We start from the raw sequence: 56,341 nt of genomic DNA on the forward strand, positions 1-56,341 counted from the left end.
CCACGATCCTCCCGGCGGCGCCCGACAGCACGGCCGTCGTGCTGGTCAGTTTCCTGGTCTGGGCGGCTGCCCTGGCCGGGGCGGAGATCGCGCTGCGGTCCAGGTCCGTCATGCTGCCCGCCCTGGCCGCGCTCCCGGTGCTCGCCGTCGCGGTCGTGCTGGGGGTCGCCGGTGCCGGGTCCGTGGTGCCGTACGCGGCGGTGTTCGCCGGGCTCACCCTGCTGCTCGGCCTGGTCAGGGCGGCCAGGTCGGCGGGGACGATCGCGGTGGGCGTGCCGCTGCTGGCCTGCCTGGTCCTGGCCGCCGTCGTCACCGCGCCCGCCCTGCCCATGGCCGAGCGCCCGTACGACGTGCGCCGGCTCGTCGAGCAGCCCCCGCCGCGGCCGATCAACGGCGTGAGCGCGCTCGACCAGGTGTCGGCGTGGCTGCAGAACCCGCAGCGCGAGCTGTTCACGGTCGGCACCGCCTCCGAGGCGAACCTGCGCCTGGCCGTCCTGGACACCTTCGACGGGGTCACGTGGACGTCGGGCGCGGGGTTCGTCCCCACGGGCGGGCGGGTGCCGGGGCAGGAGGGCGGCGGGGACCCGGTCACGCAGCGGTTCACCCTGCAGAAGCTCCCGGGTCCGTGGCTGCCCGCCGCCGACCGGCCGCTGCTGGTGAAGGGCGCGGGCATCGTGGTCGATCCCGCGACGGGCATGCTGGCCGGCACGCAGGCGCGCGAGGGCATGACGTACGAGGTGACCTCGGGGATCCGCCGCTTTACGGCGGAGGACCTGCGCGCGGCCGTCCCCGCCGCCGACCCGGCCGCGCTGCGGCTGCCGGACGGGCCGGACGGCCGCACGCCGCCGCAGCGGGCCCGCCTCCTCGCCATCGCCCGCCGCGCCACGGCCGGGGCGCAGAGCCCGACGCAGCGGGCCGCCCGGCTGGCGGCCTACCTGCGCAAGCACGCGGCGAACGACGTCAACGCGCCGCCCGGGCACGGCTACCGCAGCATCGAGTTCTTCCTGACGGAGTCGCGCAGGGGGACGACGGAGCAGTTCGCCGCCTCGTTCGCGCTGCTGGCCCGCGCGATCGGGCTGCCGAGCCGGATCGTCGTGGGCTTCCGCCCGGGCTCCGGCTCTGGCGGGGTGCGGCAGGTGCGGGGTGGGGACGTGCTGGCCTGGGCCGAGGTCGAGTTCGAGGGGATCGGGTGGGTGCCGTTCTACCCGACGCCGTCGCGTACGCGCTCGGGAGGGGGCGGTGACGTGGCCGAGGGCGCGCCGAAGCAGGCGCGGGAGATCGAGCAGGCGATCAACAGCGACTCCTCCGAGCCCAAGCCGACCCCCACGGCCGCCAACCGGGCCACCCCGACCCCGACGCCGCGTCCCGGCGGCTCCGCGGGCCCGCTCGTCTGGGCGGCCGTGCCCGCCGCCGCGCTCCTGGCGTATCTCCTGGCCGTGCTCGTCGTGCCGCCGCTGAGGCGGATGCGCCGCCGCCGGGCCGCCGCGCCCGCCGCCCGGGTGGTGGGGGCGTGGCGGCAGACGGTGGCCAGGCTGCGCGTGGCCGGGATCCCGGCGTCCTCGGACGCGCTGACGGCCGGCGAGGTGGCGTCTCTGGCCGAGTCCGTCCTGGGTCCTGCCGCGCGCGAGCCGCTCACGACGCTCGCCGACCTGGCCAACCTGGCGACGTTCGGGGGAGCGCCCGTGGATCAGACCGTGGACCAGGCGGACGCCGACCTCGCCTGGCGCCACTTCGGCGGCGTGGACGCGCTGGTGCGGCGGAAGGTCGGCCTCGCGAGCAGGCTCGCGCACCGCCTGTCGCCGCGATCCCTGGCGGGGTAGCCGGTCTCAGGAGGGTGGCGGGGTGGCCAGGGGGAGCACGATCGGGGGCTGGACCTGGTCGTCCTGGTTCGTCTCCGCGGCGCCGCGGATGCACAGGGCCGACGACCACGCCACGGAGGAGGGCTGGCCGATGGCGACCACGGTGCCGACCTTGAAGCAGTAGCCCGTGACCGGGTCGAGGCCGCCCAGGGTGTAGGTGTTGCTGCCGCTCGCCGCCGGCACCAGCCGGTTGCCGGGGGCCTGCTGGATCACCACGGGATAGCCGCTCTTGCGTACCGCCTTCCAGGCGAGCGTCACGGTGGCGCCGTTGTCGGACACCATCTTGAGGCTCTTGGGACGGTACGCGGCCACCGCGGCGGGATCGACGGTCTGGCGGCGCGCGGGTGGCTCGGACGGCTTGCCCGTCTGCGGTGGCGGCTCGCTCGGTGGCGTCCGCCGGCCGGTCGGCTGGTCCGTCGGTTGCTGGTCGGCCTGGGGTGGGGTGCCGGGGGTCGTGGGGTCGAGGGCGGCGGCCGTCGCGCCGGCGGGTTGCGGTGCGCCGGGCCGGCCGTTCATCGCCAGTGCCACGCTGCCCACGCCCACCAGCACGGCCAGCGCCGACGCGGTGGTGACCAGCAGCGGGACCCGGCTGCGACGGTCCGGCGCGGCGGCGGGGGCGTGGGGTGCGGAGACCTCGGGGGGAGGCTGGGAGAAGGGCTGGGGGCCGGCGGGCGGCCTGACCTGGGAACGGTCGGGATCCACCGTCCAGACCAGCTCACGGGGAGCTGACCGCGCCGCCGCTCCCGAGTCCTCAAGCGATGGCGAGGGGGAGGGGAGACGCGCGGTGAGGGGCTGGCCCGCATCGCCGAGGGGCAGGTGCGCCGTCGGGGGCTGGCCCGGGTCCCCGAGGGGGAGGCGGGCGGTCGGCGGCTGGGCCGAGTCCCCGAGGGGGAGGCGGGCGGTCGGCGGCTGCGCGGGGTCTCCGATGCGGAGGCGGGTGGTCGGTGGTTGGGTCGGGCCCGCGGCGGGCGGGTGGGTGGCCAGGAGCTGGGAGGCGACGGTGGCCAGGTCGGTGGCGGCCGGGCGGGCGTCCGGGGTCTTGGCCATCGCCTTCAGCAGGGTCTCGGCCAGGTCCGGCGGCACCCCCGGCGGGAGCGGCGGCGGCGCCTCCGTCAGCACCCCGAGCACGAACTTGGCCGTGCCCCCCGCCCCGTCCAGCTGGAACGCGGGCCGGCCCGCCAGCAGCCCGTACACCATCGACCCGAGTGCGTACACGTCGGAGGCGGGCACGGGCGGATGGCCCTCCAGCTCCTCCGGCGCCGCGTGCACCGACGGGAGCGTGCCGTCGGGCAGCTCCACGATCGACATCAGCGCGGACATGCCGAACCCCGTGAGCGCCACCCCGCGACCGGCCACGATCACGTTCTCGGGCGTGACCCGGCCGTGCACGCCTCCGGCCGCGTGCGTGGCGGCGAGCGCGTCCGCCACCGACCGCAGCAGCCCCAGCGCCTCGTCGAGCGGCATCGGCAGGCTCCGTCCCGGCCGCTCGGCGAGCGTGAGACCGCCGTGGGGCGGCGTCACGAGGTACGGCCGCCCGTCGCCGGTGGCCCCCACCTCCAGCACCGGGATCACGCCCTCGTGGGCCGCCAGCGCTTCGGGGAAGCCGAAGCCGCGGACGATCCGCTTCAGCGCCCGCCGGTCCGCCCGATGGCACGCGAGCGTCTTGACCAGCACCTCCGCCCCCGTGGTCGCGGATTGCGCGAGGTGCGCGGTCCACGGGCCGTCCTGGCCGGCCCGTTCCAGCAGCCGGTAGCCGCGGACCCGCTCGGTCGTCACCGTCATGCGATCACGGACGGGCCGCCCATGTCATCGGTCTCGAACGCCTCGTCCTCCACCAGCGGGAACCTGGCCCGGTCGCGGTCCCGCTCGGTCCCGTTCTGGCCGCCGCCCATCATCGGCGGCATCATGCCCATCCCCATGCCGGTGGCGCCCAGCCGGCCCGCGCCGCCCGCGGGCGATCCCGAGCCGCTGAGCTGCGTGGCCGGGACGCTGCCCGGCAAAGTGCTGGGGCCGCCGCTGGTGGGTGCGCCGGGCGGCAGGTTCGTCTGCGGCAGGGCCGTCTGGGGCGGCTGGCTCGCCAGGTCCGTCCTGGGCGTCTGGGGCAGTTGGGGGGTGTTGAGCTCGGGGTTCTTCAGGTCCGGGGTCTGCGGGGTCTGGAGAGCGGGGTCCTTCAGCGAAGGGTCCTGCAGTGACGGGTCCTTGAGCGACGGGTCCTTCAGGGAGGGGTCCTGGAGGGACGGATCCTTCAGCGACGGGTCCTGGAGTGACGGGTTCTGGAGGCCGGGGGTGTCGAGGCTGGACGGGGTGCCCGGCAGGCCAAGACTGGGGGTCCCGTACGGGGAGCCCAGGCTGGAGCCCTTGTACGGGTCGCCGGTCAGGCTACTCGGCAGCCCGGGACCGAGCGGGAGGGACGGGTCGGTCATCCCCGCCTGCGGGGCCGTGGACCGCTGCTCCACGTAGCCCGCGATGGCCCCGTACACGTCCCCCATGAACCTGTTGAGCTGCCGCAGGTGATGGCGGGCGAGCGCGTGGCCGTTGGTGTCGCTGCCGAAGGCGTCGCCGATGTCGTCGTCGAGGCCGACGCTGCCCGTCCGCGGCACGTTGTTGTGGAACCAGGGGAGAACCTGGGCGCCGTACCACTCCAGGGGCGTGCCGACCGAATCGGCGGCGATGCTGATGCGCGCGAGGTCGCGCTGCAGCTCGCCGACGGTCTCGAAGATCTTCTGCAGGGACTCGCCGCCCAGCGTCTCCGCGATGCGCCCGGCCTGGCTGTGCAGGAGCTCCACGGACTCGGCGCACATCTCGGCGATCTCCTTGTACCGCTTGCCCGCGTCGGCGACGCGGACCGGGTTGGTGCCCTGGATCAGGGCGGCGACGCCGTCGCTGCTGTCGGAGTCGCCGTTGCCGGTCGGTGCGATGTCGTCGATCTGCGGCGCCCGGGTGTCCTTGAGCGCGTCCGTCCAGTAGTCGGTCATTCGTCCCCCGTCAGGTACGCGTGCGCAGGCCGCCCGCGATGGACTGGTCGGCGCCCTTGGCGGTCTTGACGGTGTCGTCGAGCGCCTGCACCACGGCCGCGTACACCGAGTAGACCCGGTTGATGGCGGCGTCCAGCGTGCTCTGCGCCTTGTCGGTGGTCGCCTTCATGTCGGCGGCGGCCTGCCAGCTGCCGAGGTCGCGGTCCGACAGCCCGGCGAGGGTGAGCCGGACCTTGAGGCTCTGGCCGCCCACCTCGCCCTGCAGGCGCTTGAGGTCCTGGCGGAGCTGTTCCACGGGCGACGACGGGAGCGGCCTGCCGGTGGCCGGGTCCTCGTACTCGCCGACCTTGATGAACATCTCCTTCTTCGCCGTCCCCGGGTCGACCGGGTTGCGGGCGAGCAGGGCCTCGCGGTCGGCGTCCGTCGGCGTCCGGGGCGCCTCGGGAGGATAGTCGCCGTTGCGGTGGAAGTGGATGTGGTCGGCGTACGACTCCTCGATGTTGTCCGGGTCGAAGTCGTACTCGGTGCCGCTGAAACCGCCTTCGTAGGTCTGGTTGATCTGCGGCCGCTGGTATACCGACAGGCCGAGGCCCGGCCTGGGGGTGCCGTGCGCGTCGCCTCCCTCGGCCTCAGGTGTCGACATGCTTCCTCTCCGCGGTCGAAGGACGTACCGGCACCTGCCTATCTCGCGCTCCACCCAGCGGCGCGTCATTTCAAGATATTTCTAAGAGACCAGCCCCAAATCGGAAATGTCGGCAGACTGCCTTACCGTGCCTTTCTCCTGGTACGGCGCCGCGGCCATCGGCCTGGTGCTGACCCTCACCCCGACCCCTGCGCCGACGTCCGGGCCGACTTCCGGGCCGACGTCTGGGCCTACGCGCACGGTCTCGTGTGACCCCCAGCCCGGCGTGGCGGAGGTCACCGGGAAGCCGTGGCCGCAGGAGAGGCTGAGGTTCGAGCGGGTGTGGCGCTTCACCAAGGGCGAAGGGGTGACCGTCGCCGTCGTGGACAGCGGCGTGGACGCCACGCATCCCCAGCTCGCCGGCGCCGTCACCGCCCAGGTCGATCTCACGGGCACGGACCTGCGCGACTGCGTCGGGCACGGCACGGCGGTGGCCGGGATCATCGCGGGCCGGGACCTCACCGCGCGCGGCGTGCCCGTCATGGGCGTCGCGCCGGCCGCCCGGATCCTGTCGATCAAGCAGACCGAGGGGAGCTCGGGCGACGTGTCCAGGCTGGCCCAGGGCATCAGGCGGGCCGCGGAGCTGGGCGCGGACGTGATCAACGTGTCCGTGCAGGCCCACGACCATCCCGCGCTGAAGGCCGCGGTGGCGTACGCGCAGGCCAAGGACGCGGTGATCGTGGCCGCCGCGGGCAACGTGCGGCAGGACGACGGCGTGGTCACGCCCGCGTACCCGGCCGAGTATCCCGGAGTGATCGCGGTCGGCTCGGCCTCGCCGGACGGCGGCAAGTCGGAGTTCTCCAACAGCGTGACCCGCATCTCGGTGACCGCCCCCGGAGCCGGGATCACGAGCGCGTGGACCGGCGGCGGCTACCGTACGGAACTGGACGGCACCAGCTTCGCCGCCCCCTTCGTGGCGGGCGTCGCCGCCCTGGTCAGAGCCCGGCACCCCGAACTCGACCACTGGCAGGTCAAGCGCCGGCTGGAGCGCACGGCGGACGGCGGCGGCGCGGCCGGCACCGGGGCCGGGCTGGTCAACCCGCTGCTCGCGGTCACCTCGGTGCAGCCCGACGCCGAGGAGCGCGCGCCCGCCGCGCCGCCGATCGTGCTGGCCAGGGCCCCGGTGCCGGACCCGCGTACGCGCGGCCTCGCGGTGGCGATCACGGCGGGGGCGGTGGGGGCCACCGCGCTGGTGGTGTTCCTGGCGTTGACGCTGCCCAGGGCCCGTCGCAGGGGCTGGCGGGCCGGAGGGGCCACGACATTTACAGGAAACTTGAAATCGTAGCCCTGCCCGCTTTGACCCATTTACTTTGATCCACAGTACGGAAAACCCGGTCGAATTCGGGTTCACGAGATCCGAGAGGTGCACGTGGCAGAGCCGACACGTTATCAAGAGGGCAGCCAGCACAGCGCGGCAGAACGCGCGCTCATCGCACACCAGAACATCACGCAGATTCACAACAGGCTCACCCAGATTCCCGCGACGCTCGGCGCCGCCTGGCAAGGCGAGTCCGCGAACGTCTACCGCCAGGTCCTCGACGAGTGGAACCCGCAGTTCAAGAAGGTCATCGACGCGCTGCACACGATCGCGGAGAACCTCAAGAGCTCGGGCATCACGTACACCGAGGCGAACACCCAGGCCAGCGAGGTCGCCACGAGGCTCAAGGCCGCGCTCGGCGGCGGCCAGCTCTGACGAACGGAGAATCACCATGACGGGTGGCGGAGACATCATCCTCGCCAATTTCGACGAGATGGACGAGATCGCGTCGGAACTGGGCCGGGCCTACGCCAATCTGGTCGGCGAACTGGCCGACCTCGAAGACGACCTCAAGGTCCTGGAGACCTGGGACGGCTCCGCCAAGGAGGTCTACCGGACGGCCAAGGAGCAGTGGAACAACGCGGTCGTGGCCATGGGTGACACCATGCAGCGCTTCGGCCCCGCCCTGCACGACGCCACGGAGATCATGCGCGACGCGGAGGCCATGAACATCCGCCGCTGGGGCACCTGAGGCCGGTGGATCAGCCTCTCATCGACCCGGCCACCGCGGGCGACACGGCGATGTGCAAGCCGGAGGCCCTCATCGACGTGGCGGGCAAGCTCGGCGACAGCCTGCTGCCCCGGTTGCGCGCGGCTGTGTACCAGGTGCCGGACCTGTCGCCGGCCGCCCCGGGGAGCTGGGACATCGCCCAGGGGTACGGCGAGACCGTGCGCAGGGCCCGGGTGGCGACGGGCGATTCGCTGCAGTTCGTCATGGAGCAGGTCCAGCGGATCGTCGACGACCTGGCCGCCACCGCGAACACCGTGCGGGACGCCGACCAGCGGGCCGCGGGCGCGGTGCCGCGTACGTGATGTGAGGGGACCCCTTGCCGCAACCACAACCGATCAAGCACGGCTGCCTGCAAGGCGGGAACGTCAACGCGTACGGCGGGCGCGAGGAGATCCGGCGGCTGGTGATGGGGACCGGGCCGGAGGAGTTTGCGCCGGTCGTGGACGCGTACAAGAAGACGTCCCAGCTGCTCACCGACACGATCGCGGCGCTGGGTGACAGCGCGGCGCGGCTGGTGGCCGACGGGAACTGGGGCGGGGAGTCCGCCAGGGCCATGCTCACGCGCATGAACCGGCTCCAGGCGTACCTGCAGTCGCTGCGCAACGGTGTGGACGGCGTCCCGCCCGGGCTGGAGACGGTGGGTCGCGAGCTGGCCTCGGCCAAGGAGCGCTTCGACAAGGCCACGGAGCAGCAGGAGTACTGGGTGGAGGCGAGCGGCATGGGCGCCGGGTCGATGGAGCCGCTCAACGATCCGGACGCGGACGCGCGGGCCTTCATGCAGCAGCTCAACGGCGTCTACCAGCGGGCGTACACGGCCCTGCCGGACGCCCTGGCGTGGGACCCGGAGCTGGCCTCGCCGGCCCCCTACCTGCCGCCGCCGGTCGGCCCCGCCTCGGTGCCGGCGCGGAGCGGCGACCTGCCGTTCGAGAGCACGGTGCCGGTGCGGTCCCGCACCGATCTGGCCGGCACGCCCGGCCACCCACTGACTCCCGCGGGCCCGCTACCCGGTCAAGCTGCGGTACCGGGTGCGCCCGCGGGGGCGTCACCGCCCACCTCCCTGGCGAACTGGCCGGGCGTGCCGCCCGCCGTGGGAGGCGGGCAACCCGCCCCGGCCGGGACAGCGCCGCCCGGGGCGCTGTCACCGCCCGGCATGGCCCCCACCCCGGCCGGACGCGACCCCCGCACGACTGGGACCATTACGGCCGGGACCACGAGGCCACCGGTCAACCCGGGCCGCCCGGGGACGAATCGTCCGGCGGACCCGTACCAGGGCCGTCCTGCCGATCCGGGCACGAGTGCCGCTCAGGAGCCGTCCGGGCCGTCCGTGCGGCCGGGCAGCGTGCCGGTCGTGGACGGCTCATGGCCCCCGGCCAGGTCGCCCGTGGCAGGGGCCGAGCCCGGCGCGACGGCCGCCGGCGGCGTGCCGTTCCTGCCGATGGGCGGGCCCGGGGACGGCGGGCAGAACGCCCGCAGGTCGACCACGGCGAAGAACGCCGACGACGACTTCTTCCGCCCCGAGGTCGTGCACGGCCCGCCGGTGGTGGGGTGAGGCCATGTCCGGCGACTTCGTGGCGACGCAGGCCGACTCCATCCGCGAGATGGGCCGCAACATGGCCGCCGCCCCCATGCGGGACCTGGAACGGATGTCCTCGGCCATCGGGCACGTCGATCTCTCCGCCGGCGCCTACGGCGCGTTCGGCCTGCTCGGCGGCTCGCTGGGGCAGGCGTTCGACGACGTCAAGCGGGCCGCGCTGACGTATCTGACGGCCAAGCGGGCCGAGGTGTCCGGCATCCATGACAAGGCATACGGCACGGCCAACACCTACGTGGACGGCGACGGCAACGCCGGCCGGACGGCCGCCGACATCACCAGGACGTGAACATGCTCGAACAACCGTGGTCCGTCATCGAGGGCTCGGCGATGGCCGTGACCGGCTCCCTGCTCCTTGGCTGGAACCGCGCCCGTTACGCCACCCTGGTCCTGCCCCTCATGTACGGAGACACCGCCCAGCAGCGGGCGGCGGCCGAGGTGTGGGAGGAGCTGGCCGGGGCCCTGCGGGCGCACCCGAACCTCGTGGACGGCTCCGTCAGGAACGTCGAGTGGACCGCCCCCAGCGCCGAGCTCTACAAGAGCACAGTGCAGCGGTACTCCGACGACGCCGCCGACAAGTCCGCCTCGCCCAAGGCCTCCGCCGACACCCTGCGCCTCACGGCCGGCGTGTACGACGTCCTCGGCAAGGCCGTCTTCCTCACCGGCGCGAGCATCCTCGCCGCCGGGGTGATGCACAAGGTCGCCCAGATGAACGCGTTCACGAGGGTCGCCTCGGAGGTGGCCGCCACCGGCTTCGGCCGCCGGGCGGACCACCAGGCCGGCGCGATCGCCGCCAGGGCGCGGGCCTTCGCGGAGGGCGGCAAGGGCGTGCTGGGCAAGGTGGCGCAGAAGCTGGTGCAGATGTCGCCCGCCAAGCAGGCGCTCGTGGGCGGCGCCGCGGCCGTCACGGCCGGGATGATGGGACAGTCGGCGGTCGCCGACCAGTTCAGCGGTACGAAACTCGAGGCTCCGACTCCGGGGGTGAAGGCATGACGGCGTTCGACGAGAGTGCCATGGACCGGCTGATCGCCGAGGCCCAGCGGCCCGCGGGCGGGCTGGACGACCTCTACGATCAGGTTCTCGCCGTCAAGGGGTCCGCGCAGGACCCGGACAAACTGGTACGGGTCGAGTGCTCGGCGCAGGGCGTCACCGGGCTGGACATCGACCCGAGGGCCATGCGCTGGGGCTCGCAGCGCCTCGCCGAGACGATCCTGGTGCTGATCGCCGACGCCCTGTCCGACATGCAGGCCAAATCGACCGAGCTCCTCGGGGACGTCCTGGGGGAGGGCCCGCTGGACCTGGCCGCCGAGAGCAACCCGGCCGACCTGCGCATGCGGGAGGCACGGGAGGCGTACGAGCAGGCCATGGACCAGGCGGTGGCCGAGCTGGGCCGCATCGAGCGTGACCTGGACCGTTAAAGGCCAGGGGTTAAAGGCCAGGGTCGAGGTAGGCGGTCTGGACGAGCTTCTCGCCCGACCGCCGGTCCACGTAGAGCCCGCGTCCCGGCGGGAGCTGGCGCGGGCGCACGTTCCCGAACAGCTGGCCCTCGTCCCGGGGACCCGACAGCATCACGGCGGGCGAGTTCATCTCCTTCAGCCGCCGCACGATCGGGTCCAGCATGCTCCGCCCGGCCCCGCCCATGGCGCGCGCCAGGACCAGGTGCAGCCCGATGTCCCTGGCCTGCGGCAGCAGCTCGCCGAGCACGGACAGCGGGTTGGCCGAGGTCGCCACGAGGTCGTAGTCGTCCACGATGACGTACAGGTCCTGGCCGGTCCACCAGCTCCGCGTCCGCAGCTGCTCCGAGGTGAGGTCCGGCGGCGGCAGCCGCGTCTGCATCACCTCCTGGACGCCCTTGAGCAGCTCCGCGGCGGCGGCGCTGGAGGCCGCGTACCCGATCCGGTGCTCGGTGTCGGTCGCGTCCAGCAGCGAGCGCCGGTAGTCGATGACGATGAACCGCGCCTCCAGCGGCGTCTTCCCGGCCGCGATGCCCCGGGCCAGCACCCGCAGCAGGTTGGTCTTGCCGCTCTCCGTGTCGCCGAACACCACGAAGTGCGGGTCGGCGTCGAAGTCCAGCAGGACGGGCGCCAGCGCGGCCTCGTCGATCCCGATCGGGACGCGCGTGCCGCCCTGCGGGGGAGCGGGCAGGGTGTGCGCGGGCAGCAGGGCGGGCAGCAGCCGCACGGGCGGCGCCGGATGCCCGCGCCAGGCCGCCGCCGCGGCCTCGACCAGGGCGGCGACCCCGTCGGTGAGGTCGTCCACGGTGGAGCGGCCGTCGATGCGCGGCAGCGCGGCCAGGAAGTGCAGGGCCTCGCGGGTGAGCCCGCGCCCGGGGGCCCGCTCGGGCACGTTCGAGGCCGCCTTGCGGTCGATCTCGGAGTCGAAGGAGTCGCCGAGCCGCAGCTCCAGCCGGGTGCCGAGCAGGTCGCGCACCCCGGCCCTGAACTCCATCCACCGGTTCGCGGTGCCGATCACGTGGATGCCGAACCCCAGGCCCCGGGTCACCAGGTCGCCGAGGTCGGGTTCGAGCAGCTCGTACTCCTGGCGCAGGATCGCCCAGCCGTCCACCACGATGAACACGTCGCCCCAGCCGTCACCCTCGAAGGCGCCCGAGGCGACCATCCTCCGGTAGGTGGCCATGGAGTCGATCCCGCGCTCGACGAACAGCCGTTCACGCCGGTCGAGCAGCGTCTTGACCTCGGCGACCGTCCTGCGTACCGCGTCGGCGTCCAGCCGGTTGGCCACCCCGCCGACGTGCGGCAGCCCGGTCAGCGAGGACAGCGTGCCCCCGCCGAAGTCCAGGCAGTAGAACTGCACCTCCCTGGGGGTGTGCGTGAGCGCGAGCGAGGCGATCAGCGTGCGCAGCAGCGTGCTCTTGCCCGTCTGCGGCGCGCCGACGATCGCGACGTTGCCCGCCGCCCCGGACAGGTCCAGCCAGTACGGGTCACGCCGCTGGTCGAACGGGCTGTCCACGATCCCCGCCACGGCGTGCAGCCGCCCCGGCCGGTCCTGGCCGGTGCCCGCGGCCGTCAGCCCGTGCTCCGGCGAGACCTCGACGGGCGGCAGCAGTTGGTCGAGCGAGGCGGCCTCCTTGAGCGGCGGCAGCCAGATCCGGTGCGCCGCGGGCCCCTGCCCGGCCAGCCGGCCCACCACGATCTCCAGCAGGCTGTCCTTCTTGCCCTGCTTTCCGGGATCCGCCACCACCGGCGGGGCCTGCTCGACGGGCGGCATCGGCACCCGCTCGGGCCCGTACCAGACGATCTTCCCGCGGTGCCCGGCGCGCGCCGTCACCGCCGGCCCCTGCGCCGAGGCGAGCTGGTACGGCCCCGACACGTACGCCGCCTTGAACCGCGTCATGCCCGTGGTCTCGAACATCAGGTAGGCGTTGCCCGGCTCGGGCGGCAGCGAGTACGCGTCCGCCACCCCCAGCACGGCCCGGCTCTCGGCCGCCGAGAACGTCCGCAGGCCGATCCGGTACGACAGGTGCGTGTCGAGCCCGCGCAGCCGCCCCGACTCCAGCCGCTGCGAGGCCAGCAGCAGGTGCACGCCCAGCGACCGGCCGAGCCGCCCGATCATCACGAACAGCTCGATGAACTCCGGCTTGGCCGACAGCAGCTCGCTGAACTCGTCCAGCACGATGAACAGCGTCGGCAGCGGCCGCAGGTTCGCCCCCTGCTCGCGGGCCTGCTCGTAGTCCCGCAGCGAGGCGTGGTTGCCGGCCGCCCGCAGCAGCTCCTGGCGGCGTACCAGCTCGCCGTGGAGCGCGTCGTGCATGCGGTCCACCAGCGGCAGCTCGTCCTCCAGGTTCGTGATGACCGCCGAGACGTGCGGCAGCGTGTCCAGCCCGAGGAAGGTGGCGCCGCCCTTGAAGTCGACGAGCACGAAGTTCAGGGTCTCGGAGGAGTGCGTGATCGCCAGCGAGAGCACGAGCGTGCGCAGCAGCTCCGACTTCCCGGAGCCGGTCGCGCCGACCACGAGCCCGTGCGGGCCCATGCCGCCCTGGGCGGCCTCCTTGATGTCCAGCTCGACGGGCCGCCCGTCGGCGCCCAGGCCGATCGGGACGCGCAGCCGGTTCCTGACCGGGCGGGGCTGCCACGTCTGGGCAGGCGCGAGCCGCCGCGCGTCGCCGATCCGCAGCAGCTCGGTGAGCGTCGTGTTCGTGGCGAAGACGTCCCGTACCTCCTCCGCGCCGGCCCCCGAGCCGGTCCGCATCGGCGCGAGCTGCCTGACCAGGGCCGCGAACGCGGGCGGGTCGAGCCGGTCCGGCCGCCCCAGCCGCGACCTGACCTCCTTGCCGAGCTCGTCCTCGGCGACCCGGACCACCTCGTCCGCGCCGACCTCCAGCCGCAGCGTGAGCTGCGCGGGCACCTGCGCGGTGCTGCCGCCGACGTCGATCACGGTCACGCCCTCGATGACGTCCAGGCCGAGCTGGCTGCCCGCGGGCACCATGCCGCCGTCCATGACGACCACGTGGTACGGCAGCGCGTCCGGCGAGAGCCCCTTGCTGAAGCGCGGCCGGTCCTTCAGCTCGAACCCCAGCAGGTCGTCCAGCTCGCCCAGATCCCCCGAGACCAGCCGCACGGGGCCCGCCCCGTCCTCCTCGGTGGGGTGCAGGGCGTGCGGCAGCCACTTGACCGGCTCCCACTCGCGGGCCCTTTCGGCGCCCGCGCAGACCGAGATCCGCAGATCCTCCGGCGAGTGCAGCGCCGCCGCCTGGGCCAGCAGGGCCCGTACGAGCCCGCGCGCCGCCGCCGGGTCGCCCGTGATCACGATCCTGGCGAACGAGTGCAGCGCCAGCGCCACCGGCAGCCCGGGAACGGTGGCGTGCGTGCGGACGAACCGCCGCAGCGCGCCCGCCGTCACCGGGTCGAGGTCCTCGATCGGCTTGGTCTCCGGCGGGATCAGCGGCAGCGCCAGCCGCTGCGCCGAAGTGGCGATCCTGATCTGGGCGAAGTCGTCGTCGCGGGGCCGCCGCTCCCACAGCCGGGTGGTCATCACCAGCGACCACAGGGCGGCCGGGTCCGGATGGCTCCAGGTCATGACCTTGTGCTGCTGCGCGGCGGCGGCCCGGACCCGCTTCCTGACCTGCTCCAGGTAGCGGTAGTAGTCGCGGCGCTGGCCGTTGAGCTGGCTCTTGCGCTCGCCCGCGCCGCGCATCATCTGGCCCACGGTCATGCCGATCATCGAGACCGCGAACAGGCCGCTGGAGACCAGCATGATCGGGTTGTTCGTGGACCCGCCGGTGAACATCAGCGCCATCGCGCCCGCGCCCGCCAGCATCGGCAGGTACGTCAGGAGCTGGGTCAGCCCGCCGCCCGTCACCGTCTCGGGGATCTCGGGCGGGGACTCCAGCAGGACCTCGCCGCCGGGAGGTTCGGGTGGCCGGCGCCGCTCGGGCCTGCGGACCACGATCAGGCTGCCGCTCACGACGCCATACAAGTCGCTGACGTAGCGAAACAGGCGATATTTCAAATTTCCTGTACGTATTAAGCCCGTCGCGTTCGGTGTCCGATCCATACACTCGTCCGGGTGAGCGCCACCGGAACCGACCTGTGCCGGGTCACCGTCGTGACCCCGCGTGGATTCCTGGACCTGGGCCTGCCGCCGGACATCCCGCTCGGCAACCTGCTGCCTACCCTGCTGCGCGTCGCCGGCGAAGGGCTCGCGGAGGCGGGCCTGGCCCACGGCGGCTGGGTGCTCCAGCGCCTGGGCGGCCCGCCGTTCGACGTGAACGCGACGCTGTCGGAGCTGGCCGTGCACGACGGCGAGATGCTGCACCTGCGGCCGCGCGGCCACGAGCTGCCGGAGGTCGTCTTCGACGACGTCGCCGACGCGGTGGCGACCGGCGTGCTGGAGCGCACCGGCCGCTGGCAGCCCGCCACGACCAGGGCCTACGGGTTGCGCGCCGCCGCCACCCTGCTCGGCGCGGGCGCCGCCGCACTGCTGGCGACCGGCCCGCCCTGGCTGCCCACGGCCCTCGTCGCGGGGGCCGTCGCGCTGGTCCTGCTGCTGGTGGCCGTGGCGCTGTCGCGGGCCCTCGGCGACGCGCGGGCGGGCGCGGTGATCGGGTACGCGGCCCTGCCGTACGGGTTCGTCGCGGGCCTGACCGGACCGGCCTCGGCGGCCGTCGTCCAGCCGGACACCCTGCTGTCGGCCTGCGGCGTGGTGCTGATGCTGGCCACGGCGACCGGGTTCGCGGTCGCCCAGGGGCTGCCCACGTTCCTCGGCGTGGCCGCCGCCGCGCTGTCCGGGCTGCTGGCGTCCGGGCTGGTCATGGCCTTCGACCTGCCCGCGGCCGGGGTGGTGGCGGTGCTCGCGGCCCTCGCGGTGGGGCTGACCACGGCGATCCCCTCGCTGTCGTTCCGGCTGGCGGGCATGCCGCTGCCCGCGCTGCCGACGACGGCGGAGGAGCTGCGCCGCGAGAGCGGCGACCTGGACGGCGAGCTGGTGATCGACAAGACCGTGGTGGCCGACCGCTTCTGCACGGGGCTGATCGCCGGCGTGGCGGTGATCGTGCTCGCCGCCCAGGTGCTGCTGACGGTGGCGGGCACCTGGGCCGCGTTCGCCATGAGCGCCGTGCTGTCGCTGTCGCTGCTCATGCGGGCCCGCGTGTTCGAGGGCCGCGGCCAGCGGGCCTGGCTGCTGACCGCGGCCCTGCTGGGGGTGGCCCTGCCCGCCGCGGCCGCGGTGGTCACGGCGGTGGTCACGGCGGCCGACGGGGTGGTGCTCTACGGGATCGTCCCCGGGCTGGTCGTGCTCGCCCTGGCCGTGGTGGGGACGGCGCTGTGGCTGACGTCCGCGCGGCCGTCCCCCTTCTGGGGCCGGGTGGGCGACATCTTCGACATCCTGCTGATGATCGCCCTGATCCCGCTGGCGCTGGCCGTGATGGACCTGTACGAGACCATCCGCGGGCTGGTGAGCTAGCTACGGCTCTTGACCACGTCCTCGAGGCTCATGTCGCCGCCCGGCGCCTTGACCGTCCACTGGAAGGACCCCGTGCCGGGCGGGAGCGGCTGCCCCTGCGGAGGCGCGGCGAACGTCCCCGCCTTCGCGGGATCGACGGCCCCCGTGCCGAAGTCGATCGCCGCGGCGCCGGTCGGGCGCATGAAGGCCAGCTGCACGGCCGCCGTCCCGCCGACGCCCGCCGCGACGCCGCCCAGCACGTCCTTGAGCCCGAGCGAGCCGAGGAAGCGCTTCAGCCCGGCGGTCGAGGCGGCCAGCGACGCGCTCGCCTGGACCCCCGTCCTGCGCATGGCGATCCTGGCCGCCAGCCTGGTCTGCGGCGCCAGCGCGAGGACCTGCAGCGCGGCCAGCCGCAGGTACGTCTCCTGCGCGATCTTGGCCGCCGCGCCCCAATAGACCATGAACCCGTCACCGATGCTGTCCACGTGCCCCGCCACCCACTGCACGTTGGTGCGGAAGGCGTCGAGCTCGGCCCGCAGCCGGTTGGCCGCGCTCGCGAACTCCTTCTGGTCCCCGGCGACCCAGTTCTGCCCGGAGTTGTTGATCACCATGGTCATCGAGTTGTTCGCGCCCTTGTCGAGCCGCCCGCCCGCGCCCGCCTGGAGGTTGGCGGCCGCCTCCCAGATGCCGGGCACGTTCGCGACCGCGGGAACGGTGGCCAGCATGCCGACCACGACCGACGGCTCCATCCTGGCCGCCTTGCGCAGGATGCCCTGCACGGCCTCGGGGTCGGGCGGGTTCTTCGTCAGGCGCAGGGGAGAGCCGTCCCGGGCGCGCCCGGCCACCCTGGGCCTCACGGCTTCTTCACCCGCTGGACGATCAGGTCCTCGGCGGTGCGCCAGTTGCGCTCGGCGAAGGCCAGGTCCTCGCCCTCCCACTTCCGCATCACCGCGAGCGCCGTCTCGGTGTCGCGGACGAACGAGTCGATCAGCGACCGGTACAGTGCCCCGACCGTCCACTCGCCCAGCGGCCCCCAGCCGGGGAAGCCGACCGCGCGGTTCTGCTCGAAGATCTGGCGCACCTCGTCGAAAACCGGCAGGAGGTCGTCCCTGATGCCCCGCCGGACCTCGCCGATCGCGTCGGGGGTGATATAACGCGTATCCGGATTCACGATCATCAGCCTGTAACGTGCCGGGCGCGCGGGACAGGTACGTCATTCACTGGTCATTGATCATTCTCAATTACGAAACCAGACAGCTTCTCCCTATTTATCCCGATAAATTGGGTTAAGTAGGGGAGTCATGTGATCCGAGGGGCGGGAGTTGCACAGCCAGCGCGACCTTTATCAGGCGTACCGCCTCACCGTTCAGCGCATCGGCCTGGCGCTCCTGCGGGCCCAGCCGAACCAGCCCGAATGGCCGCTCCGCCGGCAGAACATCGGCTTCCTCGCCGGCATCATGGTCGCGGTCCTGCTCTGCGTCGGCTTCGCGGTCTTCGGCCTGCTGCGCCCGGGCGGCACGAAGGCGCTGGAGGAGCCCGGCACGCTGATCATCGAGCGCGAGACCGGCGCCAGGTTCGTCTACAGCCAGGAGCAGCGCCGGCTCATCCCCGTCGCCAACTACGCCTCCGCCCGCCTCGTGCTCGCCTCCCAGGACGTCAAGGAGCGCGTCGTCGCGCGGGAGGCGCTGACCAAGTACGAGCGCGGCGCCCTCATCGGCATCCCCGAGGCCCCCGACTCGCTGCCCGGCCCCGCGAACCTGGCCCGCGGCCCCTGGGCGGCCTGCGTCCAGGAGCGCGCCGAACCGACCGGGCGCAAGCCGTACGTGACGCTGGTCGCCGGGCGCGACCTCGGCGGCACGCCGCTCGCGGAGGGGAACGCGCTGCTGGTCGACGTGGGCGGCCAGCGGTGGGCGATCTGGCGGGGCGCCCGCATGCGCGTCCCCACCGGCATCGCCCGCGGGCTCACCTCGGCCGTCCCCGCCGCCGTGCCCGTGGCCTGGCTGAACGCGCTGCCCGAAGGGCCCGACCTGGCCGCGCCCGACGTCCGCGGGCGCGGCCGGCCGGTGGCGGGGCCCGGGGGCAGGACGGCGGCCGTGGGGCAGGTCTTCCGCGCGGGCGGCGTGGCCGGCGGCGAGGACCGCTGGTACGTGCTGCTGGACGACGGGCTGGCCCCCATCACGCAGACCCAGGCCACGCTGCTGCTGAGCGACCCCGACAGCAGGGCGGCCTACGGCGGCGGCGCGGTCAGGGAGATCGTCGTCGACACGGCCTCCGCCAACGCCGCCCGCCACTCGCGGACCGCCGTCCCCGCCGACGGCCTGCCCGCGGTCATGCCGCGCATGACCGCGTACGACCCGGCCAGTGCCATCTGCGTCGTCTACGCCGACACGGGCACCGGATCCACCCGCGTCCGGCTCACCACCGGCGCCAAGCTGCCCGAGCCGCGCGGCGACGCCACCGACCTGGTACGCCTGCCGCCGGGCAGGGCGGTGCTGGCCGGCGTCCTGCCCGGCGACGGGCAGCTGAACGCGGTCCAGTCCTACTACCTGGTCACCGCCGAGGGCCGCCGCTACGCCGTGCCCGGCACCGACGTGCTGGCCAAGCTCGGCTACGCCCCCGGCCAGGCCACCCCGGTGCCCGCCAACGTGCTCCAGCTCATCCCCGAAGGGCCGGTGCTCGACCCTGCCAGGGCCGCCAAGCCCGTGCTCGAAGGGAGGGGGCAGCAGGCCGCGGGTCAGTAGCCGCGGTAGCCGCCGCCGGTCTTCATCCCGACCACGCCGGGCACGCTCGAGACCGAGCCGTAGGTCGCGATGGCGTACCGGACGCCTGCGATGATGTTGTCCACCGGGTTCCAGACGTTGTCGTGTCCCGGTAGCTTCCACCGCTGGAAGGTGGGGTCGATCGTCTGCATCAGCCCCTTGGACGGCGTGCCTCTGGCCGCGTTGGAGTCCCAGGTGTTGATGCTGTTCGGATTGCCGCCGGACTCGTGCCGGATGATCGTGTAGATGTCGTTGACGTTCATCTTCTCGACCGGGTAGCCGTTGGCCTTGAGGATCTCGATGGCCTGGCTGATCCAGCCGGCGATCTCTGCTGGAGGAGCGGGTCCGCCGCCGGGCGGGGGCGGGCCGCTGGTGCCGTACCCGCCGAACCCGGCGCCCGACGAGCCCGTGGTCGCGGCCAGCGCGGTCGTGCCCGGGCCCTGCTGCGCGGGCGACCAGCCGAGCGGCTTGCCCGCGCGGGGGGCGAAGGGTTGCGCGTCCGGCTCGCCCAGCTCGGCGGCGACGTCCGGGATCGTGCCGAGCGCCTTCTGGATCTTTCCCGCCGTGTCGGACAGGACTGTGCCGGTGTCGGCGACGAGCTGCTGCAGCGTGCCGCGGGCCTGGTCGAGCGCGGGTTTCAGGCTCTGGGTGACCTGCTCCTCGGTGAGCCGCGGCTCGCGGCCCCGCACCTCCTGCGCGGCGGCGGCGTAGGCGTGGCAGGTCTCCAGCGCCCGCGACTCGGCCGAGCGCAGGGTGCTCGCGGCGGCGTCGAGGTGGCCCGCGCACTCCTGCAGCGCCTGCCGCAGCCCGTCGCCGCAGCGCACCACCTGGCCCATGTAGCCGGTGAACGCCTCCGCGCTGCCGCCCTGCCACGCGCCGCCCACGCCGGCGGTCGCGGTGCGGATCGCTTCGGTGTGCCGCTGGCCGGTTCCGGCGGCGGTGCGCCAGGCGTTCGCCGCCGCGGCGATCCCGCCCGGGTCGCCGATCACCTTGGCGGCCAGCTCGGCCAGCTCCGCGCCACCCGGCGCGGCTCTGACCTCGTCGAGCGGGCTCATGCTCGAACCGCGCCGCCATCGGCCTCGATGACCGTGCTCCGGACGGCGTCGAGCGTGCGCTCGACCGCCTCCAGCCGGCCGCCCAGGGTCCTCGCCGCCAGGTCGGAGACCCGTGCCAGGTCGGCCGCCGCCGTGGCCATGGCCACGGATCCGGACACGTCCCCGAACGCCGCCGCGCCCGGCGCCTGGCCCTTGATCCCCGAGAACGCGCCGGACGCCGCACCGGCCGCCTCGGCGCACGTGGCCAGCGCGTCGCGCTGGAACTTGAGCATCCCGCTCCTTCCCGTCAACGCCGGAACAGCTCCAGCAGTTCGTCCGCCCGATGGGTGCGGGCGATCCACACCTCGCGCCCGCGGCGCTCGCGCGTGATCAGCCGCCCGGCCCGCAGCCGGTCGCAGTGGTACGTGAGGCCGCTGGGCGCGATCTTCATGTCGGTGGCCAGCATCGACATGGTCATGGGCTGGTCGAGCGCGCACAGCAGGTCCGCGCGGACCGGCCCCACGAGCGCCGACAGCTCGTCCACCGCCGGCGCGACGGGCTTGCGCCACAACGAGTCCGCCCCGCGCACGGGGTAGGCGATCCACACCGCCTCCGGGCTGTCCATGCTGAGGATCAGGGCGTCCTTGCCGGCCAGCATCGGCACCAGGATGATCTTGCGGTCGCCCAGCTCGAACATGCCGGGTTCGAGGTCCGGGACGAGCAGGCCGTGCTCGCCGTACACGAGGCGGTCGCTGAGCGCGCCGAGCAGCAGCTCGGGGCCGCCGCGCACGGTGGCGACGCCGACCCGTTCGATCTCCCTGTCCAGCAGCGGGCGGCCGCGCTTCCACAGGGGTTCGGTGGTGTTCCAGACGTCGGCCAGGGCGCCGGCGTAGCCGAGCAGCCAGCGGGCCGGCCGCTCGGCCGCCGCCCGCCAGTGCGCGGGCAGCGGCCCCGGGCCGAACGCCTGCTCGAGGTCCCTGATCAGGTGGTCAGGGGGCGTGTCGTGCAGGGCGCTGATCTGGGCCTGCATGGAGACGTCCTGGCCGATGGGCGTGTGCGGCACCAGGATGTCCGGCGCGACGGAGTGGCCGGGTGCGGCCAGCGGGCGTACGGCCTCGTGGCCCAGCGGGCCCACGCGCGAGCTGATCGCCCGCCGCCAGAGCTCGGGCAGGCCGCGGCGGCGGCCGGCGAGGGCGTCGGCGATCATGGCGAGGACGGTCAGGTTGGGCGAGACGGAGATATAGAGCTGAGGAGTGGAGCTCACGCGCAGCTCGCTCCACACCTTGGTGCGTGTTACTTGGGCCCCCACAGGTAGGACTGTAGACAGGGAAGACATCTCCGGAGGAATGCTTCGAGAATGCTCGAAACGTCCGTAAGCGGGATGATCAACTTCTACGTGATGCGAACGCTCCGGCTTTCCGGGACGCGCGTCCGCCGCTCTGGGGTCACGTTCATGATGTGTCCTCTTTGTGGTGCTGTGCTGTGATTTATCGAGAACTTACGCCCCTCCACTAACTTCTCACTTAAAAGGCTCTAACAGACACTTGTCCATCACTGGCCACTGGTGCGCCCTGAGGGTCGGCAATCTTGCGTCCCGGGTCAAGAGATCGCCTCCTGTGAGTGGGTTTTTCCAACCTCCCTCGTCCCCGGCCCGGTGGCCGGGTCGCCCCTCGGGATGCAAGGCTTCCCGCATCCGCCCCGGTCCTCCTGCGAACGGGTGGCCGGGGTGGAATCCCCGCAGGGCACTGGAAGGAGTGCGTATGAGTCAAGTCGCCGGCCGCGTCGAGGCCAAGCGGATCAACGACCACGTGGAGCTCATTCACGTCGACAACCCGGACGCGGTGTTGGAAGTACCGCGCCGCGACTGGGAGTCGTTCACCACGGCGGTCAAGGCGGGCTCGTTCGACCTCGAGACGCTCAACCGGTTGGCCCAGGAGAACGTGGCCTGACGCCACGCCGCACGAAGAGGCGCCCGCTCTCAGCGCAGTGGAGCGGGCGCCTCCGTGGTGCTGCGTCCTGTCATGGGGCGGACGTCAGCCGCGGCCGGTCCAGTACGCCTTGGCGCGGTCCCAGGCCGCCGTGCCGACCGCGCGGCCGAGGGCGCGGCCCTGCAGGTCTCCCAGACGGAAGTGGATGCCGCCGTACCGGCGTGACATCCCGGCCTCGTCGGCCGCATCGGTGAACGTGGCCCAGCGCAACGTCACGTCCTGCGCCGGCGTCACCCCGGGCTCCACCAGCGACGAGCCCTTCGCCACCACGGCCTGCCCGCCGAACGCGTCGCCGCCGGTGAAGCGCTTGAGCACCTCGGCCGCCGCCCCGCTGAACGTGCTGTGCCCCGAGACGTACTCGGCGAACGGCGGCGTCGGGAACGTCGGCACCTGGAACGGCACCCACGTGGCCCCGTCGATCGTCCGGCCGCCCCACGTCGGGATCTGCTGCCCCTTGTACAGGAACCGGATCGCGGTGATCGGGCGGCCCGAGTCGTGGTCGCGCTTGACCTCCCACGAGGCGATCCCGGCGTCCATGACCGAGTTGGCCAGCGCGAAGAACAGCTTCACGTCCTGGTCGAGGCCGTAGTGGTCGCGCGCCGAGATCTGCTGCGCGAACAGGCTCCAGTGGCCGGGCGGCGTCTCGCTGTTGGGGCCGTCGGCCCAGTATTCGGCGATCGACTTCTGCCGGTCGGTCAGCGCGGCCGTGATGGACACGATCTCGGCGGCCTGCGTGCGGAAGCCGGTCGAACCGTAGGCGTACGGCGGGGGCACGGCGTCGGCGAGGCCGCGGGCGGTGCCGCTGAAGGAGGCCACCTGGCCCCAGTGCGGCGCGAGGAACGGCGGCGTGACCGTCGCCCCGGCCCGGTTGACGAACGTCAGCGGCGCCCACCGGCCGGGATCGTTGAGCGTGGTCAGCGGGTCGGCCACCACCACGGGGGCGTTGACGGGCGCGTAGCCGGTGGTGTCGGCGTAGCCGCCGAGCTGGTTGGAGCCGTCGGTGTGGCGGTAGTCGAGCACCGCCTGGCACGCGGTGACGCCGGTCTGCGCCGGGACGCTCGACGTGTCGGCCGGGTCGTAGCCCAGGTCGGTCATCAGCGCGTCGAACGTGGCCCGCTGCGCCGGATAGAGGTCGACCGCCGCCAGGTGGGCGGCGTAGCTGACGGCCTTGGCCTTGTTCGCATCGGTGCGCTCCGCCGCGGGCCGCCGCAGCGAGCCGCCCAGCCGGGTGCCGACGGCGACCGCGTCGTAGGCGGCCCACGCGTCGTAGGCGCAGGTGTGCACGATCGCCAGCGCCCTGGCCACGAGCGGCGGCCCCAGCGTGCCGGTGCGCACCGCGGTGAGCAGCGTCTGGTTCCACCGGACGACCACGTCGGGACCCGTGGCCTGGGCGGGTAGGGCGGGCAGGACGAGCGCGGCGGCGCTCACCAGCGCGAGCGCGGCCACGCGTAAGGATCTCAGAACGGGCAAGGCATTCCCCTCGCTGTCGGCGGCCCCGAGGGTTGTCCCGGGGCATGACGACGATTCCATGCTCGAACACATTTTCGGGCTAGCCTTCCGGTGACAGTCGCCTGCCGTTGCGGTGACCCCCGCTCGATCTTTTCCAGGCGCGTCCTGGGGTGCTGACCTGGCCAGTGTGCCTGCGCGGGAGCATGGCCGGATTTCTCGCAATTTTCCTTGATAACGCCGCAGTCCGAAAGTTTCGGCGAGCCATCGAAATATTCTTGACGGCTTTTGCGGTGGGCACCTAGAGTCCGAATTCAATGATCGGAATGAGCTTTCGAAGGTTTCAGAAGGAAGGCCATGACATCAGTGAACGCGCCGGGTCTGGCGCCCTGGCGGGACAGCGCGCGGACGGTCGGCGAACGGGTCGAGTCCCTCCTCGCGGAGATGACGCTGGAGGAGAAGGTCGCGCAGCTCGGCTCCGTCTGGCTGCAGAACGGGCCCGAGCACGGCAACGTGGCGCCCATGCAGGACCGCTTCGACAAGGCCGAAGGGCTGGACGAGCAGCTGGCCCACGGGCTCGGGCACCTCACCCGCGTGTACGGCACCGCCCCGCTGTCCGCCGCCGAGGGCGCGGCCCGGCTGCGCAAACTCCAGGAACTCGTGGTCACGTCGAACCGGCTCGGCATCCCGGCCATCGCCCACGAGGAGTGCCTGACCGGGTTCGCGACGTTCGGGGCGACCGCGTACCCGACGCCGCTGGCCTGGGCGGCCACGTTCGACCCGGAGCTCGTCGAGCGCATGGCCGCGGCCATCGGCGCCGACCTGCGGGCCGCGGGCGTGCACCAGGGCCTGTCGCCGGTGCTCGACGTCGTACGCGACTACCGCTGGGGGCGGGTGGAGGAGTCCCTGGGCGAGGACCCGTACCTGGTGGGCCGGATCGGCACGGCCTACGTGCGCGGCCTCGAAGGCGCCGGGATCATCGCCACCCTGAAGCACTTCGCCGGGTACGGGGCCTCGCGGGCGGCCCGCAACCACGCCCCCGTCAGCATCGGGCCGCGCGAGCTCGCCGACGTGATCCTCCCGCCGTTCGAGGTCGCGCTGCACGAGGGCGGGGCGCGTTCGGTGATGTGCTCCTACACCGACCTCGACGGCGTGCCCGTCGGGGCGAGCGCGGACCTGCTGCGGCGGCTGCTGCGGGAGGAGCTGGGGTTCGACGGGACCGTGGTGTCCGACTACTGGTCCGTCCCGTTCCTCGCCTCCACGCACCGGGTGGCCGCGGACGACGCCGCGGCCGGGGAGGTCGCGCTGCGGGCGGGCGTCGACGTGGAGCTGCCCGAGACGGTGTCGTACGGCGCGCACCTGGTCGCGAAGGTCCGCGCGGGCCACGTCGAGGAGGCGCTGGTCGACGAGTCCGTACGCCGGGTCCTGCGCCAGAAGATCGAGCTCGGCCTGCTGGACGGCGGCCCGCTCGTCCCGGACGGCGCGGACGACGTCGATCTGGACAGCCCGCGCAACCGCGGGATAGCCGCCGAGATCGCGGAACGTTCCATCGTGCTCCTGGGCAACCCCGACGGCCTGCTGCCGATCGGCCCCGGCACGACCGCCCGGCTCGCCGTCATCGGGCCGTGCGCCGACGACCCGCGTACCCTCATGGGCTGCTACGCCTTCCCCAACCACGTGCTCGACCGCTACCCGGAGCACGGCATGGGCCTGCCCATCCCGTCCATCAGGGAGAGCCTCGCGCTGGAGTTCCCCTACGCCGAGGTGCGCCACTGCCTCGGCGCCGAGGTGTCGGGTGACGACGCGTCGGGGATCCCCGGGGCCGCCGAGGTCGCGGCCGAGGCGGATCTCGCGCTCGTGTTCGTCGGAGACCGGGCCGGGCTGTTCGGCGGCGGCACGTCGGGCGAGGGCTGCGACGTGGCCGACCTGCGGCTTCCCGGACTCCAGCCCGACCTGGTCGAGGCGGTCCTCGCGACCGGCACGCCGACCGTGCTCGTCGTGGTCTCGGGCCGGCCGTACGCGCTCGGCGCCTACAAGGACCGGGTGGCCGCCCTGGTCCAGGCGTTCTTCCCCGGCGTGGAGGGCGCGGCCGCGGTGGCGGGCGTGCTGAGCGGGCGGGTCAACCCGTCGGGACGGCTGCCGGTGCAGATCCCCGGCACGCCGCCGATCAGCCCGTCCACCTACCTCCAGCCGCCCCTGGGGAGGAGAGCGGAGGGCATCACGGTGCTGGACCCCACTCCGGCGTACGCGTTCGGGCACGGCCTGTCGTACTCGGCCGTCGAGTACGTGGCCATGACGACGGACACGGCCGAGTGCCCCACCGACGGCTCGGTCGAGGCCCTGGTGAAGGTGCGCAACACCGGCACCAGGCCGGCGGAGGAGGTCGTGCAGCTCTACGCCTCCGACCCGGTCGCGCAGGTCGCCAGGCCCGTCGTGCAGCTCATCGGGTTCGCCAGGGTGGCGCTGGAGCCGGGGGAGGAGCGGGCGGTGGCGTTCGGCGTGCCCGCGGACGCGTTCTCGTACACCGGTCCCGACCTGCGGCGCATCGTCGAGCCGGGGACGATCGTGCTGTCCGCCGGGCCCTCCGCGGAGGACCTGCCGCTGCGGGCCGCCGTCCGGCTCACCGGCGAGACCGTCGTGCTCGGCTCGAAGCGGCGGCTCACCACCCACGAGACGCCGGACCGCCGGGCCGGTTAGGGCAGGCGCAGCTCGGCGAAGACGCCGCGGTGGTCGGTCCTGGGCACGTCCACGATCTCGACCCGGTTCACGGCCACCCGCCGGTCGGCCAGGACGTGGTCGATGGAGATGACGGGCGGCACGGCCCGGCCGTTCGGCCAGGTCGGGATCAGGCCCTTGCCCACCTGGTCGGCCGCGTCCACGTAACCGCGGTCGAGCAGGTCGCGGAAGGCGCGGTGGTCGAGGCTGGCGTTGAAGTCGCCCGCCAGCACCCGGATCGCCGACGGCGAGGCCGGAGGCAGCGCGCGCAGGGAGGCCTTCCACTCCGCCTCCATGCGCCCGAGCGGCGGATTGGGGTGGATGGCCACGAACTCGACCTTGCCGCCACCGGGCAGCGCCACGGTGGCGGCGGGCATGTTGTGGCCGATCGGGGTGAACAGGCCAGTCAGCTCCGTCACCGGATGCTTGGAGAAGATGCCGCTCCCGGTGGCGCCGAAGTCGGCCTGCAGCACCCGGTACGGCAGGAGCTGCTTCAGCCCGGCCGCGTCCAGGCGCTCGACCTCGGCCGGGGTGAGCTCCAGGGCGCTGAACACCTCGACGTCGAACCTGCGTACCAGGTCGACGACGGACTGCGCGTCACCGCGGCCGAACAGGTTGACCGACAGCACCCGCAGCGGCGCGCCCTTCGCGGGCGGCTGCTCGGCACTGAAGGCCCGCGGCGTCACGACCGACACCAGCACCGCGCAGACGAGCGCCGCGGCGAGCGCGGCCGGGCGGTTGCGCCTGAGCAGGGACAGGATCGCGGTCAGCGCCGCCAGCCCGGCCCCGATGGGGGTCACGGTCATGAGCTGGGTCACGAACGAGCCGCCCTCCATGCCGGCGACCCTGATGACGGCCCACAGGGCCAGCAGCGCGACGACCGTCCACGCGAGCCACCGCCTGCGCCGCTTCCCGGGAGCAGGGGAGCCGCCCGCCGTGGCCCGCCCGGTCTCCACCGTTGTGCTCACACTCCGCCGTCCCGTCCGCGCGTCGTTCCGCTGCTTGAACCTTAAACCGCCTTGGGGCGGCTCGCGCCGGGTCCACAGCTCGCTCTCAGGTTCGGCGTCGGCGGAGGTCAGCGCTTGTGGCCCACCCCGGCGTACCTCCAGGTCGCGGGGTCGGCGAAGAGCGGCGTGTCGTGCCACTCCGAGACCGCCACGAGCCCCGGCTCCACCAGGTCGAACCCGTCGAAGTAGCGGGTGATCCGCTCGCCCGTCCCGGGCGTCCGGCGCCTGCGCGACCTCGTGGGTGTTGCCCTGGGTCAGGATGCCCGTGCCGAGGTCCGGCGGTCGGCCACGTAGACGCGGGCCGAATGCGGGACATCGGTGTTGATGCCGTGCGGTACGGTCACGATCTTAAGCCGGGGATGTAAGAAACCCTTCCTTCGGACCACATACGCCATGAAAGACGTGTTCCCGACCGAAGGAACGGGCTTGCCCAACCGACATGAGCGCTTCACCGTGCTCTACAACACCTACCAAGCGCGGGTGTACGGCTATGCGGCCGGCCGAGCCGGACACCAACTCGCGGAGGAAGTGGTCAGCGAGACCTTCCTGGTCGCCTGGCGGCGTCTCGACGACATCCCCGACCAGGCACAGCTGCAATGGCTCTTCCGCGTCGCCCGCAACATCCTGCGCGACAACGTCCGGCAGGCCGCCCGCCGTGAATCCCTGGAGGCCGAGCTGCGCACGTGGATCACGGAGGCCGTCGCCGACGTGGGCGAACACGCCACCGAGCGGCTCACCGTGCTCCGCGCGCTGGCCACCCTGTCCGACGACGACAAGGAGATCCTGACCCTGACCACCTGGCACGGCCTGTCCACCGCCGAAGCGGCACAGGTGCTGGGCTGCACCAGAGCCGCCTTCTTCGTCCGGCTGCATCGGGCGCGCCGCCGGCTGCAGTCGGCGATCGACGCCACGGACACCGCCGACACCGCCGCATCCCGAAAGCCCGTGACCGTTCCAGGGAGGGGACCCCGATGAGCCGTAAGCCCGACGCGATGCGCCTGCTCACCATGGCGCGACCGGCCTCGCTGGACCGCGGATCGAGCGTGTCCGCCGACGACCTGCTGGTCAAGGCGGCCGCCGGGGCGCCGCCAGAGCCCGGCCGCAGGCGGCCGCGCCTCTTGACCGCCTTCCGGCTCGCCTCCGTCGCGACGGCCGTCGCGGTCGCGGCCGTCGTCCTGGTTCGGAGCGAGGGCGCCGCGCCCTCCCTGGAGCCCGCCCGTACGGTGCTGCTCGCCGCCGCGGATCGCATCGAGAACGCGAACCCGGCGACCGGCCGGTACTGGCACACCATCGGTCGGAGCATGGCTGTCGGGGCGGGGGGACAGGCGCCCGCCGGCATGGAGCCTCGATTGGTCAACTACCGGGTCACGTGCACCCACGAGGTCTGGATGGCGAAGTCGGGTCGGGATCCCAGCTGGCTCGTGGTCACCGCCCAGTCAGGGAAGCCGCTCACCGAGGCCGACGAGGAGACCTGGCGGCGGCAGGGAGCGTACCGGCTCGGCGGTTGCGAGGGGCCCGGCGTTCCCGGCGTGGGCGGTGTGACCCCGTCGCCGCCGTTCGCCGTACGACTCGACGACGAACTCGCTCCCGAGGTTTCCTATCCCCAGGTGGGATCCGCCCACGTCACCACGAAGGAGGTCATGAACCTGCCGACCGACGTGGCGAAGCTCCGGCAGGTGCTCCAGGGGTGGACCCGGAGAAGTGGCCAGCGGGCCGACGACGAGTCCCTGTACACGCAGGCCACCAGCCTGCTCTCGCAACTTCCGACGACTCCCCGGCTGCGGGCCGCGCTCTACCGCGTGCTGGCGGACCTGCCGCGAATGCGGAACACCGGAGCGACCACCGACCCGATCGGACGCGCCGGGACGGGCATCGAGCTGTCGGGCAGCGGCCGGCGGATCGTCATCGACGAGACCTCGGGCCGGCTGCTGGCCGCGGAGGAACGGGACGCACGTGCGGCACTGACCTCGTGGACCGCCTTGACCGCGTCCGGTTGGACGGACGCGAGACCGGCGCTTCCCACCGGCATCATCGGCTCATGAGGCGGCCCTACCACGACATCGGTACGCCACCCGGATCCCGGGCCGTGCGGGCGTCTCAGGCGGTGGCGTAGTCGGCGATGATCACCGTGGCGTCGTCCTTGGGGTCGGCCGCGGCCATCTCGTCGTACAGCCGGTCCAGGCACGCGCTCGGCGACAACCCCCCGGTGACCAGCTCCTTCATGCGCGCCGCCCCGAGCGCCCTGATCGCGCCGCTCGTGACGACCACGACGCGGTCGCCAGGACGGAGCGGAACGGCGCCGACCTCGGGGTTGAGCTCCGAGGGTAAGCCGATCCCGCGTAACGGCGGGCCGTCGCCGAAGGAGTGCGACGTGGTGAGCGGCTGCGGTCGCCCGCCCTTCGGGCAGTGCCAGATCGCGCCGTCGCCGACGTGCGCGAAGCGCAGGCGCGGGCTCTCGCCCGGTTCGAGGAGGATCACGTCCAGGCTGGTGACCAGGGCGGACCCCGCGCCGCCGCGCAGGGACGCGGTCCGCACGGCGCGATGCGCGGCCTGCGCGCACTCGTCCAGGTTCTCCTGGTACTTCGGCCTGGCGCCGACCACGGCGCCCAGGGCCAGGGCCGCGGCCGTGTGGGCCGCCCCGCCGCCGGCCGCGCCGCGGGCCGCCGCGACCAGCCGCTCCTGGATGACGTACGCGTCCGACGGCCGCCCGCGCGAGCCCTCGTACGTGCCCCCCACCGCCACCAGGCGCGGCCGGGCCACCGGCATGCCGGGCGGCCAGTTCCCCCGGCGGCCGCGGGCCGTCATCACCGACAGGCAGCCGACCAGGATCGAGATCACCAGCAAGGTCATGAGGTCCCCTCTCGTCGCATCGTCGCGACCCGCAGCCCAGTACACGCGCTGCCGAGCGGACGCGACTGACGGCTGATCGGCCGTCGTAGCGAATGACGGCCGATCAGCCGTCGTGCCGCGGGACGCGCGGGGAGCGAGGGTGCGGAGAGGCGGTCAACACCGCGAGCAGAGCCGGCACGAGGGAAATGACGATGCGATCCATGTCTCCACCCGGCGCCACACAGACGCTCTTACGTTATTGTGAAGCCCGTCTTGTGCTGTCATCGCGAGCGGGCGGCTCATGTCTCTCCCCGGTTCCACGAGATACGACTCCGCGACCAGGCACATGGAGCGGACCATCGCGCGCACCGGTGCGGGGGCACGGGGTGTGGTGGGGTTCGTGGCGATCGTCGCCGCGACCCTCGGCGCCGTTCCACCGGTGTCCGTCGCCTGGCTGGCGCCCGCGCTCGCGGTCGACCTGGTGTGGACAGGGCTGTTCCTGTGGGTGGCCTGGCGCGGCCGGCGGCTTCCGGCCTGGCTGGTGGCCGGTGACGCGGTCATCACCGTCGCGCTCTGCCTCGCGCAGGGCCACCTCGTCGGCGGGGCCGCGCTCGAGGGCGGGTCGAGCTGGATCGCGGGGCTGGTGACGATGACCATCGTCGTATCGGGGGTCACGTGGCGGCCGTGGGTGGCCGTGTCTGTCGGGCTCGTCGTGGCGGGGGCGTACCTGGCCGGGATGCGGCTGGCGGCCCCGTACCAGGAGGTGGCCGGGACGCTGGGGATCCACCTCGTGCAGATCCTCTGCATCGCGCTGCTGATGACGCTGCTGCGCCGCTCCGCCGCCTCGGCGGACGCGTTCCTGCGGGAGAGCGCGCGCGCCGAGATCGCGCTCATCGTCGAGCGGCTGCGCCGCGAGGACGAGCTGCGCCAGGTCGGCAGCGTCCACGAGACGTCGCTGCACACGCTGACGATGGTCGGGCTGGGCACGTATGACAAGCCCTCGCCCACCCTGCGCCGGCAGGCGGTGGCCGACCTGGCGGCGCTGGAGAAGCTGCGCGACCGGCCGAGCGCCGAGTCCGCGCCCATCGCCCTGGACGCCCTGCTCGACGAGGTGGCCGGGCGGGTGACGGGGCTGGACGTCCGCAGGCGGCTGACGCCGGAGACGGTGCCGGGGGAGGTCGCGGAGCGGTTCGCCCGCGCGGTCACCGAGGCGCTGGCCAACGTGGCGCTGCACGCCGGGGTGCGCGAGGCCGAGCTGGTCTCCAGCCGGTCCGACGGCGAGATCAGGGTGGAGGTCGCGGACACGGGAGGCGGCTTCGACATGGAACGGGTGCCGTCCGACCGGTTCGGCGTGCGCGGGTCGATCCTCGACACCATGCGCTCCCTCCCGAACGCGGGCGCCGACATCCGCTCCGGTGACCAGGGCACCCGGGTGAGCCTGTGGTGGCGGCCATGACCGGCGGCATCTTGCGGCGCGGTGGCGGCCACGACCGGCGGAATCTCGCGGCGCGGCCACGACCGACGACATCTCGCGGCGTCGGGGGCGGCCATGACCGATGACATCGAAGAGGTGGCGCAGCGGTACGCCCGCTACACCGCGATCGGCGCGGTCGTGATCACCGCGGTCTGGCACACCGGCTACGACCTCACCGTCACCGTCTCGGGCTGGCCGGCCTTCCGCTGGCCGTGGCTGGTGGCGGTGGCCTGGATCGCCTACACGGCGGTCGTCGTGATCGCGGCGCGATCGCTGGTCACGGCGTTCGAGGGCCCGGCCAGGGCCCGCGCGCTGGCCGCCGTCGTGCTGGCCGCGGACATCGCGGTGATCGTGTCCTGCCGCCCCGAGGACCTGCTCGGCCCCAGTGACTGGGGCTGGGGTTCGGTGGGCTGGGTCGGCGTACTGCTCCTGTGGAACCGGCTGGCCTGGCGGCGCGAGCTGATCGCGTTCCTCGCCCTCAACGCCGGGATCATGCTGACGGCGATGATCGTGACGGGGACCGACGACCGGGTCTCCATCGCCAAATACCTCATGGTCATGGTGGGGAGCATCACGCTCCAGCTCGGCTACGCGGTGGGCTGCCACACGCTGCGCGTCCGCGCCGAGGACGCCGCGCTGCTGGCCCGCCGGCTGGCCGCCGACGACGCCTGGCGGGAGTCCGCCCAGCGCATCCACGCCGACCGGATCCGCCGCTACGCCGCGATCCGTGACGTGGCGGAGTCACTGCTCGAACAGCTCGCCGACGGGGCCGACCCGGGGGATCCCCGCGTACGCGAGGACTGCACAGCCGGGTCCATGAGGCTGCGGCGGCTCATCACGGAGCGGGAGGACGTACCGGACGAGCTGGTTTCGGTGCTGCGTGAGCACATCGACGCGGCCGAGCGGCGCCAGGTGCTGGTGACGGCGCCGCCGTTCGGGGAGCGCATGCCCGCGCTGCCGGACGGCGTACGGGAGGATCTGCTCAGAGCACCCGTGCGGGCGCTGGACGGGGCGAGGTCGCGGGCCAGGGTCACGGTGTCCGCGATGTCCACAATGGTGAGCGTGGCCGTCGTGGCCGACAACGACGACCTGCCCGTCAGCGCCACCCCGGTACGGGAGCCGAGCGGGGTCGTCGTCACCTATCAGCGGCAGGGAGGGGAGGTATGGGTCAACAGCATCTGGGAGGGCCCGCCGGCGGAGCGGCGGGACGCGTGACGGTCGCCCTGGTGGAGGACCATCAGGTGGTGGTGGACGGCGTGAGGTCGTGGTTCGGGCCGCCGAGCCCGGTGGAGCTGGTCGTACAGGGGCCGACCATCGAATCCGTACGGGGTGTGCAGGCCGACGTGCTCCTGCTGGATCTCAACCTCAACGGCACCATGGTCGTGGACCGGGTCGCCGAGCTGTGCGCGGGCGGCCAGCGGGTCATCGTCTTCTCCGAGCACGAGGAGCCGGAGACGGTGCGCGCGGTGCTGGACGCGGGGGCGTCGGCGTTCATCGGCAAGGGCCGGGCCACCCGGGAGTCGTGCCTGGAGACCATCCTGGAGGTGGCGGCCGACCGGCCGTCCGTCACGCCGCCCATGGCCCAGGCGATCGCCACGGACGAGGGCCCGCACCGGCCGCAGCTGTCCGACAAGGAGCGGGCGGCGCTGCTGTACTGGTTCCAGTCGATGTCGAAGGCGTCGGTGGCGGCCAGGATGGGCATCAAGGAGCGCACCGTGCGCCAGTACATCGACCGCGCCAGGGTCAAGTACGCCGCCGCCGGCCGCCCCGCGCCGACCAAGGAGAAACTCCTCATCTGCGCCATCCAGGACGGGCTGGTCCAGCCGGACGAGGTGACCGTCTACACCTCACTGGCCGCCCGGGCGACGCCGTCCGACGAGTTCCGCCCTGGGTGAAGACGTTATGCCGTGGGCGATGCGGGGCTGCGTGGGCCGATCCGGAAGGGCAAGGTGATTCTCGAACGGCCTGCCGATCGAGAGGTGGTGTCACGCCATGGCGGTGGCGGAGGTGCTGGGCCCGGGGGAGTGGCTGGGGTCGGAGCTGAGAGGCGACGACAGCTGGCGGATCCGGCTCACGGAGGAGCACCGGCAGGAGGTGCTCGCCGCCGTGCACGCGGCGGGGACCGAGGTGTCGCGAGAGAGCTTCCGGCTGCCGACGCTCGGCCCCGTCCTGCGCCGGGTGCGCGACAAGCTCACACACGGTCGCGGGGTCGCGCTGATCCAGGGGGTGCCCGTCGAGGGGCTGAGCGAGCGCCAGTGCGAGACGGTCGCCCTCGGCTTCGCCTCCCACGTGGGCGGCATCGTCCCGCAGGGTCCGGAGGGGGCGCCGCTGATGCACGTACGCGACACGGGCGCCGACCCGTCCCATGCGCGGACCAAGAGCTACCAGCACAGCGGCCGGCTCGGCTACCACAGCGACCCGACCGACGTCGTGGCCCTGCTCTGCGTCCGCCCGGCGAAATCCGGCGGCCTCAGCGCCGTCGTCAGCTCCGTGGCGGTGCACAACGAGGTCGTGCGCACCCGGCCTGACCTGGCCGAGGTCCTCTACGAGCCGTGGTGGCACGACCGCCGCACCGGCGACGGCCCCGACAGCTTCTACACCAAGCCGATCTGCGCGGCTCGCCCCGGGGGCGGGGTGTCCATCGCGTACGGCCCCGACTACCTACGCTCTGCCCAGCGCGGCGCCACCGTGCCGCCCTTCACCCCGGCGCAGGAGGAGGCCATGTCCCTCCTCGACGACCTGACCAACGCCCCCCGCTTCACGCTCACCATGGATTTCCGGCCGGGCGACCTGCAGTTCCTCAACAACCACGTGACCTTGCACAGCCGCACCGCCTACGAGGACCACCCCGAGCCGTCCCGCCGCCGCCACTTACTCCGGCTCTGGCTCACCACCGCTCCAGATGGGCGCCGTTAGTCGCCGAGCAGTTCGGCAGGGTCGAAGCTGACAGGGAACGGCCAGGTAAAGCTCGCGAGCGTGCCGGCCTTGTAGCGGACCGGCGTGTCATAGCACTCGTCTTTGAGCTCGTAGACCCAGAGTGTCGGCCCTTCTTCCGGCTCGATCCGCCAGTAAACGGAGATGCCCGCGTCTCCGTACGCTTCGGCTTTGAGAACCTTGTCCCGCATCTTGGTGCTCGGGCTGCCCACCTCCACGGCAAGCAGGACGTCCTGAGGCGAGAACATGAGCCCAGTAGCTCGCGACCTCTTTTTGGGCACGACGACAAGGTCAGGGATGTAGACGTCCTGGTTGGTGGCTTTTAGATTGACGGTCGTCAACACCTCCATCTGCGGTGGCGCCGCATGCTTGAGGAGAAGCAGCCCATAAGTTATGGCGATCTGGTGCAGGACTGTGGGGGCAGGGCTCACCAGTAGGCTCCCGCTGAAGAGCTCGTAGCGGTTCCCGTCGTCCGGGAGCTTGAGTAGGTCGTCGACAGTGAACGGCGCACTGGGAAATGCTGTGCGTCCCGCCGGTTCGATCGTCGCCATTGCGGTCACCCACCAAGTATCGGGAACCTTGCCCTCGCTCACATGCTACTTCCCCCATTCTCATCACTTTAAGTTCTGAGTCGGTCGCATATTGCTACATTCCCTCCGGATCGGACATAAGTGAAAGTTTCAGTCAATCTGGCGGGTTGATAGGAAAGCCCTTTCCGCTGCTCATCTGGCACGCCGACCTGGGTATGCGGAGTGATGACCATAAGCTGACATGGCCCGTCATTTGTGTGTACTTGCGGGGTCAGATACGGTCGCCTCGCGGAGCGCTCCCCTTCCCGGAATCCCCCCGACCGGAACACGGAGATCGCACAATGCCCCAAGCCGGACCCCACCGCTGGGCGCGGCGCGCCCTCGCGGTGCTGCTGACAACGGCGATGATCTTCGCCGTCCCCCTGGCCGAGTCCGCCTCGGCACACGGCTCGGTCGTCGACCCCGCCTCCCGCAACTACGGCTGCTGGCTGCGCTGGGGCAACGACTTCCAGAACCCCGCCATGCAGCAGCAGGACCCCATGTGCTGGCAGGCGTGGCAGGACAACACCAACGCCATGTGGAACTGGAACGGCCTCTACCGCAACGGGGTCGCCGGCAACCATGAGGCGGTCATCCCCAACGGCCAGCTGTGCAGCGCCGGCCTGACCGAAGGCGGCCGTTACCGCTCCATGGACAAGCCGGGAGCATGGACGATGGCGAACATCACCGGCAGCACCTTCAACATCCGCCTGAACGACCAGGCCAGGCACGGTGCGGACTACATCAAGGTCTACATCACCCGCCAGGGCTACAACGCTCTCACGACGCCCCTGGGGTGGAACAACCTGGAGCTGGTCCGCACGACCCCCAAATACGCGCCCGGTGACGTGTACATGATCAACAGCCTCAGCAAGGGCTCGCGCACCGGCCGTCACGTGATCTACACGATCTGGCAGGCCTCGCACATGGACCAGTCGTTCTACTTCTGCAGCGACGTCAACTTCGGCTGAGCCGCTGCTACGGGCGGGGGCGGGTCGAGGCGCGGATGGAGAGCTCTATCGGGTGTACGCGCTCCGTACCCAGGGGCGCGGCCCCGGACAGCAGCTCGAACAGCAACTCCGCGCAGCTCGCCCCCGCCTCCTTCGGGCGCAGGTCGATTGCGGTGATCGGCGGATCGGACTGGCGGGTGGCGGCGCTGTCGACGCACGAGGCGAGCAGCACGTTCACGCCGGCCTCCCGCAGCAGCGGCGCCACCTCGGTCGCCGCCCCGGCCGGCGCACACACCAGGGCATCCAAAGGCCCATCCCCGCCCCACCCCAAGGCCGCCTCGCCCGGCCCCTGACCGTCGTCCCGCCTGACGGACCAGCCTTCACCCCGCCCGGCCCCGCGGCCGGTGGAGCGTCCGTCGCCTTGCTCGGCCCCCCGGCCGGATGAGCGTCCGTCGGCCTGCATGGCGCTTCGGTCGGTGGAGCGGGTGCCGCCTTGCTCGGCCCTTCGGCCGGTGGAGCGGTCGTCGTCCTGCTCAGCCCCTAGGTCGGCGCCTCGGCCGGAGCCCCCGGCGGTGTCGAGGAGGGCGCGGGCGGCGGCGCGGACCTCGTCGCCCGAGGCGTCGAAGGACACCCGTCGCACCAGCGGCACCACCCCGTGCGCCGCGCACCACTCCAGGTAGCCCCGGTGCACGCTGGCCGCCCAGTCGCTCTCGTCCCCGGCCACGATGAGCGCCGGCCGTGAGGCGCCCGACTCGCGCAGGTGGTCGAGGAGGCGGCCCAGCATCGAGGCGTGTTCCGACCACACCACGCCGTCCGCCTGCCGGGAGCCGGGGAAGCGTTCGCACGAGACCGTCGGCAGGCCCGTCGCCATCAGGCTCTCCACCACGGGGTCGCCTCCCAGCGGGTCGCCGAGCACGAGGCCGTCCACGCGCGGCGGCCGTGAGCGGCGCTGGCCGGACGTGATCAGCGTGACGTCGTAGTCGTGCCGCGCCGCCTGCTCCACCACGCCGAACACGAACGACATGTAGTAGGAGGAGCGGGTCAGGACCTCGGGAACGTGCAGGCCGATGGTGCCGGTGCTGGCCTTGCGCAGGTGCCTGGCCGAGCCGTTGGGTACGTAGCCGAGCCGCTCGGCGACCTGCGCGACCGCCTCCCGGGTGCGCTCGGAGACCCGCCCGGAGCCGCGCAGCGCGTCGGAGGCCGTCGTCTTCGACACCCCCGCCTCCCTGGCGACGGTGAGGATCGTGACCGGCTCCTCCGTGCGCACGCCTGCCCGCTCGCGCCCCTCGTCTGCTCGCACGCCCCGATGCTAGCGGCCCTGATCGCCCACTTCCGCCGAGCGAGTCGACGTGCCCCCATCGGACCGCCCGACGGTCTCCGTGTCTCGCGCGCAGCGGGGCCCTCCGGTGGTCTCGGCGTCTCCAGTGTGGCGGGTCCGTCCTGCGGTCTGCGCGTTTCGCGAGTGGCGGGTCCCGGCGGTCTCTGTCTTGCGGATGGTGGGGTCCTCCGGTGATGTTGGCGTTGCGCGGGTAGCGGGGCCTCCGGCGGTCTGCGCGTTTCAAGGGTGGTGGGGCCTGGCGGTCTCCGTGTCTCGCGTGTGGCAGGGTCCTGCGGCGGTCTCGGTGTTTCGCGTGTGGCGAGGCCCTTCGACGGTGTGCGCGTCTCACGGGCGGCCGGGCCGTGCGGTGTTCTCCCTCGTCGGTGGCGCGACCCATGGGCGGGCGGAGGCCCGCGTGGGTGGTGGGGGCTTCGGTAAACGGTCTGTTTCGGGTGGCGCTTGGGTCTTGTCTCCGTCCGGGGGTCGCAACTAAGTTAGCCCAAACCTTGCCGGAACGTTCCGGCATCAGAAAGGGGCGGAACGTTGCACCTGACCACCGGGAAGCACCCCCACCCTCTCGACCCCCTCGCCGCGCAGGAGATCGACGAGGTCAGACGGATCCTGATGCAGGAGGGCCTGCTGACCGACACGGTGCGGGTGTCCTACCTCGGCCTCGAGGAGCCGCCGAAGGACGAGGTTCTGGCGTACGAGCCGGGCGCCCCCGCCGGACGCCGGGCCCGCGCGTTCCTCCTGGACCTGGCCACCGAGACGGCCGAGGACGTGATCGTGTCGATCGCCACGGCCAAGGTCGAGGAGCGCAGGCCCATCGACCCGGTCACCGACGGCCAGGTGCCCATGCTGGACGAGGAGCACGCCCTGGTCAGGCGGGTGCTGCGGGAGGACCCGGCCTGGGCCGAGGCGCTGCGGCGCCGGGGGATCGAGGACCCGGCGGGCGTCTACCTGGCTGCGCTGAGCGCGGGCAACTTCGGCCTCCCCAAGGAGAAGGGCCGGCGGGTGGCGAGGGTGCTGGCGCACCTGATGCCCACGCCCGAGAGCCTCCCGTGGGCCCACCCGGTGGACGGCCTGGTGGCGTACGTGGACCTGGTCAAGGGCGAGGTCATGGAGATCGTGGACACCGGCCCCCAGCCGATCCCCGCCGAGCCCGGCGACTACCACCTGGGCCCGCACCGGACCACGCAGAAGCCCATCCACATCACCCAGCCGGACGGCCCCAGCTTCACGGTCGACGGCCCCCTGGTCACCTGGGAGAAGTGGAGCCTGCGCCTCGGCTACGACATGCGCGAAGGGCTCACCCTCCACCAGATCGGCTTCGAGGACGACGGTCGCGTCAGGCCGATCGTCTACCGGGCGTCGGTGGCGGAGATGCTGGTCCCGTACGGCGACCCGAGCCCGATCCGGTTCTGGCAGAACTACTTCGACACCGGCGAGTACCAGCTCGGCAAGCTGGCCAACTCCCTGGAGCTCGGCTGCGACTGCCTCGGCGAGATCACCTACTTCGACGCCGTCGTGACGGACGGCGTCGGCGTGCCCAAGGTGATCGCGAACGCGATCTGCATGCACGAAGAGGACTACGGCGTGCTGTGGAAGCACACCGATCCGGCCAACGGCTCCAGGGAGACCCGCAGGCAGCGGCGCCTGGTGATCTCGTTCTTCGTCACGGTGGGCAACTACGACTACGGCTTCTACTGGTACCTCTACCTCGACGGCACCATCGAGCTGGAGGTCAAGGCCACCGGCATCGTCTTCACCGGCGCCTACGACGACCGCGCCGCGCCCTACAGCTCGGAGGTCGCGCCGGGGCTGGCGGCGCCGTACCACCAGCACCTGTTCAGCGCCCGGCTGGACATGACGGTGGACGGCCTGGCGAACGCGGTCGACGAGGTGGAGGCGGTCGCGGTCGAGAGCCCGTACGGCAACGCCTTCGGCCGCGCCGTGAAGCGGCTGCGCACCGAGGGGGAGGGGCGGCGCGACGCCGACCTCGCCAGGGAGCGCACCTGGCATGTCGTCAACCCCGGCGTACGCAACCGCCTCGGCCGCCCGGTCGGCTACGCCCTGTACCCCGAGGGCAAGCCGGCCCTGCTCGCACACCCGGAGGCGTCGATCAGCAGGCGGGCCGAGTTCGCGACCAGGCATCTGTGGGTGACGCGGTACCATCCCGCAGAGCGCTATCCTGCCGGTGACCTGGTCAACCAGCATCCCGGCGGCGCGGGCCTGCCCACCTACACCAGAGCCGACCGCGACATCGACGGGCAGGACATCGTGCTGTGGCACACGTTCGGCCTGACACATTTCCCCCGCACGGAGGACTGGCCGATCATGCCGGTCGACACGTGCGGCTTCGTACTCAAGCCGGTCGGGTTCTTCGACCGCAACCCCACGCTCGACGTCCCGCCGAGCGCCGCCGAACGTTCCTGCCACTAGAGGAGAAGAGGCCCATGCGTCCCATACGCCTGGCCTGCGGTGTCATGGCAGCCCTGCTGGCCTCGGCCTGCGCCGCCACCGGAACGACCACCACCCCCGCCACAGCCCCCGACCAGCCCAATCCGACCGGTTACCTCGCCACAGCCGACCAATCCCTGCCCGTCGGTGGCACGCTCAACCTGGCCGTGCACATCGACAGCGGCGCCGCCACCGGGTACGACCCGCAGCTCGCCGACGTCGCCACCACCTGGCAGCTGCTCTCGCTGTCCTACGAGACGCTGGTCACGGTGGGCCCCGACTTCAGCGTGCAGCCCATGCTGGCCGAGAAGTGGGACACCCCCGACCCCAAGACGTACGTCTTCCACCTGCGCGACGGCGTCACCTTCTCCAACGGCCGCGAGATGACGGCCGACGACGTGGTGGGCAGCCTGAAGCGGCTGCTGGCCTCCAAGTCGGTCTGGCGCGGCCAGCTCGGCCCGGTCAAGTCGGTCGCCAAGGACGGCGACCGCGCGGTCAAGGTCACCCTGAGCGAGCCGTACACGCCGTTCCTGGCCGCCCTCGCCAACATCCCCGCCGCCGTCCTGCCCATGAAGGAGATCGACGACAAGTCGGTCGACCCGGCCAAGACGCTGCTCGGCACCGGCCCGTACGTGGTGGAGAACCACCGCCAGGACGTGTCGTGGACCTTCAAGCGCAACGACAAGTACTGGGCCAAGGGCAAGCCGGCCGCCGACGCCGTCAACGTGACGATCGCCCCCGAGGAGGCCGCGCGCATCGCCGCCCTGCAGAACGGCAGCGCCGCCCTGGCCACACTGGGCAACGTCGACTCGGCGACCATGCTGGCCGGGGCGAAGAACGTCCAGGCCGTCACCCAGGCCACCACGGACTTCTACTACCTCATGCTCAACACCCAGGCGGCCGGCTCCAAGTTCGCCGACCCGCGGGTGCGCCAGGCCGTCGCCATCGCGCTCGACCCGAAGCAGATCGCCGACGTGGCGCTCGGCGGCAAGGGCAAGCCGACGGCCGTCACCCCGGCGGGCCTGCCGGGCGCGTGCGACCCGGCCGCGCTGCCGTCGGCGTCCAAGAGCGTGGACGAGGCGAAGAAGCTGCTGGCCGACGCGGGTGCCCAGAACCTGACGTTCACGCTCAGCATCTTCTCCACCGAGCCCGCCCCGGCGGTCGCCCAGGTGATCCAGCAGAACCTCCAGCAGGCCGGCATCACCATGAAGATCGAGCAGCTGGACGAGGCGAGCTGGTCGGGCAAGGTGTACGGCAAGGCGCCCGCCGAGTTCGACGCCGCGCTGTCCTGGTTCGCCGGTTACGCCGACCCCGGCATGGTCACCAAGTGGTGGAACCCGGAGACGGCCGGCTTCAACGTCGGCTTCATGAAGCCGGACAAGGAGCTGAACACCCTCATCGACGCGGCCGGCAAGGAGCCCGCGGGCGCCGCCCGCGACAAGGCGCTGGCGGCCGTCTGCGCCAAGGCCGACACCGACGCGCAGATGATCCCGCTGGTCACCCGCCCGGCCACGATCGCGTTCCGGACCGACGCGCTCAGCCCCAGCCTGTACGCCACCGAAGGGTACGGCAACGTGCTGCGCCTGATCGCCGACGCCCGCGTGAAGAAGACCCAGTAACCATGCGCCTGCTGATGTGGTGGTCCGGCCGGGCGCTCAGCTCGGCCGCCACGCTCCTGGGCGTCTCCGTGCTGATCTTCACGGCCGTGCGCCTGATGCCCGGCGGTTTCGCGGAGACCGTGCTGGGCCCGTTCGCCACGGCCGAGCAGAAGGCGGAGCTGGCCACCCGCTACGGGCTGGACCAGCCGGTGTTCATGCAGTACGGGCACTGGCTGGCCGCCGTCGCGGGCGGCGACTTCGGCATCTCGATGATCAGCCGCCAGCCGGTCGGCGCGGAGCTCCTGGCCCGGCTGCCGGTGACCGGCGAGCTGACCGTGCTGGCCGTGATCGCCAGCGCGCTGGCGGGGGTGCCCCTGGGCGTGCTCACCGCCGTGCGCTCCCGACCGGGCGGCGGCGGCGCGGCGGGGCGGCTGCTCAGCGGGCTCGGCGTCAGCGTGCCGGAGTTCGTGCTGGGCAGCCTGGTCGTGTTCGTCTTCTCCCGGTACGCGCTCGGCCTGGAGGTCGGCACGTGGGTGCCGTTCACCCGGGACCCGGCCGCGAACTTGGCCACGATGGTGCTGCCGGCCGCCGTCCTGTCGGTGTTCGCCATCTCCGTCACCGCCAGGACCACCCGGGACGCCGTGCTCGGCGTGCTGGTCGAGCCGTACGTCACGGCCGCCGTCGGGCGCGGCGAGTCGCCGTGGTTCATCGTCCGGCACCACATCCTGCGCAACGCCGCCACCCCGGTGGTGACGCTGCTTGGCACCATCACCGCGTACCTCCTGGGCGGGGCGCTCATCGTGGAGCACGTGTTCAACCTGCCGGGCGTCGGCTCCTACATCGTGCAGGCCGTCGGCCGCCGCGACTACGCGGTCGTGCAGGCGGGCGTGCTGCTGGCGGCGGCGGTGTTCATCGTGATGAACGTGCTGATCGACTTGCTCGTCGGGGTCCTTGACCCGAGGCTGGGCGTGCTGGCGGGGAGGCGTTCATGAGGAAGCTGGACCGGCTGTCCATCGGCGGGCTCGTCTGCCTGGCGGTCCTGGTGGTGTTCGCGCTGGGCTCGCTGGTCGGGGCCGGGGGAGAACCGGACGCGATCGTCGGCCCGCGCCTGCAGCCGCCGGGGCCCGGCTGGTGGCTGGGCACCGACAACCTGGGCCGCTCGGTGCTGCCGCGCGTCATGGAGGGCGTGGGCACGACGCTGCTGCTGTCGTCGGTCGCCGTGCTGGTGACGGCGGCGCTGAGCGCGACGTTCGGCATCATCGCCGGATACCGCGGCGGCTACCTGAACGAGCTGGTGATGCGCCTGGTGGAGGTGCTCTACTCCTTCCCCGCCATCGTGCTCGCGATCCTGGTCGCCGCGGTGCTCGGCCCCGGGCAGACGGCGGCGCTGGCCAGCATCGTGCTGGTGACGATCCCGCTGATGACCCGGCTGGTGCGGGCCGCCGCCGTGGCGGTGTCGCAGCGCGACTACGTCACCTCGGCCGTCATCAGCGGGGCCGGGCTGCCGCGCGTGCTGGGGCGGCACGTGCTGCCCAACGTGGCGGGCACGATCGCGGTGCAGGGCACGTACGCGCTGTCGGTCGGGATCGCGGTCGAGGGCGGGCTGACCTTCCTGGGGTTCGGCGTGCAGCCGCCGCAGGCCTCGCTCGGCGTGCTGATCCAGCAGGGCGGCACCTACATGATCGCCGCGCCCTGGCTGATCCTCGGCCCGGGGGTCGTGCTCGTGGCGGCGATCCTGGCGATCAACGTGGTGGGCGACGGGCTGCGCGACCGGCTCGAACCCCGGGAGACGAGGTCCTTGACATGAGCCTGCTCACGGTGCGGAACCTGATGATCGACTACGCCGAGACCAGGGCGCTGGACGGCGCCGACCTGGAGGTGGCGCAGGGGGAGACCGTCGGCCTGGTCGGCGAGAGCGGGTCCGGCAAGTCCACGCTCGGCTCCGCCGTCGGCCGGCTGCTGCCCAGGGCGGCCCGGCGGAGCGAGGGGGAGGTCGTGGTGGCCGGGGAGCCGGTCTTCGACCTGCCCGCCGACCGGCTGCGCCACCTGCGCAGGAAACGTCTCGGGTTCGTCTTCCAGGACCCGATCGCCTCACTCAACCCGACCATGCGCGTCGGCGACCAGCTCCGCCTGGTGCTCGGGCGCGGCGCCGACGTGGGCTTCCACCTGGGGCGGGTCAAGCTCGACGACCCCCGCGTCGTGCGCTCGTACCCGCACCAGCTCTCCGGCGGCATGGCGCAGCGGGTGGCCATCGCGATGGCCATGGCCACCGAGCCCGAGCTGCTCGTCGCGGACGAGCCGACCGCCGCGCTGGACAGCCAGGTGCGCGAGGAGGTGCTGAACGTGGTCTTCTCCCTGGCCGCCGCGGCCGGGACGAGCATCCTGTGGCTCAGCCACGACCTGCCCGCCGTCGCCCGCAGGTGCGACCGGGTCGCGGTCATGTACGGCGGCCGGGTCGTCGAGACCGGGCCCGCCCGCGAGGTGCTGGGCCATCCCGCCCACCCCTACACCGCGGCGCTGGCCGGGTCGGCGCCCGCCGCCGCGGCCCACGGCGTCCGCCTGGAGCCCGTGCCCGGCCGCCCGCCCGTGCTCACCGGGCCGTCGCCGGGCTGCGCCTTCGCGCCGCGCTGCCCGTTCGCGGAGGAGCGCTGCGAGCACGAGCGCCCGCAACCGGTCCGGGTCGGCGACCAGGACGTGCTCTGCCACCGGGCAGGAGAGGTGGCGGCGTGATACTCGAGCTCGACGACGTCACCGTCACCTTCGCCGCCGGGCCGCCGCTGCGGCGGATCCACCTGGACGCCATGCGGCACGTCTCCCTGTCCGTCGCCGAGGGGGAGACGCTGGGCCTGGTCGGCGAGTCCGGCTCGGGCAAGACGACCAGCAGCCGGGTCGCGCTCGGCCTGCAGCGGCCCACGTCCGGCGCGGTCAGGTTCGACGGCCGCCCCTTCCCCAAGCGGCGGCGCGAGCTGGCGGGCCGGATGCAGGCCGTCCTGCAGCACCCCCACTGGTCGCTCAACCCGCGCATGCGCGTCGGCCAGAGCGTCGCCGAGCCGCTGGACGTGCTCGGCCGCCCGGCCGGCGACGCCGTCACCGAGATGCTGGAGCACGTGGGGCTGGAGGCGTCGTTCGCCTCGCGCTACCCCCATGAGCTGTCCGGCGGCCAGCGGCAGCGCGTCTCCATCGCCCGCGCGCTGGTCACCCGGCCGAGGTTCATCGTCTTCGACGAGGCCGTCAGCGCGCTCGACGTCTCCGTGCAGGTGCAGATCCTCAATCTCATCAAGGACCTGCAGGCCGAGTACGGCTTCAGCGCCCTGTTCATCTCCCACGACCTCGGCGCGGTCCGCTACGTCGCCGACCGGATCGCGGTCATGCGCAAGGGCGAGGTCGTCGAGACCGCCGACACGGCCACCTTTTACTCGGCCCCCGCTCACGAGTACTCGAAACAGCTTTTGGAGGCCCTATGAACGACTCTGTGACGAATGAGCCCCGGCTTGCCACTCCGTCCGCGTTCGCGCCCGGGGTCCCGCGCAACGCGGACCTGCCGCTTGCCCCGCAGGCCAGCCCCGGTCGCGGGTCGGTCGCGTTCGACCTGCCCGGCGTGCTCGTCGGCACGGCCGAGTACGCGGAGGGCCCCACCGGGTGCACCGTGATCCACGTGCCGGCGGGCGCGCGCACGGCCGTGGACGCGCGCGGCGGCGCGGTCGGCATGAGCGGCGGGTACGACTACAACCACGCCATCTGCTTCGCCGGTGGCTCGGTGTACGGTCTGGCCGCCGCCGCGGGCGTGAGCGACGAGCTGCTGGCCCGCAGGGACAACCGGACCCGATGGGACGACCTCCAGCTCGTGTCCGGCGCGGTGATCTACGACTTCTCGGCCAGGGAGACCGCCGTCTACCCGGACGGCGAGCTGGGCCGGGCCGCGCTCCGCAACGCCGTCGAAGGCGAGTTCCCGGTGGGCCGGTGCGGCGCGGGCCGCACGGCGAGCGCCGGCAAGGTGGACTTCGGCCGGGCGGAGTTCGCCGGCCAGGGGGCCGCGTTCGGCACGTTCGGCGAGGCCAAGGTGCTGGTGGCGACCGTGGTCAACGCCGTCGGCGCGGTCGTCGACCGGCAGGGCGGGATCGTGCGCGGCAACTACCACGCCGAGGACGGCGCCCGCCGCCACCCCGGCGCCGACTACGCCGCGATGGTCGGAGACCCGGCCCCGGCCGTCATGGGCAACACCACGCTGACCGTCATGGTGACGAACGTGAAGCTGACCGACGTCGAGCTGCTCCAGGTGGGCCGCCAGGTGCACAGCTCCATGCACCGCGGCATTCAGCCGTTCCACACCATGAACGACGGCGACGTGCTGTTCGCGATGACCACGGACGAGGTGGACCTGGTGAGCGTCAAGCCCACCGGCCTCGGGACGCTCGCGTCGGAGCTCGCCTGGGACGCGATCCTGAGCGCGGTGGAGTAGACCCATGCACGTCTTCCCCCGTTACGCCGCCAAGGACCCGGCCCAGGCGGTCGAGCTGGTCAGGCGGAACCCGTTCGCCCTGGTCGTCAGCACGGTGGACGGCGTGCCGGTCGCCACGCACGTCCCCGTCATCCTCGAGGGCGGAGCCCTCGAAGGCGGCGCGCTGCTCGGTCACATGGCCCGCGCCAACCCCCACTGGCGTTCCTTCGGGTCCTCGCCCGAGGTGCTCGTGGTCTTCTCCAGCGCGCACGGGTACGTCTCGCCCACCGTGTACGCGACCGACCCGGCCGTACCGACCTGGAACTACGCGGCCGTGCACGTGACGGGACGGGTGGAACTGCTCGACGACGCGCTCGACGTGGTGGAGCGCACCGTCACGGCACTGGAGTCGCTCCGCTCGCCCTCCTGGGAGCCGACCCCGGCGTCCAGGGAGAGGTTCGCCGCGCTCTTGCCGGGGGTAGTGGCTTTTCGGGTGCATGTGCATACCGAGAAGAGCATGTTCAAACTGAGCCAGGACATCGACGCCGAGCGGTACGCGCGCGTCCGCGCCTCGTTCGCGGCCGAGAACCCCAGGCTCGCCGACCTGATGGATGGTTCATGACTTTCCCCAGCTTCACGTCGACGCAGATTGACCCCCGAGCCCGCGGCAAAGAACTCGGCACGCACCGGAGCAAGGCGATCCGTGCCAACCTCTCCGGCTACACCGACCTGTTCACCGTCGCGGGCGCCACCGCGACGCAGGTCCGTACCTGGGGCGAACTGGCCCTGGAGCGCACCGCCGACTGGGCGCCGCACCTGGCGGAGGAGATCGCGGGGATCGCGGGCGGCGCCGGCCTGGAGCCCTGGCAGGTCGCCGTCGTCAACGCGCGCACGGAGATCCTGGCCGCCATCGACGCGACCGGCGAGGGGGAGTGCTCCACCTCCGTCGTGCTGCCCGGGGCGGGGGAGGCGCCGCGCACGGTGCAGACGTGGGACTGGCACGACCACCTGCGCGACGCGCCCATGCTCTGGGAGCTGGAGCCGCGTCCGGGGCACGTCGTGCGCACGTTCACCGAGGCCGGGGCGCTGGCCAAGATCGGGGTGAACACGGGCGGGCTCGGCATCCACTTCAACATCCTGCGCCACGACTCCGACACGGCCGACCTCGGCGTGCCCGTCCACCTGATCGCCCGCAGGATCCTGGACGAGGCCACCACGGTCGAGGAGGCCGCCGACATCGCGCGCTCGGCCACCGTCTCCGCCTCGACCGTCATCACGGCCGTGACCTCGTCGGACGCGGCCTCGATCGAGATCTCCCCCGCCGGCGTCGCGGTCATACCGCCGGAGCCCGACGGCGTGCTGCAGCACTGCAACCACTTCCTCGACCCCGCGCTGGCCAAGGACGAGCGGCATTCCACCGACCGGCCCAGCACGTACGCCAGGTTCCAGCACCTGCGGGCCAACACCGAGGGCCTGAGCAGCGACGACCACACCAAGCGGGCGCTGGCCATGCTCAGCCACGGCCCCGAGGACGCGCCCGTCTGCGCCCACCCGGACCAGACGCTGCCGATCAACCAGCGGTGGGAGACCGTCGCGACCATCGCGCTGGACCTCGTCGCCGCGCGGCTGCGGGTGCACCAGGGCGGGCCGTGCCAGGTCACCGAGGCGACCTGGCAGACGTTCTGATCAGTGGAACGCGGCGATCCCGGTGAGCGCCTTGCCCAGGACCAGGGAGTGGATCTCGGACGTGCCCTCGTAGGTCAGCACCGACTCGAGGTTCACGGAGTGCCTGATCACCGGGTATTCGAGGGTGATGCCGCTCGCTCCGAGCAGCGCGCGGCACTTCCTGGCGATCTCCAGGGCCTCGCGCACGTTGTTCAGCTTGCCGGCGCTCACCTGCTCGGGGGTGATCGTCCCGGCCTCCTTCAGCCGGCCCAGGTGCACGGCGAGCAGCAGGCCCTTGCCCAGCTCCAGCGCCATGTCGGCGAGCTTCTCCTGGGTGAGCTGGAACGAGGCCAGCGGCCTGGCGAACACCTCGCGGTCACCCGCGTACGCGATGGCCGTCTCCAGGCAGTCGAGCGCCGCCCCCATCGCCCCGAACACGATCCCGAACCGCGCCTCGTTCAGGCAGCCGAGCGGCCCCGACAGGCCGCGCGCGCCGGGCAGCATGGCCGCGTCCGGCAGGCGCACCCCGTCGAGCACCAGCTCGCTCGTCACGCTCGCGCGCAGCGAGATCTTGTGCTTGACGTCGTTCACGGTGAAGCCCGGGGTGCCCGCCGGGACCAGGAAGCCCCTGACGCCCTCGTCCGTACGCGCCCACACCACCGCCACGTCCGAGACGGAGCCGTTGGTGATCCACATCTTGGTGCCGTTCAGCACCCAGTCGCCGCCCTCGCGCTTGGCCGTGGTCCGCATGCCCGCCGGGTCGGAGCCGAAGTCGGGCTCGGTCAGGCCGAAGCAGCCGATGCGCTCGCCGGCGGCCATCGCGGGCAGCCACTCCTGCTTCTGCTCCTCGCTGCCGTACTTCCAGATGGCGTACATCGCGAGGGAGCCCTGCACCGACACCAGGCTGCGCAGCCCCGAGTCCGCCGCCTCCAGCTCCAGACAGGCCAGCCCGTACGAGACCGCGCCCATGCCCGCGCAGCCGTACCCCTCCAGGTGCATGCCGAGCACGCCCAGCGAGCCGAGCGTGCGGGCCAGCTCGCGGGCCGGCAGCTCGCCGGTCTCGAACCACTCCGCGACGTGCGGGCGGATCTCCCGGTCGCAGACGCGCCTGACCGTGGTCCTGATCTCGCGCTCCTCCTCGGTGAGCAGCGTGTCGATGGCGAAGAGCGCGGTCGGGGTGATCATCGGATGGCCTCCATATTTTGGATCCAATATTGAAAATCCAATATTGCACATTTAGGGTTCGTTGACCATGGACCTTCTGAATCTCATCGGCGGCCGCTGGGTCGAGGGCGACGGCGAGGAGTTCGCCGACACCAACCCGGCCCGGCCCAGCGAAGTGGTCGCGCGGGGGCGTTTCGCCTCCGCCGCCGAGGTGGAGCGGGCCGTCGCCGCGGCCCGTGCGGCGGCGCCGGAGTGGGCGGCGTCGCCGCACCACGCCCGCGCGGCGGTGCTCGTGGCCGCCGCCGACCTGGTGGACGCCGCCGCCGAGGAGTGGGGCGCCGAGCTGGCCCGCGAGGAGGGCAAGACGCTGCCCGAGGCGGTCGCCGAGGTACGGGGCTCGGCCCGGATCCTGCGCTACTACGCGGGCGAGGCCGACCGGGAGAGCGGCGAGATCTTCGCCTCCCCGCGGCCCGGCGAGAACGTCCTCGTGGTCCGCAAGCCGATCGGCGTGGCCGGGCTGATCACGCCGTTCAACTTCCCGATCGTCATCCCCGCCTGGAAGATCGCGCCCGCTCTCAGCTACGGCAACACCGTCGTGTGGAAGCCGTCGTCGCTGGTGCCGCTGCTGGCCTACCGGCTGGCGCAGGCGCTGACCTCGGCGGGGCTGCCGGACGGCGTGCTCAACCTCGTGTACGGCGAGGCCGAGGCCGGCTCGGCCATCGTGGACCACCCCGGCGTGGACGCGATCTCGTTCACCGGCTCCACCGCGGTCGGGCGGGCCGTGATCGCGCGCTGCGGCGAGCTGGGCAAGCCGGTGCAGACGGAGATGGGCGGCAAGAACGCCTCCGTCGTGCTCGCCGACGCCGACCTCGACCACGCGGCCGAGCAGGTCTGCCTCGGCGCGTTCCGCTCCACGGGCCAGAAGTGCACGGCCACCTCGCGGCTCATCGTGGCCTCCCCGGTCGCGGACGAGCTGCTGGAGCGGGTGGCCGAACGGGCCGCGCGCCTCGTGGTCGGCGACCCCCTGTCGCCCGGCGTCGAGATGGGCCCGCTGGTCAGCTCGGCCGCCCGGGACCGGGTGACGTCCGGGGTCGCGCGGGCCGTGGACGAGGGGGCCAAGCCGCTGGCGGGCTCCTCCCCGTACAACGGCGAGGGCTGGTTCGTGCCGCCGACCGTGCTCGACCTGCCGGGGACCGGGGTGGACTTCTGGCGTACCGAGCTGTTCGGGCCCGTGGTGGGCGTGGTACGGGCGTCGGGGACCGAGGAGGCGCTGGGGCTGGCCAACCTCAGCGACCACGGCCTGTCGGCGGCCATCTTCACCAGGGACCTGGGGGTGGCCCTGCAGGCGGTCGAGCGGCTGGACGTCGGGGTGCTGCACATCAACTCCGAGTCGGCCGGGACCTTCCCGTACGTGCCGTTCGGCGGGGTCAAGCAGAGCGGGTTCGGGCCCAAGGAGCAGGGGCGGGCGGCCCGCGAGTTCTTCACCCACACGATGACCGTCTACCTCGGGGCGCCCGCGTGACTGGTGCGCTGTCGGGGCTCTTGGTGGCGGATTTCAGCCGGGTGCTGGCGGGGCCGTACGCCACGATGCTGCTGGCCGATCTGGGCGCCGAGGTGGTCAAGGTGGAGCGGCCGGGCGCGGGGGACGACACCCGCGCCTGGGGGCCGCCGTACGCGCCCGACGGCGAGGCCACGTACTTCCTCGGCGTCAACCGCAACAAGCGCTCGATCGCCCTCGACCTGCGCGCGGACGTCGAGGTCGCGCGGGCCCTGGCCGCCCGGGCGGACGTGGTGGTCGAGAACTTCCGGCCCGGCACGATGGACCGGCTCGGGCTCGGCTACCCCTCGCTGCGCGAGCTCAACCCCGGGCTGGTGTACTGCTCGATCACCGGGTTCGGGTCGGGACCCGGGGCCGGGCTGCCCGGCTACGACCTGATCGCGCAGGCGGTGGGCGGGCTGATGAGCGTCACGGGCGAGCCCGGCGGGCCCGGGACGAAGGCCGGCGTGGCGCTGGTGGACGTGATCACCGGCCTGCACGCCGGGCTGGGCATCCTGGCCGCGCTCCGCCACCGCGACAGCACCGGCGAGGGGCAGCACGTCGAGGTCTCGCTGCTGTCGTCCCTCCTGTCGGCGCTCACCAACCACGCCTCCGCCTACGCCGCCGCCGGAGTGGTGCCGCAGGCGATGGGCAACCGGCATCCCAGCATCGTCCCGTACGAGGTCTTCGAGGCCGCCGACCGCCCGATCGTGATCGCGGCCGGCAACGACCGCCAGTTCCAGGCCCTCTGCGGGGCGCTGAACCGCCCGGACCTCGCCGGGGACCCCCGCTACGCCACCAACGCGGACCGGGTCGCCGGCCGCGTCGGGCTCGTCGCCGAGCTCAACGCGGCGCTGGCCGCCCGTACGGCCGACGAGTGGTTCGAAACGCTCACCGCCGCCGGGGTGCCCTGCGGCCCGATCAACGACCTGGCCGCCGCCTTCGCCCTGGCCGACGACCTCGGCCTGGAGCCCTCCGTACAGCTCGACGGGGTCGGCCAGGTCGCCAACCCCCTGCGGCTCAGCGCCACCCCGCCCTCCTACCGCCACCGGCCGCCCCGGCTGGGGGAGGACGAGGAATGGGTTCGTGAGATATTGGGGCGATGAGTTCGGACGAGGCGCGACGCAGGCCGCCGACGGCCCAGCAGTTCGTGCTGGGCGAGCTCCGCCTTGCCATCACCACCGGGCGCCTGCGCCCCGGCGCCCCCATCCGGCAGGACGCGCTGGCCGAGGAGCTGCAGGTCAGCCGCGTCCCCCTGCGCGAGGCGCTCAAGACGCTCGAAGGCGAGGGCCTGGTCACCTACAAGGCGCACAAGGGCTACTGCGTCGCCATGCTCTCGCTCGACGACCTGCGCGAGGTCTACCGCATCCGCGAGCTGCTGGAGGAGGAGGCCGTCCGGCGGGCCGTCGAGCGGCTCACGGACGACGACCTCGGCCGGCTGGAGTCGGCCCAGGAGGAGGTCGAGCGGGCCGCCGCGGCGGGCGACGTGCTGGCCATGGCGACGGCCAACCGGCTGTTCCACATGACGCTGTTCGACTGCGCGGGCATGCCCCGGCTGGTCCGCCTGATCAGGACCCTGTGGGACACCACGGACGCCTACCGGTCGATGTACTACGGCGACGCGGGCAACCGGGAGCGGGTCGTCAAGGAGCACCGCGCCACCCTCGACGCCCTGCGCCGCCTCGCCGCCGACGAGGCGGTGACGACCCTCGACATCCACCGCGCCCACGCGGTCGCCGAGCTGGAGTCACTCCTCGACCACCCCGCCTGATCGGGGGAGCCGGAGCGGTTACGGTGCGCAGTGGTCGCGGCAGCCGCCGAAGCGCGCCAGGTCCGGCTTCGCGAACGCCGTCCCCGCACTGCCGGCCAGCGCCTCCGTCATCGAGGACTTCCAGATCGGGCCGGGGATCGATGTGCCCTCGACGTGCCGGTAGCGACGGCCGCCGACGGTGATGTCCGACAGCTTGTGCGTGACCGCGCCGCGCGGGTCGCCGAGCGCGACGGCGGAGGCCAGGTCGGGGGTGTAACCGGCGTACCAGGCGGTGGAGAACGCGTCAGCGGTGCCCTCCATGCCCGCCGCGTCCCGGCCGAGCCCCTTGAGCGGGCCCTTGGCCAGCGCCTGCGCCAGCACGCCGGTCACCGCGTCGGCGACCGCGGGCTCCAGCGCCTCCTCGCACCGCGCCGGGAAGGAACGTACGACGCCCGTGTCGTCGCGCACCTCCGTGACCAGCCGCGGCTCGCACCGCCTGCCGTGCGCCGCGAGGGTGGCGTACGAGCCGGCGAGCGAGACCGGGTCCACCTCGTTGATCCCCAACGAGAACGTCTCGAATTCCTGGAACGGCAGGCCGTCGGCCCGCTCGAGCCCGAGGCGCCTGGCCACCTGCACGCTTTCGCACAGGCCGACCTTCTCCGTCAGCTTCATGAAGAACGTGTTCTCGGCGGTCCGGGTGCCCGAGCGCAGGGTCGTGAACGCGCCGTGGTCGCGCTGCCTGTTGAGGATCGAGAACGACGGCTCGGCGACGTTCTGACCTTTGCAGTTCTTGAACGCGTGGAAGTTCGCCGCCCGATACTGGCTGAGGTAAGGGAAGCCGTCGTCATAACGCATGCCGCTCTCCAGCGCGGCCGTCAGCGTGTACACCATCGCCGTGGTGCCCTGCTGGAAGCCGAACCGGTCGGCGGGCGGCCTGCCGCCGGGTCCGGGCGCGCGGCTGGCGGCCAGGGCCCTGATCTCGCCGGTGCCCGGCACGATCATGGCCTGGGCGGCGACCGGCGCGTCCTCGCGGCGCACGTACCGGTCGATGCCCTGCTGGGCGGCGCGCTGCACGCGCCGGTCGATCGCCGTCACGATGGTCAGGCCGCCGCGGCGGAGCAGGTCTCCGTCGAGCTCCTTCTTCGCCTGGATGCAGACGTACGGGTAGCGGCCGGCCGCGCAGTCGCCGGTGAGCTCCTCCAGGACCGCGCCCTGGGCGTCCACCAGCACGTTGGGACGCACGACCACGGGCGCGACCGCCAGGCGATCACGCGGCGGCGGGGTGTCGCCGCCGCGCAGTAACAGGAAGCCGCCGGCCAGAAGCGCCCCCGCCCCCACGGTGGCCACGACGACGCGGAGCGGTTTCATGGCTCACCTCGGGGGCTCGCGGATCTTCAGGGACAACCCGCATTATGAGCCCTCATGACTGCAAAGAGCCCCAGAAGGCGCAATTGCTGGCGCCAGCAGTGTCGGTCAGGTGGATGCCGCCGCGCCCCGGCGCCAGGCTGAGCACGTCGCCGGAGCCGCTGAAGCGCGGCCAGCGCGGGACCCAGGGGGCATTCGGGTGGCCGTCACGGGCGAACGACGTCCAGTAGCCGATCATGGCGTTGGACAGCTTCTCCTGCTCGGCGTTGAGCCGGCCGAGCAGGCCGGGGAACAGGTAGACCAGCTCCGTCGCGTGCTCGGCGCCCTCCTCGAAGCCGGGCACGTCCATCAGCGGCGGCGCGGCGCGGTCGGCGAACTGGTAGGCGTAGACCTCGACCCCGGCCCGGGAGAGCAGGCCGAAGGCGTCCTGGTGCGTGCAGGTGGCGAGCGGGCCGGTGCCGTGGGTCAGCATGGTGGCCAGCCCGATCCGCAGGTCGGGGCCGGTGGCGGGATAGCGGGCCAGGACCTGGCCGGCGTTGGCCCCGTACGTGGCGCGCACGAACTGCTCGTATTGCGCCTGCGTGATCGGCTTCGGGTAGGTCAGGCCGGCGTACAGGCGCATCTCGTCGAGCGTGTTGCCGTGCATGACGGGCACGCGGTTGATCCGGCCGCTCTCGATCGCCGCGCGGGGCTGCAGCGGCAGCACGTGGTCGCCGCCCGCGACCGGGTACGGGTTGTGGCCCCGGAACGCCTCCAGCAGCGTCTTGACCGGCAGCGCCCGCAGGCAGGCGGCGGCCCCGGCGGCGCATCCCACGGCCGCGGCGAACCTGGCCCCCTCGGCCTCCGCCTGCTCCTCGGTGCGGGTGGAGGAGGAGCAGCTGAAGCTCTGCACGATCGCCTTGTCGAACAGCCCGGCGGCGGTGGGCGAGGCCAGGCCGGCGCAGATGTCGGCGGCTCCGGCGGACTCCCCGAACACCGTCACGTTGCGGGGGTCGCCGCCGAACGCCGCGATGTTCCGCCGCACCCAGCGCAGCGCCGCCTGCTGGTCGAGCAGCCCGTAGTTGCCGCTCTGGTAGCGCTCGCCCGTCTCCAGCGCGGGGTGCGCCAGCCAGCCGAGCGCGCCGAGCCGGTAGTTGACGCTCACGACCACGACGCCGCCCCGGGTGGCCATCCTGGTCAGGTCGTAGAAGGCGGGGTTGCCGCCGGCGTTGCCGCCGCCGTGCAGCCACACCATGACCGGCCGGTCGCGGCCTCTGCGCGGCGCGGTGACGTTGAGGTAGAGGCAGTCCTCGCCGTACGAGGTCTTGCCGCCGTAGGGCTCGGCGAGCTGCGCGCACTGGCTGCCGAAGGCCGTCGCGTCGCGGACGTCCGTCCATGGCTTGGCCGGCTGCGGCGGCCGCCATCGGAGCGGGCCCGTGGGCGGCTGGGCGTACGGGATGCCGCGGAAGGCCCGGTGGTCCTTGCGCACCTCGCCTTTGACCATGCCCTTGTCGGTGCGCACCAGCGCGGATGGGGCCGACTCGGCGGCGACGGGAGTGGTGGTCATGACCAGGGAGAGTGCCGCCGCTGCGGCGCGAACGAGTCTCACTGGGCCCCCTATTGTTACCGTACGTAATCCTTCCGTTTCTGAACGTACACGATGAGGGGGTGTGGAACTACTGATTTATGCGCCCGGCCAGGTCGACCACGGCGCCCACGACCTCGTCGCCGGCCAGCATGACCAGGTCGTTGTGGCCCGCCCCGGCGACCTCGACGGTCGTGGCCCGCTCGCCCGCCGCCTCGGCGACCGCCTTGCTCAGCCGCGGGGGCACGATCGTGTCGCGGGTGCCGTACACGACGACGACCGGCGCCCGCACCCGCCGGATGCTCTCCGCGACCGGGAAGCGGTCCCGCAGCAGCGTCCTGACCGGCAGGAACGGGTAGTTGGCCCGCCCGGCGGCGGCCAGGTCGGTGAACGGCGAACGCAGCACCATGCCGTCGGGCGGGCGCTCCAGGGCGAGCCGGGTGACCACGGCCGCGCCCAGACTCTCGCCGAAGTAGATGACGCGGGCGTCGCCGAGGTGGTCGCGGGCGGCCAGGGCGTCCTGGCGCAGCCCCTCCTCCGTCGGGCTGCCGGGGTTGCCGCCGTAGCCGCGGTAGTCCATGAGGAGCACCGCGAACCCGTGCTCCGACAGCGCGCGGGCCAAGGGGGCGCGGTCGCGCCGGTTGCCCCCGTTCCCGCCCGCGATCAGGACGGTCACGCCGCGGGTGCCGGGGACGTACCAGGCCGTGAGCCGGAGCCCGTCGCCGGTCGTGAACGTGACGTCCCGCGCGCCCGGGACGACCTCGGCGGCGGGCGGCACGGGCGCGCTGTCGGGCAGGTAGATCAGCCGCCGCTGGAACACCCACAGCAGGGCGAGCAGCAGGAGCAGCACCGCGACCACCACGAGAGCGGCGCGCGTCAGCGTGGTCACCCTGCCACTATGCAACGCCGCCCGCCCCGAAGCGGCCCCGACTCAGCCGGAGACGACTCAGCCGGAGACGACGCGGCCGGAGACGACGCGGCCCGCCTGGACGACGTGCCTGAAGTGGGCGGGGTCGGCGAGGACGCCGATGTCGGCCAGCGGATCGCCGTCGAGCACGAGCAGGTCCGCGTGCGCCCCCACGGCCAGCGTGCCGACCTCCCCCGCCATCCCGACCAGCTCCGCCGCCCCGGTCGTCGCGGCCCGCAGCACGTCGATCGGCTGCTGCACCTCCCGCCGCAGCCGGAACTCGTGGTTCTGGTGCCGGTGCATGCCGCCGAGCAGGTCGGTCCCGTACGCCAGCCGCACCCCGCCCCGCGCGGCCCGCTCCAGCGCGACCAGCCCGGCCTCGAGCACCTCGTCCACCTTGCGCCAGCTCCGCTCGGGCAGCCCGAACGTGAGCCCCTCCTCCTTGAGCGCCCAGTACGTCACCAGCGTCGGCACCAGGAACGCGTCGTGCCGCCGGAACAGCTCCACGCTCGTGTCGTCGATCAGGTTCCCGTGTTCGATCGAGCGCACCCCGGCCTCGAGCGCCCGGTTGACGGCCCGGGCGGTGTAGGCGTGCGCGGCGACGTACCGGTTGGCCGCCTCGGCCTCCTCGACGACCGCGCGCAGCTCGTCCATGGAGTACTGGGTCGAGTCGATGCGGTCGGTCGGGGAGGCCACGCCGCCGGAGGCCATGACCTTGATGTGGTGCGCGCCCTTGCGCAGCTCGTCGCGGGCGGCGACGCGGACGGCGTCGACCCCGTCGGCCACACGGCCGACACCGGCGCAGCAGGGGTGGT

Annotated in this window: 52 protein-coding genes (2 of these 52 only partly in view); 32 read left to right on the top strand and 20 right to left on the bottom strand. The window is 72.8% G+C overall.

Annotated elements, in window-relative coordinates; translation table 11 throughout:
- Window positions 1–1,820: the 3' portion of a transglutaminaseTgpA domain-containing protein gene (locus AB0L65_RS36270; RefSeq protein WP_364254873.1), read on the top strand. 337 nt of this gene lie to the left of the window's left edge; only the last 1,820 of its 2,157 coding nucleotides appear in the window; its start codon lies off the left edge, out of view; the stop codon is at window positions 1,818–1,820.
- A 6-nt stretch (window positions 1,821–1,826) separates the two neighbouring features.
- On the opposite strand, the gene AB0L65_RS36275 is transcribed toward AB0L65_RS36270, so the two are convergent.
- Genes AB0L65_RS36275 through AB0L65_RS36285 form a run of 3 tightly spaced genes read right to left on the bottom strand, consistent with a single transcriptional unit; the run spans window position 1,827 to window position 5,477 of the window.
- On the bottom strand, window positions 1,827–3,641 hold the full coding sequence (locus tag AB0L65_RS36275) for a protein kinase (RefSeq protein WP_364254876.1): 1,815 nt from the start codon (window positions 3,639–3,641) through the stop codon (window positions 1,827–1,829).
- Window positions 3,638–4,834: a hypothetical protein gene (locus AB0L65_RS36280; RefSeq protein WP_364254879.1), complete on the bottom strand. Its 1,197-nt coding sequence runs from the start codon at window positions 4,832–4,834 to the stop codon at window positions 3,638–3,640. Before AB0L65_RS36280 ends, AB0L65_RS36275 begins: the two co-directional genes overlap by 4 nt.
- A 10-nt stretch (window positions 4,835–4,844) precedes the next feature.
- Window positions 4,845–5,477, bottom strand: coding sequence for a hypothetical protein (locus tag AB0L65_RS36285; RefSeq protein WP_363966874.1), 633 nt, complete (start codon window positions 5,475–5,477; stop codon window positions 4,845–4,847).
- Window positions 5,478–5,604: 127 nt separating this feature from the next.
- Here AB0L65_RS36285 and mycP point away from each other — a divergent pair, with 127 nt between their 5' ends.
- The 8 genes from mycP (at window position 5,605) to AB0L65_RS36325 (ending at window position 10,573) form a co-directional block, all read left to right on the top strand.
- Window positions 5,605–6,801, top strand: a complete 1,197-nt coding sequence (gene mycP, locus AB0L65_RS36290) for a type VII secretion-associated serine protease mycosin (RefSeq protein WP_364254882.1) — start codon at window positions 5,605–5,607, stop codon at window positions 6,799–6,801.
- An 84-nt stretch (window positions 6,802–6,885) separates the two neighbouring features.
- Window positions 6,886–7,209, top strand: a complete 324-nt coding sequence (locus AB0L65_RS36295; protein ID WP_192791395.1) for a WXG100 family type VII secretion target — start codon at window positions 6,886–6,888, stop codon at window positions 7,207–7,209.
- Between the two features lie 16 nt (window positions 7,210–7,225).
- Window positions 7,226–7,525, top strand: a complete 300-nt coding sequence (locus AB0L65_RS36300; RefSeq protein ID WP_350733964.1) for a WXG100 family type VII secretion target — start codon at window positions 7,226–7,228, stop codon at window positions 7,523–7,525.
- Between the two features lie 5 nt (window positions 7,526–7,530).
- Complete coding sequence (locus AB0L65_RS36305) at window positions 7,531–7,866, top strand: hypothetical protein (protein WP_350733962.1); 336 nt, start codon at window positions 7,531–7,533, stop codon at window positions 7,864–7,866.
- A 14-nt stretch (window positions 7,867–7,880) separates the two neighbouring features.
- Window positions 7,881–9,113 (top strand): hypothetical protein, encoded by a 1,233-nt coding sequence (locus AB0L65_RS36310; protein ID WP_364254885.1) that lies wholly within the window; start codon window positions 7,881–7,883, stop codon window positions 9,111–9,113.
- 4 nt (window positions 9,114–9,117) lie between these two features.
- Window positions 9,118–9,444: a hypothetical protein gene (locus AB0L65_RS36315; RefSeq protein WP_364254888.1), complete on the top strand. Its 327-nt coding sequence runs from the start codon at window positions 9,118–9,120 to the stop codon at window positions 9,442–9,444.
- Window positions 9,445–9,446: 2 nt separating this feature from the next.
- Window positions 9,447–10,148, top strand: a complete 702-nt coding sequence (locus AB0L65_RS36320; protein WP_364254891.1) for a hypothetical protein — start codon at window positions 9,447–9,449, stop codon at window positions 10,146–10,148.
- Window positions 10,145–10,573, top strand: a complete 429-nt coding sequence (locus AB0L65_RS36325) for a hypothetical protein (RefSeq protein WP_364254894.1) — start codon at window positions 10,145–10,147, stop codon at window positions 10,571–10,573. The genes AB0L65_RS36320 and AB0L65_RS36325 overlap by 4 nt, the downstream gene beginning before the upstream one ends.
- A 10-nt stretch (window positions 10,574–10,583) precedes the next feature.
- Here AB0L65_RS36325 and eccCa read toward each other — a convergent pair whose 3' ends face one another.
- Window positions 10,584–14,579 carry a type VII secretion protein EccCa gene (eccCa, locus tag AB0L65_RS36330; RefSeq protein ID WP_364254897.1) on the bottom strand — a complete coding sequence of 1,332 codons (3,996 nt, stop codon included), beginning with the start codon at window positions 14,577–14,579 and terminating at the stop codon, window positions 10,584–10,586.
- Between the two features lie 102 nt (window positions 14,580–14,681).
- Here eccCa and eccD point away from each other — a divergent pair, with 102 nt between their 5' ends.
- Window positions 14,682–16,076, top strand: a complete 1,395-nt coding sequence (gene eccD, locus AB0L65_RS36335; protein ID WP_364254900.1) for a type VII secretion integral membrane protein EccD — start codon at window positions 14,682–14,684, stop codon at window positions 16,074–16,076.
- Here the strand turns inward: eccD and AB0L65_RS36340 are convergent.
- Complete coding sequence (locus AB0L65_RS36340; protein ID WP_364254903.1) at window positions 16,073–16,912, bottom strand: hypothetical protein; 840 nt, start codon at window positions 16,910–16,912, stop codon at window positions 16,073–16,075. The two genes, eccD and AB0L65_RS36340, sit on opposite strands and share 4 nt — an antisense overlap.
- Window positions 16,909–17,226 carry a hypothetical protein gene (locus AB0L65_RS36345; protein WP_350733947.1) on the bottom strand — a complete coding sequence of 106 codons (318 nt, stop codon included), beginning with the start codon at window positions 17,224–17,226 and terminating at the stop codon, window positions 16,909–16,911. Before AB0L65_RS36345 ends, AB0L65_RS36340 begins: the two co-directional genes overlap by 4 nt.
- Before the next feature lie 151 nt (window positions 17,227–17,377).
- Between AB0L65_RS36345 and eccB the strand changes: the two genes are divergently transcribed.
- Complete coding sequence (gene eccB, locus AB0L65_RS36350) at window positions 17,378–18,796, top strand: type VII secretion protein EccB (protein ID WP_364254906.1); 1,419 nt, start codon at window positions 17,378–17,380, stop codon at window positions 18,794–18,796.
- Here the strand turns inward: eccB and AB0L65_RS36355 are convergent.
- The 3 genes from AB0L65_RS36355 to AB0L65_RS36365 are packed head-to-tail and all read right to left on the bottom strand — an operon-like array spanning window position 18,790 to window position 21,157.
- Entirely contained in the window at window positions 18,790–19,869 is a 1,080-nt protein-coding gene (locus tag AB0L65_RS36355) for a transglycosylase SLT domain-containing protein (RefSeq protein WP_364254909.1), read from the bottom strand. The two genes, eccB and AB0L65_RS36355, sit on opposite strands and share 7 nt — an antisense overlap.
- Window positions 19,866–20,141, bottom strand: a complete 276-nt coding sequence (locus AB0L65_RS36360) for a hypothetical protein (protein WP_364254912.1) — start codon at window positions 20,139–20,141, stop codon at window positions 19,866–19,868. The genes AB0L65_RS36355 and AB0L65_RS36360 overlap by 4 nt, the downstream gene beginning before the upstream one ends.
- 14 nt (window positions 20,142–20,155) lie before the next feature.
- Window positions 20,156–21,157, bottom strand: coding sequence for a winged helix-turn-helix domain-containing protein (locus tag AB0L65_RS36365; protein WP_364254915.1), 1,002 nt, complete (start codon window positions 21,155–21,157; stop codon window positions 20,156–20,158).
- Window positions 21,158–21,608: 451 nt separating this feature from the next.
- On the opposite strand from AB0L65_RS36365, the gene AB0L65_RS36370 reads away from it, so the two are divergent.
- On the top strand, window positions 21,609–21,797 hold the full coding sequence (locus AB0L65_RS36370; RefSeq protein ID WP_350733938.1) for a hypothetical protein: 189 nt from the start codon (window positions 21,609–21,611) through the stop codon (window positions 21,795–21,797).
- Window positions 21,798–21,881: 84 nt separating this feature from the next.
- Here the strand turns inward: AB0L65_RS36370 and AB0L65_RS36375 are convergent, their stop codons facing one another.
- The gene (locus AB0L65_RS36375; protein WP_364254918.1) at window positions 21,882–23,306 is read right to left on the bottom strand and encodes a vanadium-dependent haloperoxidase; all 1,425 of its coding nucleotides are present in this window, start codon (window positions 23,304–23,306) and stop codon (window positions 21,882–21,884) included.
- Window positions 23,307–23,639: 333 nt separating this feature from the next.
- On the opposite strand from AB0L65_RS36375, the gene AB0L65_RS36380 reads away from it, so the two are divergent.
- Window positions 23,640–25,979 carry a glycoside hydrolase family 3 N-terminal domain-containing protein gene (locus tag AB0L65_RS36380; protein WP_364254921.1) on the top strand — a complete coding sequence of 780 codons (2,340 nt, stop codon included), beginning with the start codon at window positions 23,640–23,642 and terminating at the stop codon, window positions 25,977–25,979.
- Here the strand turns inward: AB0L65_RS36380 and AB0L65_RS36385 are convergent.
- Window positions 25,976–26,965 carry an endonuclease/exonuclease/phosphatase family protein gene (locus AB0L65_RS36385; protein WP_364254924.1) on the bottom strand — a complete coding sequence of 330 codons (990 nt, stop codon included), beginning with the start codon at window positions 26,963–26,965 and terminating at the stop codon, window positions 25,976–25,978. The genes AB0L65_RS36380 and AB0L65_RS36385 overlap by 4 nt on opposite strands.
- A 107-nt stretch (window positions 26,966–27,072) precedes the next feature.
- A complete protein-coding gene (locus tag AB0L65_RS36390; protein ID WP_364255276.1) occupies window positions 27,073–27,201 on the bottom strand; it encodes an SAM-dependent methyltransferase in 129 nt (42 codons plus the stop codon).
- Between the two features lie 229 nt (window positions 27,202–27,430).
- Here AB0L65_RS36390 and AB0L65_RS36395 point away from each other — a divergent pair, with 229 nt between their 5' ends.
- Window positions 27,431–27,979 carry a sigma-70 family RNA polymerase sigma factor gene (locus tag AB0L65_RS36395; protein WP_364254927.1) on the top strand — a complete coding sequence of 183 codons (549 nt, stop codon included), beginning with the start codon at window positions 27,431–27,433 and terminating at the stop codon, window positions 27,977–27,979.
- Complete coding sequence (locus AB0L65_RS36400; protein WP_364254930.1) at window positions 27,976–29,046, top strand: CU044_5270 family protein; 1,071 nt, start codon at window positions 27,976–27,978, stop codon at window positions 29,044–29,046. Before AB0L65_RS36395 ends, AB0L65_RS36400 begins: the two co-directional genes overlap by 4 nt.
- A gap of 55 nt (window positions 29,047–29,101) precedes the next feature.
- Here the strand turns inward: AB0L65_RS36400 and AB0L65_RS36405 are convergent, their stop codons facing one another.
- Window positions 29,102–29,854 (bottom strand): SpoIIE family protein phosphatase, encoded by a 753-nt coding sequence (locus AB0L65_RS36405; RefSeq protein WP_364254933.1) that lies wholly within the window; start codon window positions 29,852–29,854, stop codon window positions 29,102–29,104.
- 325 nt (window positions 29,855–30,179) lie between these two features.
- On the opposite strand from AB0L65_RS36405, the gene AB0L65_RS36410 reads away from it, so the two are divergent.
- The 4 genes from AB0L65_RS36410 (at window position 30,180) to AB0L65_RS36425 (ending at window position 34,223) form a co-directional block, all read left to right on the top strand.
- Entirely contained in the window at window positions 30,180–31,289 is a 1,110-nt protein-coding gene (locus AB0L65_RS36410) for a hypothetical protein (protein ID WP_364254936.1), read from the top strand.
- 93 nt (window positions 31,290–31,382) lie between these two features.
- Entirely contained in the window at window positions 31,383–32,522 is a 1,140-nt protein-coding gene (locus tag AB0L65_RS36415; protein WP_364254939.1) for a hypothetical protein, read from the top strand.
- Complete coding sequence (locus tag AB0L65_RS36420; RefSeq protein ID WP_364254942.1) at window positions 32,519–33,202, top strand: response regulator; 684 nt, start codon at window positions 32,519–32,521, stop codon at window positions 33,200–33,202. Before AB0L65_RS36415 ends, AB0L65_RS36420 begins: the two co-directional genes overlap by 4 nt.
- A 97-nt stretch (window positions 33,203–33,299) precedes the next feature.
- On the top strand, window positions 33,300–34,223 hold the full coding sequence (locus AB0L65_RS36425; RefSeq protein WP_364254945.1) for a TauD/TfdA family dioxygenase: 924 nt from the start codon (window positions 33,300–33,302) through the stop codon (window positions 34,221–34,223).
- On the opposite strand, the gene AB0L65_RS36430 is transcribed toward AB0L65_RS36425, so the two are convergent.
- Window positions 34,220–34,792, bottom strand: coding sequence for a Uma2 family endonuclease (locus tag AB0L65_RS36430; protein WP_364254949.1), 573 nt, complete (start codon window positions 34,790–34,792; stop codon window positions 34,220–34,222). The two genes, AB0L65_RS36425 and AB0L65_RS36430, sit on opposite strands and share 4 nt — an antisense overlap.
- Window positions 34,793–35,112: 320 nt before the next feature.
- On the opposite strand from AB0L65_RS36430, the gene AB0L65_RS36435 reads away from it, so the two are divergent.
- Window positions 35,113–35,781 (top strand): lytic polysaccharide monooxygenase, encoded by a 669-nt coding sequence (locus AB0L65_RS36435; RefSeq protein WP_364254952.1) that lies wholly within the window; start codon window positions 35,113–35,115, stop codon window positions 35,779–35,781.
- Between the two features lie 7 nt (window positions 35,782–35,788).
- On the opposite strand, the gene AB0L65_RS36440 is transcribed toward AB0L65_RS36435, so the two are convergent.
- Window positions 35,789–37,060 carry a LacI family DNA-binding transcriptional regulator gene (locus tag AB0L65_RS36440; RefSeq protein WP_364254955.1) on the bottom strand — a complete coding sequence of 424 codons (1,272 nt, stop codon included), beginning with the start codon at window positions 37,058–37,060 and terminating at the stop codon, window positions 35,789–35,791.
- Between the two features lie 561 nt (window positions 37,061–37,621).
- On the opposite strand from AB0L65_RS36440, the gene AB0L65_RS36445 reads away from it, so the two are divergent.
- The 9 genes from AB0L65_RS36445 to AB0L65_RS36485 are packed head-to-tail and all read left to right on the top strand — an operon-like array spanning window position 37,622 to window position 47,260.
- Window positions 37,622–39,520 (top strand): primary-amine oxidase, encoded by a 1,899-nt coding sequence (locus AB0L65_RS36445; protein ID WP_364254958.1) that lies wholly within the window; start codon window positions 37,622–37,624, stop codon window positions 39,518–39,520.
- Between the two features lie 14 nt (window positions 39,521–39,534).
- Window positions 39,535–41,157, top strand: a complete 1,623-nt coding sequence (locus AB0L65_RS36450; RefSeq protein ID WP_364254961.1) for an ABC transporter substrate-binding protein — start codon at window positions 39,535–39,537, stop codon at window positions 41,155–41,157.
- Window positions 41,158–41,159: 2 nt separating this feature from the next.
- Complete coding sequence (locus AB0L65_RS36455; RefSeq protein ID WP_364254964.1) at window positions 41,160–42,128, top strand: ABC transporter permease; 969 nt, start codon at window positions 41,160–41,162, stop codon at window positions 42,126–42,128.
- Window positions 42,125–42,943 carry an ABC transporter permease gene (locus AB0L65_RS36460; RefSeq protein ID WP_364254967.1) on the top strand — a complete coding sequence of 273 codons (819 nt, stop codon included), beginning with the start codon at window positions 42,125–42,127 and terminating at the stop codon, window positions 42,941–42,943. Before AB0L65_RS36455 ends, AB0L65_RS36460 begins: the two co-directional genes overlap by 4 nt.
- On the top strand, window positions 42,940–43,866 hold the full coding sequence (locus AB0L65_RS36465) for an ABC transporter ATP-binding protein (RefSeq protein WP_364254970.1): 927 nt from the start codon (window positions 42,940–42,942) through the stop codon (window positions 43,864–43,866). Before AB0L65_RS36460 ends, AB0L65_RS36465 begins: the two co-directional genes overlap by 4 nt.
- Window positions 43,863–44,600, top strand: coding sequence for a dipeptide/oligopeptide/nickel ABC transporter ATP-binding protein (locus AB0L65_RS36470; protein ID WP_364254973.1), 738 nt, complete (start codon window positions 43,863–43,865; stop codon window positions 44,598–44,600). The genes AB0L65_RS36465 and AB0L65_RS36470 overlap by 4 nt, the downstream gene beginning before the upstream one ends.
- Window positions 44,597–45,595: a P1 family peptidase gene (locus tag AB0L65_RS36475; RefSeq protein WP_364254976.1), complete on the top strand. Its 999-nt coding sequence runs from the start codon at window positions 44,597–44,599 to the stop codon at window positions 45,593–45,595. The genes AB0L65_RS36470 and AB0L65_RS36475 overlap by 4 nt, the downstream gene beginning before the upstream one ends.
- Window positions 45,596–45,599: 4 nt before the next feature.
- Entirely contained in the window at window positions 45,600–46,196 is a 597-nt protein-coding gene (locus AB0L65_RS36480; protein WP_364254979.1) for an FMN-binding negative transcriptional regulator, read from the top strand.
- Window positions 46,193–47,260, top strand: coding sequence for a C45 family peptidase (locus AB0L65_RS36485; RefSeq protein WP_364254982.1), 1,068 nt, complete (start codon window positions 46,193–46,195; stop codon window positions 47,258–47,260). Before AB0L65_RS36480 ends, AB0L65_RS36485 begins: the two co-directional genes overlap by 4 nt.
- On the opposite strand, the gene AB0L65_RS36490 is transcribed toward AB0L65_RS36485, so the two are convergent.
- The gene (locus AB0L65_RS36490; protein WP_364254985.1) at window positions 47,261–48,424 is read right to left on the bottom strand and encodes an acyl-CoA dehydrogenase family protein; all 1,164 of its coding nucleotides are present in this window, start codon (window positions 48,422–48,424) and stop codon (window positions 47,261–47,263) included.
- Between the two features lie 67 nt (window positions 48,425–48,491).
- Between AB0L65_RS36490 and AB0L65_RS36495 the strand changes: the two genes are divergently transcribed.
- The 3 genes from AB0L65_RS36495 to AB0L65_RS36505 are packed head-to-tail and all read left to right on the top strand — an operon-like array spanning window position 48,492 to window position 51,711.
- On the top strand, window positions 48,492–49,925 hold the full coding sequence (locus AB0L65_RS36495; protein ID WP_364254988.1) for an aldehyde dehydrogenase family protein: 1,434 nt from the start codon (window positions 48,492–48,494) through the stop codon (window positions 49,923–49,925).
- Window positions 49,922–51,046 (top strand): CoA transferase, encoded by a 1,125-nt coding sequence (locus AB0L65_RS36500; protein WP_364254991.1) that lies wholly within the window; start codon window positions 49,922–49,924, stop codon window positions 51,044–51,046. Before AB0L65_RS36495 ends, AB0L65_RS36500 begins: the two co-directional genes overlap by 4 nt.
- The gene (locus AB0L65_RS36505) at window positions 51,043–51,711 is read left to right on the top strand and encodes a GntR family transcriptional regulator (RefSeq protein ID WP_364254994.1); all 669 of its coding nucleotides are present in this window, start codon (window positions 51,043–51,045) and stop codon (window positions 51,709–51,711) included. The genes AB0L65_RS36500 and AB0L65_RS36505 overlap by 4 nt, the downstream gene beginning before the upstream one ends.
- A gap of 18 nt (window positions 51,712–51,729) precedes the next feature.
- On the opposite strand, the gene AB0L65_RS36510 is transcribed toward AB0L65_RS36505, so the two are convergent.
- The 4 genes from AB0L65_RS36510 to AB0L65_RS36525 form a co-directional block, all read right to left on the bottom strand.
- On the bottom strand, window positions 51,730–53,058 hold the full coding sequence (locus tag AB0L65_RS36510) for a penicillin-binding transpeptidase domain-containing protein (protein WP_364254997.1): 1,329 nt from the start codon (window positions 53,056–53,058) through the stop codon (window positions 51,730–51,732).
- Between the two features lie 52 nt (window positions 53,059–53,110).
- Window positions 53,111–54,601 carry a carboxylesterase family protein gene (locus AB0L65_RS36515; RefSeq protein WP_364254999.1) on the bottom strand — a complete coding sequence of 497 codons (1,491 nt, stop codon included), beginning with the start codon at window positions 54,599–54,601 and terminating at the stop codon, window positions 53,111–53,113.
- Between the two features lie 109 nt (window positions 54,602–54,710).
- Window positions 54,711–55,508 carry an alpha/beta fold hydrolase gene (locus AB0L65_RS36520; RefSeq protein WP_364255002.1) on the bottom strand — a complete coding sequence of 266 codons (798 nt, stop codon included), beginning with the start codon at window positions 55,506–55,508 and terminating at the stop codon, window positions 54,711–54,713.
- Window positions 55,509–55,565: 57 nt separating this feature from the next.
- Window positions 55,566–56,341, bottom strand: partial view of an amidohydrolase family protein gene (locus tag AB0L65_RS36525; protein WP_364255005.1) — the 3' portion only. The gene runs 451 nt beyond the window's last position; only the last 776 of its 1,227 coding nucleotides appear in the window; its start codon lies beyond the right edge, outside the window; it ends in the stop codon at window positions 55,566–55,568.

Origin of the sequence: Nonomuraea sp. NPDC052116 (assembly GCF_040680035.1) — a bacterium.
GTDB lineage: Bacteria > Actinomycetota > Actinomycetes > Streptosporangiales > Streptosporangiaceae > Nonomuraea > Nonomuraea angiospora_A.

What these genes read in the sequence shown, in the direction of transcription:
- AB0L65_RS36495 (WP_364254988.1), top strand. Translation starts at nt 48,492, where the DNA reads ATGGACCTTCTGAATCTCATCGGCGGCCGCTGGGTCGAGGGCGACGGC.
- AB0L65_RS36510 (WP_364254997.1), bottom strand. Translation starts at nt 53,058, where the DNA reads ATGAAACCGCTCCGCGTCGTCGTGGCCACCGTGGGGGCGGGGGCGCTT.
- AB0L65_RS36280 (WP_364254879.1), bottom strand. Translation starts at nt 4,834, where the DNA reads ATGACCGACTACTGGACGGACGCGCTCAAGGACACCCGGGCGCCGCAG.
- AB0L65_RS36410 (WP_364254936.1), top strand. Translation starts at nt 30,180, where the DNA reads ATGGAGCGGACCATCGCGCGCACCGGTGCGGGGGCACGGGGTGTGGTG.
- AB0L65_RS36425 (WP_364254945.1), top strand. Translation starts at nt 33,300, where the DNA reads ATGGCGGTGGCGGAGGTGCTGGGCCCGGGGGAGTGGCTGGGGTCGGAG.
- AB0L65_RS36355 (WP_364254909.1), bottom strand. Translation starts at nt 19,869, where the DNA reads ATGAGCCCGCTCGACGAGGTCAGAGCCGCGCCGGGTGGCGCGGAGCTG.
- AB0L65_RS36360 (WP_364254912.1), bottom strand. Translation starts at nt 20,141, where the DNA reads ATGCTCAAGTTCCAGCGCGACGCGCTGGCCACGTGCGCCGAGGCGGCC.
- AB0L65_RS36300 (WP_350733964.1), top strand. Translation starts at nt 7,226, where the DNA reads ATGACGGGTGGCGGAGACATCATCCTCGCCAATTTCGACGAGATGGAC.
- AB0L65_RS36380 (WP_364254921.1), top strand. Translation starts at nt 23,640, where the DNA reads ATGACATCAGTGAACGCGCCGGGTCTGGCGCCCTGGCGGGACAGCGCG.
- AB0L65_RS36485 (WP_364254982.1), top strand. Translation starts at nt 46,193, where the DNA reads ATGACTTTCCCCAGCTTCACGTCGACGCAGATTGACCCCCGAGCCCGC.
- AB0L65_RS36325 (WP_364254894.1), top strand. Translation starts at nt 10,145, where the DNA reads ATGACGGCGTTCGACGAGAGTGCCATGGACCGGCTGATCGCCGAGGCC.
- AB0L65_RS36450 (WP_364254961.1), top strand. Translation starts at nt 39,535, where the DNA reads ATGCGTCCCATACGCCTGGCCTGCGGTGTCATGGCAGCCCTGCTGGCC.
- AB0L65_RS36430 (WP_364254949.1), bottom strand. Translation starts at nt 34,792, where the DNA reads ATGGCGACGATCGAACCGGCGGGACGCACAGCATTTCCCAGTGCGCCG.
- AB0L65_RS36480 (WP_364254979.1), top strand. Translation starts at nt 45,600, where the DNA reads ATGCACGTCTTCCCCCGTTACGCCGCCAAGGACCCGGCCCAGGCGGTC.
- AB0L65_RS36275 (WP_364254876.1), bottom strand. Translation starts at nt 3,641, where the DNA reads ATGACGGTGACGACCGAGCGGGTCCGCGGCTACCGGCTGCTGGAACGG.
- AB0L65_RS36320 (WP_364254891.1), top strand. Translation starts at nt 9,447, where the DNA reads ATGCTCGAACAACCGTGGTCCGTCATCGAGGGCTCGGCGATGGCCGTG.
- AB0L65_RS36460 (WP_364254967.1), top strand. Translation starts at nt 42,125, where the DNA reads ATGAGGAAGCTGGACCGGCTGTCCATCGGCGGGCTCGTCTGCCTGGCG.
- AB0L65_RS36415 (WP_364254939.1), top strand. Translation starts at nt 31,383, where the DNA reads ATGACCGATGACATCGAAGAGGTGGCGCAGCGGTACGCCCGCTACACC.
- AB0L65_RS36405 (WP_364254933.1), bottom strand. Translation starts at nt 29,854, where the DNA reads ATGACCTTGCTGGTGATCTCGATCCTGGTCGGCTGCCTGTCGGTGATG.
- AB0L65_RS36400 (WP_364254930.1), top strand. Translation starts at nt 27,976, where the DNA reads ATGAGCCGTAAGCCCGACGCGATGCGCCTGCTCACCATGGCGCGACCG.
- AB0L65_RS36505 (WP_364254994.1), top strand. Translation starts at nt 51,043, where the DNA reads ATGAGTTCGGACGAGGCGCGACGCAGGCCGCCGACGGCCCAGCAGTTC.
- AB0L65_RS36455 (WP_364254964.1), top strand. Translation starts at nt 41,160, where the DNA reads ATGCGCCTGCTGATGTGGTGGTCCGGCCGGGCGCTCAGCTCGGCCGCC.
- AB0L65_RS36435 (WP_364254952.1), top strand. Translation starts at nt 35,113, where the DNA reads ATGCCCCAAGCCGGACCCCACCGCTGGGCGCGGCGCGCCCTCGCGGTG.
- AB0L65_RS36515 (WP_364254999.1), bottom strand. Translation starts at nt 54,601, where the DNA reads ATGACCACCACTCCCGTCGCCGCCGAGTCGGCCCCATCCGCGCTGGTG.
- AB0L65_RS36490 (WP_364254985.1), bottom strand. Translation starts at nt 48,424, where the DNA reads ATGATCACCCCGACCGCGCTCTTCGCCATCGACACGCTGCTCACCGAG.
- AB0L65_RS36285 (WP_363966874.1), bottom strand. Translation starts at nt 5,477, where the DNA reads ATGTCGACACCTGAGGCCGAGGGAGGCGACGCGCACGGCACCCCCAGG.
- AB0L65_RS36475 (WP_364254976.1), top strand. Translation starts at nt 44,597, where the DNA reads ATGAACGACTCTGTGACGAATGAGCCCCGGCTTGCCACTCCGTCCGCG.
- AB0L65_RS36315 (WP_364254888.1), top strand. Translation starts at nt 9,118, where the DNA reads ATGTCCGGCGACTTCGTGGCGACGCAGGCCGACTCCATCCGCGAGATG.
- AB0L65_RS36370 (WP_350733938.1), top strand. Translation starts at nt 21,609, where the DNA reads ATGAGTCAAGTCGCCGGCCGCGTCGAGGCCAAGCGGATCAACGACCAC.
- AB0L65_RS36465 (WP_364254970.1), top strand. Translation starts at nt 42,940, where the DNA reads ATGAGCCTGCTCACGGTGCGGAACCTGATGATCGACTACGCCGAGACC.